Below are 57,083 nucleotides of genomic sequence, written 5' to 3' on the forward strand. Positions count from 1 at the left end.
GGTACTGGTACTGATCCAAGAGTTATAATAGAGGTGGATAACGATTCACCATAAGAATATAGAGTAAATGATTCCGTAGCTCAGCTGGTAGAGCAATACACTTTTAATGTATGGGTCCTGGGTTCGAGCCCCAGCGGGATCACAAGAAAATTAACTTACAAGGAGTTAAAAAGAAAGTTTCGGGGTGTAGCGTAGCCCGGTATCGCGCCACATTTGGGATGTGGAGGTCGTAGGTTCGAATCCTGCCACCCCGACTTTATTTATTTCTGTATTGTCATTTTTCGAAAGATTCATTGATAATACTTATCCGGTCCTGTAGCTCAACCGGATAGAGCAACTGCCTTCTAAGCAGTAGGTTTCAGGTTCGAGTCCTGACAGGATCACTCTTAAAAGCGGAATTACGTTCCGCTTTTTATTTTAATATCAAGTACCGATTCCGTAGCTCAGATGGTAGAGCATCCCGATTTTTATCGGGAGGGTTTTAGGTCCGAGTCAACAAGAAAAAATACTAAGTGGATAACGATCCGCTAAAAAAAATATGATTCCGTAGCTCAGCTGGTAGAGCAATACACTTTTAATGTATGGGTCCTGGGTTCGAGCCCCAGCGGGATCACAAGAAAGCAGTCCAAACGGGCTGCTTTTCTTATTTTTAGCCCATTCAATTCCTATTATGGCTGCTCTTTACGTCCTATTTTCTGAAAAGCTTAACAAATACTATGTTGGTGCCTGCACGAATCTGGAGAGGCGCTTATATGAGCATGATATTGGACATTCCAAATTCACATCCACTGGGATTCCTTGGATCCTTGTTTATCAAGAAACCTTCGATGATTTACAAGCTGCCAAGCGAAGGGAATCTCAAATCAAAAAGATGAAATCCAGAAAGTATATAGAGGTTTTAATAAGCTCGGTTCAGTAGAGCATCCCGATATTAATCGGGAGGGTCCTGGGTTCGAGCCCCAGCGGGATCACAAAAAAGCAGTCTAAATGGGCTGCTTTTCTTATTTTTAGGCTGATTTATGTTGGTATGGGAACACTCTACATTCTTTTTTCTGACAAGCTAAACAAATACTATGTTGGAGCATGTTCAAACCTAGAAAGGCGTTTGTATGAGCATACTATTGGCCACTCTAAATTTACGGCTACAGGCATCCCTTGGCGGTTAGTTTACAAGGAATCATTTGATGATTTAACTTCTGCTAAGCGCAAAGAATCCTATGTTAAAAGAATGAAGTCCAGAAAATATATTGAAGCTCTAATCAGCTCAGCTGGTAGAGCATCCCGATTTTAATCGGGAGGGTCCTGGGTTCGAGCCCCAGAGGGATCACAAAAAAGCAGTCCAAATGGGCTGCTTTTCTTATTTCTAGGCTCATTGTTTTATAGCTAGCCTGCTATAAATTCTGGCATTTTATCCGATTTTTGAATAGCTTTTCATTTTATGAGCCACTAATTTTAGATGATAATGCAAACAATCATTTTTTAATATAACTAAACCCTGATTGCCTCAACATACTTGGTTAATGTGTCGCTTTCCCAAATCATGGTTATATTACCGCCCTTCTCCTAGATTTTATCCTATGGAAAGAAGCCCGATTGATAGTATGCAAATTTAACCGAACCTGAATGAGAAATAACCCCGAACAATTGTTTGCTTTCCTGCAATCTATGGGGGGAGCCATATGGAAAGCTGATGTAAACATGCAGCACCTTAGCTTTGTCAGTGATCACAAGATTTGTATTTTAGGTTTTTTGCCAGAAAAGTGGAAAGAAAACCCCGATTTTTGGGAAAGCCGCATACATCCCAGTGATCTAGAAATGGTTGCACGGTACCGTAGGTTGAGTGATAGCCCTGGAAAAATTTATTGTTTTGAATATCGGATGATAAGTGCTGATCAAAGTATTAAATGGGTTAAGGATTGGGTTGCATTGATCAATGAAGAAGAGGAGGCTCCATATCTCTTTGGAGTAATGACAGATACAACTCTATTGAAAAGATTAACAGAGATGGAAGAGTTGGAGAAAAGCATTTTACTTCTTGATATTAAGACTTCTCTCCGTGAACTTCTCACCAGTTACCTTTTAGGATTAGAAGATATGTTTCCCCAGATGAAGTGCTCTATTATGAAAATAAAAAATGAACACTTGTATGACGGGCTAGCTCCATCATTACCCGAAACTTATTTGGCGGCTATTGAGAACCAGCCAATTGGTGAGAACGTGGGATCATGTGGTGCATCGGCAGCTTTAAAAAAACAGGTCATAGTGACCGATATTGCTACTGACCCTAAGTGGATAGACTATCGCGAGGTTTCACTTGCACATGGCTTAAGAGCGTGTTGGTCGAATCCTATTATCAGCACGGAGGGTGAAGTGATGGCTACACTCGCTTTGTATTACAGCGAGCCCAAGTCACCCTCTGAGGATGAGATTCAGGTTATGGAAAGGGCTACATCATTTTTACAAGTAATCTTAGAAAATAGACAGAAAACAGAGATTATAAGTGATTCAAACTTGCTCATGCTGCAAAGTCAGGAGCTTGCACATTTCGGCAATTGGAGATGGGATATTGCCCATAATATTGTTATCTGGTCTCCAGCGCTATATTCAATCTATGGTTTGGATGAAAGCACATTTAAGGCAACTTTTGAAGGTTATCTTGAACTATTGCATCCAGATGATCGACTCAGAGTGAAAGGTATCATTGAAAACCTTATGAACACCGGAGAAGATGCTGATTTTGAAGAAAGGATCATCAGGCCCACGGGTGAAGTACGGTATCTACGGTCTTGGGCTAAGCTAAAAAAAGATCAGAATGGGGAGATTTTAGGGATGATTGGAGCCTGTCTTGATAATACAGAAAAGGTCAAAAGTATTGCTTCAATTGAACTACAAAACCAGCAGTTTAGAGACATTGCATGGTTACAATCTCACGTGGTCCGTGCTCCATTGGCAAGGATAATGGGGCTTGTCAATTTGATAAAGAATATTCCAACGCATGAGATACAGGAAAGTGATCTGTTGGATCATTTATTGAGCTCAGCCAACGAATTAGATGATAAAATCAGAGCGATTGCCCAGAAAACACAGTTAGCGGATGGTGATGAAGGTTGATGTGTCTCAATACAACAATTTTTCTCTACTATTAAAACAAGAGTCCCGCTAATTGCGGGACTCTTCGATGTTATTTAAAATGAATTTATAGCTTTTTAATCATCACATTTTTGAAGTAAACAAGGTTATCGTGATCCTGAAGTGTGATGCTGCCTTTTTTGAATGTACCCCAGTTAGGCATGTCTTTGAATTTGCTATCAGCGATCAAAGCTTCCCACTCAGGAGTCCAAAGTGTAGTACTTACCACAGTCGTTCCGTTCAAGATAAGATCAAGTTGTCCATTGTTCGCAATGATCTCGGCTGAGTTCCATTCTCCATAAGGCTTCACGGTCTCTTCACTGCTTACGATTAGGTCATATAGATCTCCAGCTCTGTGGCTGACGATTTTTGCGTCTGGGTGACCCTCGTTGTCCAATACTTGCATTTCCAAACCAGTATAGTAAGAACGCTCATATTCTGGCCCTTCATGCGTATAGAAAATCACGCCGCTATTACCATTTTGGGAGATTTTCCAATCATACTTTAAATGGAAATTTTCGTATTCCTCATTGGTTGTAATGTCTCCACCGTCTCCTTCTTTCCAGTTTTCTTTGTTTTCGGCATCAAGATAAACTACACCGTTCTCGATTTTCCAAGCATTTCCTACTTCTCCACCGCCGTACTTGTGCCAGTTGGAGAAGTCATTGCTAGCGAATAAATCGGTCCATTCTTCGGTAGGTGTTTCTACTACAGCCAGTTCTTCGGTTTCTGTTTCGATTGCTTTTTCTCCGGAGCAAGAAGCAAGTATGCCTGCCAATCCTGTGACGATTATATAGCTTTTTCTCATCTTATTTTTTCAATAGAAGAACGTAAGCTACCATGTCTCTGGCATCTTCTATGCTCAATGCAGGGTGTGCCGGCATAGGTATTTCTCCCCATACACCTACGCCACCTTCAATCACCTTCTTGGCCAGCATGTCGATGTTTTCTTCCGTGTTTTCATACTTTGCTGCTACATCTGCATAGGAAGGGCCTACGATCTTTCTCTCCACCATATGGCAAGAAGTACAATCTGAAGTCTTCAACTTCGCTAGGCCTTTGATGTAAATAGGATCATCTTGGTACTTTTCCTCCAGGCTCATTTCTACTTCAGGAGCAGCTGCTGGTGTTTCTACGTCAGCAGTTGAAGTGGTTTCAGATGTTTTCTCTCCCCCGCCGCAGGCGAATGTAAAGCCTGCCAGAGCTACTAAGGCAAGATTTATAGGTTTTGTGATTTTCATTTAGTTGGATATTAAAATTGAGTTATTAGATTCCTAAGATTCTTTTGTTGAATTCTTCGTCTGCTCCACGGCCTGCAAAGTCGTCAAATGCTTTTTCCGTGACGTTGATGATATGTGAAGCGATAAACGGAGCACCTTCTGCCGCTCCTTGTTCTGGATGCTTGATCGCACATTCCCATTCTAAAACGGCCCATCCATCGTAATCGTACTGCGAAAGTTTGCTAAAAATTCCGCTAAAATCAACTTGCCCATCTCCCAAAGATCTGAAGCGGCCTGCACGCTCTACCCATCCTTGGTATCCACCATAGACACCTAGCTTTCCGGTTGGGTTGAATTCAGCATCTTTAACATGGAACATTTTAATTCTTTCGTGGTAGAAATCAATGAATTGCAGGTAATCCAGGCACTGAAGCACAAAGTGACTTGGGTCATAAAGTATGTTTGCACGGGTGTGATTATTGACTTTATCTAGAAACATTTCAAATGTCACTCCATCATGCAAATCTTCTCCTGGGTGAAGTTCATAGCATACATCTACTCCATGTTTGTCGAATTCATCCAGAATCGGCGTCCATCTTTTGGCTAATTCTGTGAAGCCAGTTTCTACCAATCCAGCAGGTCTTTGAGGCCATGGATAAACGGTGTGCCACATCAAAGCTCCTGAGAAAGTAGCATGCTGGGTGAGTCCCATGTTTTCCGAGGCTTTGGCAGCATACTTCAATTGTTGTACGGCCCAATCGGTTTTGCCTTGTAGATTTCCTTTCAGGTTGTCCGGAGCAAATCCATCGAACAACTCATTATAGGCAGGGTGAACTGCTACCAATTGCCCTTGGAGGTGCGTGGAAAGTTCCGTGATCTGTAAGCCGGCTTCTTCAACGGTGCCCTTGATTTCATCCGCGTAAGTTTTGCTTTCAGCAGCTTTTTGCAAATCGATCATTCTACCATCCCAAGAAGGAATCTGAACACCTGCATAGCCAAGATCAGCCATGTAGTTACAGATGTTCTTTAGGTTATTAAATGGTTCTTTGTCGTCAATAAATTGCGCGAGAAAAATCGCTGGGCCTTTGATTGTCTTCATTTTGATTAGGTTAAAATATTAGGTTCAAGAATTTATTTTTCTACTACGAATGGAGTCCATTTTACTTCTGACTCATTACTTTTCAATACATGATCGATGAAGGCCATACCTCTGATTCCATCTTCTATGCCAGGATAGTCTTCCCATTCAGGTTTGGGAGTTTCTCCGGCTCGCTCTGCATAGATACAGCGTGCAAAGTTTCTATACAAATTAGCGAAAGCTTCCACGTACCCTTCAGGATGGCCTGCTGGTGTTCTGGTGTTTTCATTTGCCAAGGATCCTAAATATCCTGTGCCTGCTCTCAAAATCTGAGCTGGAGCATCAGGCCATCTCGCGATCAGGGTGTTATTTAGTTCTTGTTGCCATTCTAGTCCTCCTTTTTCTCCATAAACTCGGATTCTCAAGTTATTTTCAGCACCCGTGTCTGTTTGCGAAGCGGTAAGAACTCCAGACGCGCCGTTTTCAAAACGCATCAATACCACTCCGTCGTCGTCAATCGGTCTGCCATCGACCTTGATATATAGATCAGCGCAGATTGCGGACACTTTTTCTCCAGATACATACTCAGCCAAATGGAAGGCATGCGTCCCAATATCTCCCATGCAGCCCGCCAAACCATTCCTTTTTGGATCGGTACGCCATTCAGCCTGTTTGTTGTTTTCGGATTCTAGAAGTTTCCAAAGCCAACCCTGCGGGTATTCCACATAGACTTTCCTCACTTTGCCGATTTTGCCTTCTGCGATCATCTGCTTGGCTTGCTTGATCATTGGATAGCCAGAATAAGTGTGGGTCAACAAGAAGCGCTTTTCTGAGGCTTTCACGATAGGATAAAGCTCCTTAGCTTCGGTATAATTCAAAGTGAGCGGCTTGTCCAATGCAACGTGAAATCCATATTTCAGAGCTTTTACGGTTGGGTCAAAATGCACATTATTTGGAGTGACGATGGCGACTACATCGATTCGTTCTGACTCTGGCAATGCGAGTTCGCCAGCAAACATCTCATCATAACTGGCATAAACGCGAGAAGGATCCAGCATAAGCTCTTCACCGCGTTGTTTTGATTTTTCGGGATTAGAACTGAATGCCCCAGCAGCCAGCTCGAACATACCGTCCATCAATGCGCCGTTTAAATGGATAGCTCCTATAAAAGATCCTGGACCGCCACCGATGAGTCCTAGTTTTAGTTTTTGTGAGGATGACATAAGGAAAAAGACTTTATATTCAGGTTTAAATGCTTGAAATAATTGATTCCGAATGGAAAAACCTCCGCTCTCCTAGAGAATTGATGGAATAATTGATCAATAGCTCCAGTGGGGTATGAATGGCTTTGTAACTACAAACGAGAGACCTTTCCATGGAAGTCAATTGAGCTGCCTAAAATAGCTCAAATTGACTAAAATTTAAACTTTGGCTATTGCTTTCGGGTCAACACTTTTTTTATCTGATTTTAAAACCTGGCCATGGCAGACTTTCAATCCCCTAGATTTGAGCTTAAGAAATCAATTTGGTTGATTCCTGCTGGCATTTCTGTATTGGTTTTGCTACTTTTCACAGCCCTTTTTAAAAATGAACAAAAAAACTCACCTCAATAAATCCCATAATGACCAAACCTATCGATAATGGAAGAAGAGAATCTTTCAAAAAAGTTTTGCTTGGTGGCGCTGCGTTCAGCACCTTATCTTCTTTCGAAATGAAGGAAGAAACACCTTACCAATTGAAAGGAAATATTAACCACGGCGTTTGCCACTGGTGTTTTCGTGATTTTAGCCTAGAAGATTTCTGTGTTGAGGCAAAAAAAGTAGGGATCAAAGGCATTGACCTGATCGGCCCTAGTAACTGGCATATATTGAAAAAGCACGGCTTGGATTCTTCGATGTGTAACGGCGCGGAAATCAGTCTTACGGAAGGTTTTGGTGAGGTGAAATATCACGAGCAACTGATAAAAAACTATACCGAGATGATTCCCAAGGTGGCAGAAGCAGGCTATAAAAACCTGATTTGTTTCTCTGGAAATAGACGAGGGATGGATGATGAAACTGGCTTGAAAAACTGTGTGCAGGGTCTGGAGAAATTAATTCCTTTGGCCGAAAAGCATGGTGTCATTCTGCAGATGGAACTCCTAAATAGTAGAGTTAACCACAAAGATTACTTGTGTAGTAAATCTGCTTTTGGAGTTGAGCTTTGTAAGCGATTGGGAAGTGAGAATTTCAAATTGCTCTATGATATCTATCACATGCAGATAGACGAAGGGGATCTGATCAGAAGTATAAATGATAATCATCACTATTTTGGGCATTATCACACGGCCGGTAATCCAGGAAGAAATGAACTGGATGACTCTCAGGAGATTTACTATCCTGCAGTGATGAAGGCGATAGTAGCCTCCGGATTCAAAGGTTACGTTTCTCATGAATTTATTCCTAAGGGAGAAGATAAGATAGCAGCTCTAGCTCAAGGCGTTCAGATCTGTGATGTCTAACTAAAACAAAAACCTAAAAACCATATTTATGGCAAATGAAACATATGACGCAATAGTAGTTGGGTCAGGAATAAGTGGCGGTTGGGCTGCTAAAGAATTAACAGAGAAGGGACTGAAGGTTTTACTACTTGAAAGAGGACCGGACGTGAAGCATGTCACCGATTATAAAACAGCGACATTGCCACCATGGGAAGTTCCGCATCGTGGCAGAAGGACTCAGGAGCAATTGGAAAACCATCCAAATTTAAGAAGGGACTATGTGCTCAACGAGTTGAATTTGGACTGGTGGGCGCATGAAGATGAGTCTCCTTATGTAGAAGAAAAGCCATTTACATGGTTCAGAGGCTACCAAGTAGGCGGTCGTTCTCTGCTTTGGGGAAGACAATCGTACCGATGGTCAGACCTTGATTTTGAAGCAAATGCAAAAGAAGGTGTGGCAGTAGATTGGCCTATTCGATACAAAGATATTGCACCATGGTATTCTTATGTTGAAAAATTTGCGGGAGTCTCAGGATCCAAAGACGGATTGGATGTGCTGCCGGATGGCGAGTTTATGCCTCCTATGCCGATGAACTGTGTAGAAAAGGATGCAGCCGCAAAAATCAAAGAACACTATCAGGGAGCTAGAACATGGACTATTGGCCGTCCTGCCAATATTACCCAACCACTTCCCGGAAGACCCGGTTGTCAATACCGAAACAAGTGTTCACTAGGTTGTCCTTTTGGTGGCTATTTCAGCTCTCAGGCTTCCACTTTACCCGCAGCTGAGGCAACTGGTAACCTTACGCTTCGTCCTTGGTCTATAGTGAGAAGGCTGATTTATGATAAGGATACTAAGAAGGCTACAGGAGTAGAGATCATCGATGGTCAGACCACCGAAACGATTGAGTTCAACTCGAAGATCGTATTCCTATGTGCTTCGGCTTTCAATTCCACAGCTATTTTGATGCGTACGGCTACAGATATTTGGCCAGGGGGATTGGGAAGTAGTTCGGGAGAACTAGGACATAACGTGATGGATCACCACTTCCGTCTTGGTGCTAGCGGCACCATGGAAGGCTATGAAGATAAATATTATTTTGGACGCAGACCGACAGGACTTTATATTCCAAGATTCCAAAATGTAAACGGGGATAAGCGGGATTACCTGAGAGGTTTTGGATATCAAGGTGGTGCCAGCAGAAGCGGATGGACAAGAGATGTAGCCGAATTGAACTTTGGTGCTCCTATGAAAGATGCGCTCACCAAGCCAGGACCCTGGTCTATGGGTATTACAGCCTTTGGTGAAATTCTGCCTTACCATGATAACACGATCAAGCTGAGTGATACAGTAAAAGATAAGTGGGGGCTGGAGTCATTAGTGATGAACGCAGAGATCAAAGACAATGAGATCAAAATGCGTAAGGATATGATGGCCGATGCAGCTGAAATGCTGGAAGTCGCTGGATTCAAAAATATCAATCAGTATGACTCTGGATATACCTTCGGTCAAGGAATTCATGAAATGGGAACTGCAAGAATGGGACGTGATCCGAAAACTTCAGTTTTGAATGGGAATAACCAAGTTTGGGAAGCTAAAAATGTGTTTGTGACCGATGGAGCCTGCATGACTTCAGCTGCCGCAGTGAATCCTTCACTTACCTATATGGCGTTGACCGCAAGGGCTGCGGCTTTCGCGGTGGATGAGTTGAAAAAGCAAAATCTCTAATCGTAAAAGACAAGACTATGACTATGAATAGAAGAGACGCTTTGAAAGGCGTCATGGTAATGATGGGAGGCACAATGATTGGCGCTACGGCAATCATGACAGGCTGTACTCCTGAAAACCAAATAGAAGGATTAGATTTTGATCCCGATGATATTGCATACTTGGACGAGCTAGGCGATACGATTATACCTGAGACAGATACCCCTGGAGCAAAAGCTGTAGGAATAGGATCTTTTATGGTGATGATGGTGAAAGATACCTATGATGGAGATAGCCAGAAGACCTTTGTAGATGGCTTGAACAAGCTTAGAAAAGACTTCAAGTCAGCCAATGGAAAGGATTTTGTGGGCGCACCAGCTGAAGAAAGGCTCGCTTTTCTAAATGGTATGTTTGAGGAGTTTAAATCCAGTGGAGAGGCTAGAAGTCCCCAAGTGATCAATATGCTCCGGGATTTAACAGTTCTAGGCTACTTCAGTTCTGAGATCGGAGCTACTCAAGCCTTGAATTATGTGGAAGTTCCTGGCAGATTCGATCCATGTATCCCTTGGTCCGACTCAGATAAGAATTACGCTATTTAACAAAGTCAAATCTAAAAATAGCCTCCCTTTCACACGGGCAGGCTTATCTATTTATGAACAATCAACGAAGAAAATTTTTACAGATAGGGAGTATGCTGGGCGTGGGAGCAGTATTGTTTCCATTTGAAATGGCCTCTGCCAGATCAGTAGCCAAGGCAAAACTTTCCAAATTTGGAATTCAATTGTACTCCGTGAAGGAAGAAATGGTAAAGGATGCTGTGGGTACCATGCGCAAATTGGCGAGTTTTGGTTACAAGCAATTTGAAGGATTTGATGGTGGAAAGGGTATCCTCTGGGGTATGACTCCTGCGGAGTGTAAAAGTCTCCTGAAAGACACTGGGGCGGATTTTATTTCTTCCCATGCCGATGTATTCAAAAACCTGGATGCTCAGGCAGAGCAAGCTGCTGAAGTTGGGATGAAATATTTGATTTGTCCGTATTACGGTGCTCAAAAAACGGTGGACGATTGGAAAAAGGCAGCAGAAAAGTTTAATTCCGCCGGGGAAACCCTCAAATCTCATGGGCTGAAATTTGCCTATCACAATCACGACTACACCTTCAAGATGCTTGATGGTCAGTTGCCTCAGGATATTTTGATGGAAAATACTGATCCGGATTTGGTCGATTTTGAATTGGATATGTACTGGTCACATGTGGCTGGTTACGATCCTTTGAAGTATGTGGCTAGATATCCTGGCAGATTTAAGCTTTGTCATGTGAAAGATGCCGAACCAGAAGGAGGAAATGCGCATGACCGCGGAGTGCTACTTGGGTCAGGCGAGATTCCCTATTCGGAAATAATAAAGAATTCTAAAAAGTACGGAATGGAGTACTTTGTAATAGAACAGGAGAGATTTGTTGGCACTACGCCTATGCAGGCAGCTGAAGAAAATGCTGAGTATTTAAGTAAACTGAAGGTTTAGATTAAGTAAATGGTACTTTGCTTCTAAAGAGTAGTAAATAGACCGCCAGTGCTAAAATGATCAACAAAGCCACTTCAAATTGCGCCCAGATCTGGGAACGGTTAATGATGATATTGGCTTTGTTGATTAATTTTTCTCCTTCTTCCAACTGAATTTTACTCAGATTATCTAGGTCTTTTTGTGCTTTGCTGATTTTCTGATCGTACAGTTTAACTTGATTTTTATTTACTCCTGTAGAGTCTGAGTAGAGTAGGCTATAGTTTTTGATTTGCAAATCATTTTCTATAATACCTCTAAAATCAGCCAAGTATTGCTCTTCATTCAGGGTAAGATTAGTCTGCTCGAAATCACTCACTATATCCATAATATTTTTCTCATGCATAGCTATTTCATTCACTACTTTGGAATAATCATAGCCCAAGTCGCAATGATCCACCAGTTTTTGAATCCTGAAAAGGTTCTCTGAAATCCTGAAAATATATCCCTCTACCACCAGACGGTCATTATAAACTTCTGTGAAAGTGCTGCTTATGCTTTTGAAGGCTTGCCTCTCGGTCAAGTTTTTACCATAAATCAAAAGCATCAAAATCCCAATAATCACCAAAGCAGTAATTTTCCTTTTCTTGAAAGCAGTGTTTTCCATTAATTAATTGATTTAAGCTGGGTTGTTAATTGTATTCAGTTTAGGGATATCTCGTTGACTTTCCAATTATTTTTCAACTAAACAAGAAAGTCCTTAAAAACCTGTACGTATGAAGACGATGTTTACAACATTATTAACTGAACCCTAATTGAGAATGTTTTTTGAACTCATTTTTTGATTAGCAGTTAAAGATATGTAGAGAAAAAATCATTTTTACCGGTAAGTCAAAGTCCTTTTGACGGAATGATTAAATTTAACCTAAGAAATAAACCCAATACTAATGGCATACTATCACAGAATGGGGGAAATCCCACCCAAAAGACACACCCAATTCCGACAGCCTGATGGCAGTCTCTTCAAGGAAGAAGTAGTGAGCTCTAAAGGCTTTTCAGGGATTTACTCTACACTTTATCATATCCATAATCCCAACGAAGTAACAGCAATCGGGAAACCAGAACCTTACTCCTGGAATCCAGCCGCCGAACATGGTTTGCAGCAGACTCATTTAAAAACCTCTAATGTAGAATCTACTGGAGATGATTACCTCTCTGCGAGAAGAAATCTCCTGATGAATTCAGATGTCATGATGGGGATTTGCTCTCCCCGACAGCGGAAAATGGATTATTACTTCAAAAATGCAGATGGGGATGAGGTGATCTATGTGCACGATGGCGAAGGGGTGATGTATTCTCAATTTGGCAAGCTTGAAGTTCACAAAGGGGACTATATCGTAATTCCTCGTACAACTATTTACCGCTTTGAATTTGAGGAAGAAGGTCCGCTAAGATTATTGATAATAGAATCTGTAGGTGCCATCGAGACAGTTAAGCGTTATAGAAATGAGGTAGGGCAGTTGCTGGAGCATTCTCCTTATTGCGAGCGGGATATCCGCCCTCCCCATGAACTTCATGTAGAACAAGAGAAAGGAGATTATCTGGTTCAGATCAAAAAACAGGGAATGCTTCATCAATACTCTTATGGATATAGCCCGCTGGATATTGTGGGTTGGGACGGGTACTTATATCCCTATGCACTTTCCATTTATGATTTTGAACCGATTACCGGCAGGATTCATCAGCCACCACCAGTTCATCAGACTTTTCAGGCTTGGGGATTTGTGATTTGCTCTTTTGTGCCTAGGCTTTTTGATTATCATCCTTTGTCGATTCCGGCTCCATACAATCATTCCAATATTGATTCTGATGAAGTGCTTTACTATGCCGAGGGGGAGTTTATGAGCAGAAAGGGAATAGATCGAGGTTCGTTCACCCTACACATGGGAGGTTTGCCACATGGTCCGCATCCGGGGACGGTTGAGAAATCCATTGGGGCAAAAGCTACAGATGAATATGCTGTAATGTTGGATACATTTAAGTCACTTCAGATTACGACTGATGCGCTGGAGTTTGTAGATGAAAAGTATCCGATGAGTTGGACGCAGTGATTAATTTTATAAAATCAGTTAAAACAAAAAGCCTCGAAATTTGAACTTTCGAGGCTTTTTTTGAAGGTTGGTATGTTTATTTCTTATCAGTTATTTCCAAGATTGGTTGTCCTGTACTGCCGTTAGGAAGCTTGATGTTCAGCATCATGGATAGGGTAGGGACAATGTCTGTAATGGTTGTATAGCGGGAACTTTCACCTGCAGGGACATTCCAGCCATAGAATAAAATGGGCACATTGGTGTCATAGGAATATCCTGTCCCATGGGAAGTGCCGGTGTCACCACCTGAAAGCCATGCTGGTTCGAGTACGATCAAAATATCCCCTGATGCCTTGTGATTATAGCCCATTTGAAGTCTCATCGCTCTTCCTTGGGTAAACTCCCGGGTTCTCATCGCTGTCCCGGTATAGACTTCTTTGATCCCATCAGCTTTCAAAAGAAACTGCGCAATTTCATTTTCTAAATCTTCCTGGTTCAACTCTCTTTCCTGAATCAGTTCATGATTAAGGAAAAGTTGACCATTTGAATAGTTTTTAATCCATTTGCCTACTCCGTACTTCGCTGCGATGTGATTTTGAAGCTCACCCATCACAGCTCCCGTGCGAATATTCCCAGCAGGTACTTTCTCACTGATCATGTGGGTAGCTACTTCAGCTACGGCATGATCGGCAGATAGGAAAACGATATATTGATCCTTTCCATATGTTTCGTCCAAATAATTCAGAAGTCTTTCTATTTCCTGATCCAAACGAAGGTAGGTATCCTCTATTTCCTTGGATTGGGGGCCGAACCTGTGGCCTACATAGTCAGTAGATGAGAAGCTAAGCGCAAGGAAATCCGTCTCTTCCCCCATACCCATCTTTTCTCCGTCCAGAGCTGCCAAAGCAAAATCCAGTGTTAGTGTATTGCCATAGGGCGTAGAAGAAATCAATCCAAATTGACCATTGGTTTTTCTTAGTTCTTTCAAATCATACGGAAAGGTAGGCGTTTCTTTTCCACTGAATTTTCCCTCAAAAGGATTGTCATCCACCATGCTTTGTGTATAGGTTTTGATCGGGTAGAGGGTATTCCAGGTCTGCGAGAGGTATTGATCTACGAGTTTCTTGTCGTTGAATCTATCCACCCATTTAGGAAGTTGATCATAATAGTAAGTGGAAGTCATGAATTCCCCCGTGTTGGAATCAAACCAATAGGCATCTCCCATGTGGCCGGCGGGAAGGCTGGCACCACGATCCTTGATCGCCACCCCCACTACTTTGGATCGCTTCTGCGTGGCGATACGTAGCTCGTCGGTGATGGTGGTAGTAAGCATATTTCGAGGGCTGATGTACCCACTGTTTTCTGAGCCGCCTACATTAGTTACCGTGGTATCTCCTGCACAATAGATCATTTTATCTATGCTTTTGGCATACCAGTCATTGCTGATGATTCCGTGTGTAGCAGGCGTGGTGCCAGTATAGACAGAGGCATGGCCAGGACCGGTGTAAGTCGGGATGTAATTGAAATGTCCGTTTTTCATCATAAAACCTTCATTCATCATCCGCTTAAAACCACCTTCAGAATATCGATCTGCAAAGCGATATAAGTAATCCTGGCGCATCTGATCGACGATGATGCCAACGATAAGTTTGGGTTTTTTGGCTGTTTCCTGAGCTAGTAGCGGAGTAGAAGCCAAAATGGATATCAAAAATAAAATCCCGATTTTTCTCATGTTTTGATTTTTTAGTAGCCAAAGATAAGGATATGTGGCTTTCTGTAGATTAAGACTTTGTTAAATGGTCAAAAGGGCAGACATTAGAAGTCCTAATTCAACATGATACTTATGAAAAAGACACTTTGGACATTGCTATTGCTTTTAGGTTCTCTTACGGCTTTCTCTCAGTCCTACTTTAAAGATGGACTCAGCTCCGAATGGCACAGCCAAAAGAGAGAGGAATTGAGGAAATTGATGCCTACAAACTCTGTGGCAGTATTTTTCAACAATCCCGTAAAAAACCGAACCAATGATGTGGATTACATTTATCATCCTGATACCGATTTTTTCTACCTGACTGGATTGAGAGAGCCAAATGCAGTTCTTGTTATTTTCAGTGAGGAGCGGGAAGTAAATGGAGGCGTAGCTGATGAATTGATTTTTGTCCAGAATAGAGATCCAAGGGCTGAAATGTGGAATGGAAAGCGACTGGGGACGGAAGATGTGATGAGTGAGTTGGGCTTTGAACAAGCGCTGCTTAATTCAGATTTCGGCTCAAAATCCGGGATCAACCTTCAGGATTTTGATAAAATCCTGACTTTTAGCCTTTCCGAAGGTATAGAAGAAAGCAGCAATAACGAGCCTTTGATCACCATGGTAAATGATTTCAAAACTGCCACGGCTTACCCAGACAAGCTAACTGAGGCCAGTGCACAGATTTATGCGATGATCAAAAACTCAGATTTGGAAACCTCCGATCGCGTGGTACAGATGCTCAAACGATACGAAAGCCAATATCCGGAGATGATGGAAGATCCCTTGGTCAGTTCCTATATGAATGCAGAATCTCCGGAAAAGAGAATGGTGGTAAAGGAGGAAATGCCCGAGCAAAAGCTTGATATCACAGCTTTGGCAAGTATGATGGCAACCCTGCGGGAAATAAAGACTCCAGAGGAAATAGCCTTACTCAAAAAGGCGGTAATGATTTCGGCTGTAGGCCAAATAGAGGTAATGAAAGCCGCTAAAGTGGGAATGACAGAACGGGAAATCCAGGGCGTTCATGAATTTATATATAAGCGATATGGCGCAGAAGAACTAGGTTATCCTTCCATAGTTGGTGGAGGTAATAATGGCTGTATTCTTCATTACATAGAGAATGATAAGCGGGATTTGACCGATAGGTTATTGCTTATGGACCTGGGTGCAGAGTGGAGAGGATACACCGCCGACGTGACCCGGACCATTCCGATCAATGGTAAATTCAACGCTGAAGAAAAAGCCATCTATGAATTGGTTTATCAAGCTCAGGAAGCTGGAATAGTAATTTCAAAACCTGGAACGACTTTTCAAGAGATAGATGCCGCAGGCAGAGAGATAATCAACAAGGGACTTGCCAAATTAGGCATCATCAAAGAAGGTGAAAGCCACATGTATTTTCCCCATGGCACCAGCCATCATATAGGGCTGGATGTCCATGATCGTGGCACACGTAATCCACTTCAAGAAGGCATGGTGTTTACTATTGAGCCAGGAATATACATCCCTGAAGGATCAGACTGTGATCCAAAGTGGTGGGGAATCGCCGTGCGTATAGAAGATGATATTTTGATCACCAAAGATGGAGCTGTTAATCTATCAGGAGATGCCCCAAGAACAGTTGCAGCTATCGAAGAGATGATGCGCCTTCCTAGTGTACTGGAGGAGTGGGTGCTGCCGGAGATTGATTGAGGGCTACAATTATACCTCCCGCCAAGGCGCAAAGGCGCAATTTTTCTGGTTTGAATTATTGTAAACGGACCTAAATATGCATGAAAACGAGATTTCAAAAGTCATTGTTGATATCGCCTTTTTAATTTACAAAAGATTAGGGCCAGGATTGCTAGAGTCCATTTATCAGGCTGTTTTTGTATATGAGTTAAAGTCGCGGGGTTTTAATGTAGATACTGAGGTGATTATTCCTGTTATATGGAATAGTATGAAGCTGGATCAAGGTTTTCGGGCAGATATTATAGTTAACAATAAGGTTATTATTGAATTGAAATCAGTGGAAATGCTACTGCCTGTTCATCCAAAGCAGCTTAGGACATATCTTAGACTTACAGGGCTAAGATTAGGAATGCTTATCAATTTCAATGAGGATAAACTGACAGATGGAATAAAAAGGGTGGTCAATGGGTTGATGCAAAATTGAATTGCGCCTTAGCGCCTTAGCGGGAGCTATTAATCCGTTGCGCCGCTGCGCTTTTGCGAGAGACTCCGAAATGCCTAATCCTTCTTCTTCAGATCACCTCGTTTAATAGACCGAATAAACTGTCCCCAGGCGAATGGATCGAGAAGTCTAAGGGTTCTAGGCCCATAGAGATCCTGGTTTTGGATGGCTTGTCCTTGCTGGAAATATCTGAAGTTCTCGTTACCGGAGGCTGGCATGGATTCGGCCCAGCGTAATAGCATTTCTGGACTCATGTTCGCTCTTGAAATGGACATAGGATCCACTACATTCAGCGCAATAACTGCTTGCTTAAATTCCTCCTCAGTCGGATAAGGCATTACCTCGATTTCAGCAAGAGCGATTTCGTCCACTTCCATGGTAAGAATCAAACTGATTTTGTCGCTTTCTACCGTCTCTGGAATTTTGAAGGTTTGTTTTTTCAAGCCTATAAAACTAAATATCACAGAGTCACCTTCTAAAACAGGCATGGAAAAATAACCAAATCGGCCTGAGCTCGTTCCTCTTCCTTTTGTTGGTACGTAAATATTGACACCTGCTACAGCATCGGTACTATCGGCATTAAGGATAATACCAGAAAGTTGGATTACTTTTTTTTCCTGTACATCTTGAGCGTTCACTTCAAGTGATGAAAAAAATATTCCACATAGGAAAACGAAGGCGGTGCTAATGAGTAATGAATTCTTCACAAATTATAAACTTAATATAACGGCGATTGGTTGTCAATTCAGACACGATATTACCCTAATTTCGGGTGAATTTTTATTTTACCCTCATAAACTCCGTTAAATCTTACAAATGCGGCTAAAAAATATCAGTTTAAACTATGGGCTTAGAATCTTCAAAGCACTTTCGGAGGAGCCTAGAGTAAGGATTTTTCACCTCCTGATGCTCAATAAGGAGCTTTCGATTTCTGACTTCGAATTGATTCTTGATTTCACCCAAACAAAAACAAGTAGGCATCTCATTTACCTAAAAAATGCAGGTTTGTTGGGTAGCAGGCGTGTAGATCAGTGGGTTTTTTATTACATCCTAGAGGAATATCTAGAAATCATTCATCAGATTTTTAAGTTTATCCAAAAAGATCCAAGCCTTATTAAAGATCAGGAAACCTTCGAAATCCTGAAGTCAAACCGTGAACTTGCCATCAATAAAATACAGAATAACCAGTACCGACGTTAATTTCCTTTGAAAACTTACCAACATCTCTTTTTCGATCTAGATCACACGCTCTGGGATTATGATCGAAATGTCCAGGAATCCCTTTCTGAATTATTTCTTCATTACAAACTTGAAAACTTGGGAGTGTTGTCTCCCCAGCATTTCATTGATGCCTTTTATGCGGTGAATTTCAAGTTGTGGGCGGCCTATGATAAAGGTGAATTGCAGAAAGAAGAGCTACGCACCACTCGCTTTCCAAGGATATTTGCCCATGCCGGAGTCGCAGATGCATTAATTCCAGAGGAGTTTGAAATAGATTTTATGCATAGAACCTCTACCAAGCCACATCTTTTTCCGCACACGATAGAAATCTTGGACTACCTCAAGCCCAAGTATAAGTTGTATGTGATCACGAATGGTTTTGACGAAAGTCAGGCGAAAAAAATGAATTCTTCAGGCCTGAATGACTATTTCGAATTGGTAATAACTTCAGAGACTACCGGCCATAAAAAACCTGATCCCAGGATTTTCCACTATGCATTGGAACAAGCAGGTGCAAGCAAGGAAAACAGCCTTATGATAGGTGATAATCCCATTTCTGATATCAAAGGAGCTCATGGTGCAGGTATAGACCAGGTCTTTTTCAACCCCCTAGGTAAATCAGTTGACATTATCCCAACTTACACTATTTCGCATTTGAGAGAACTGGAGGGCATTCTTTAGCAGATAGCCCTTTTTAGTTAGCAGTTATGTTTTTTAGAAAGAAATCCCATTCGTGAGCACGAACGGGGGCCATAGCGAACTAGAATCCATTCTTTAGGGTTCTTTTACTTCATATTTGTCCGCCAATAAAACCTTCTGGTTATCTTTGGCAAACAGAAAATCATAACCCCAGATATCATGCTCAAAGGTTTTTTTAATGTACCAACTCCGGTGAACGAGCCGGTAAAAGCATACGCTCCCGGAAGCCCCGAGAGAAAAGAATTGCAAGCTGCGCTTAAAGAGGCTAGATCTCAGCAAGTTGATGTGCCTATGTACATAGGCTCGGATGAGGTCCGAACTGGCAATACGCACAAAATGTCTCCTCCGCACGACCACCAACACGTGTTGGGGCATTTCCACGAAGGAGATGCTTCTCACGTAGAGCAAGCTATCGATGCGGCACTTGGAGCCAAAGAAGCTTGGGAAAACTTAGCTTGGGAACAAAGAGCTGCGATTTTCTTGAAAGCTGCGGATCTTTTGGCAGGACCATATCGAGCCAAAATCAATGCCGCTACCATGCTTGGTCAGTCCAAGAATGCCATGCAGGCAGAGATCGATGCGGCATGTGAATTCATTGACTTCTTGCGCTTCAATGTGCAATACATGACTGAAATCTATGCCCAACAGCCTCCAGTTTCTGGGAATGGCGTTTGGAATAGATTGGAGCAGCGTCCGCTCGAAGGTTTCGTTTTCGCTTTGACTCCGTTCAACTTCACAGCAATCGCTGGTAACCTTCCTGCTTCAGCTGCGATGATGGGTAATACCATCGTTTGGAAACCAGCCTATACGCAGATTTATTCAGCAAATGTGCTGATGCAAGTGTTCAAAGAGGCGGGTGTTCCTGCTGGTGTGATCAACTTGATCTATGTAGATGGGCCTGTTGCTGGAGATGTTATCTTCAAGCATCCTGATTTCGCAGGTATTCACTTTACAGGGTCTACAGGCGTATTCCAACATATCTGGAAAACTATCGGAACAAACATTCACCAATACAAATCTTATCCAAGAATCGTCGGTGAGACAGGTGGAAAAGACTTTGTGATTGCACACAAATCTGCAATTCCAAAAGCTGTGGCAGTAGGACTTGCCCGTGGTGCTTTTGAATATCAAGGTCAAAAATGTTCTGCTGCTTCTCGTGCTTACATTCCTTCCAATATCTGGGATGAAGTGAAAGATAGTTTGGTAGCAGATCTTGCTGATATGAAAATGGGCGGAACGGAAGATTTTACCAATTTCATCAATGCGGTAATTGACGAGAAGTCTTTTGATAAAATTGCCAAGTACATAGACAATGCGAAAGCAAATCCAGCAGTGGAAATCATAGCTGGTGGTACTTACGACAAGTCTAAAGGTTACTTCATCGAGCCAACTGTGATCGTGACGCAAGACCCGATGTACACTACGATGTGTGAAGAAATTTTCGGACCGGTATTGACTATTTACGTGTATGATTCGGAGAGATTCGAAGAGGCGTTGGAATTGGTCGATCAGACTTCTCCATATGCCTTGACTGGAGCGATATTCTCTCAGGATCGTTATGCAGTTGAATTGGCCACTACTAAGTTGAGAAATGCAGCGGGTAACTTCTACATCAATGATAAGCCAACAGGTGCAGTAGTAGGTCAGCAGCCATTTGGTGGAGCTAGAGCTTCCGGCACAAATGACAAAGCTGGTTCTATGATCAACTTGCTTCGTTGGGTTTCTCCACGTACCATCAAAGAAACATTCGTTTCTCCGGAGGATTATAAATATCCTTTCTTGGGAAGCGACCTTTGAGGTTTTTAAAACCTCGAAGGTCTAGTAAACTATTTCAAGCCTTCGAGGTCTTAGAGACCTCAAAGGTTTTTTCAAGAGCCCCGGGGATTATTCCGGGGCTTTTTAGTATTTTAAAGCCATGAAAGCAATTGAATTAAAGACGGTTACCAAAAAAGACGGAAGCATTGCCCTTGATGCCACAGGACTAAAGGGTGGGATTCCTGTTCGGGTCTTGATTCTTTCAGAAGAGGAGATGGAGGAAGAGAATATTTATTTGAAGTCCCTGTCCAACAATCCAGCTCTTGATTTTTTAAACGAACCTGAGGAAAATGTCTATACCATCAAAGACGGAAAGCCCTTTCGGGATTAAACACAAGGTTGTTTTAGTCCCTTTCCCTTTTGAGGATTTCTCCACGAAGAAAGTGAGGCCGGCCCTGTGCCTGTCTGGGGCATTTGGGAATTATGACCACGTGATCCTGGCCTTCATCTCCAGCAAAACGGGCAGTCAGCCGGAAGAAACAGAAATGGAAATCGACCCTGAACAGACGATTTGGGTACAGTCGGGATTGATCGTAAAGTCAGTATTAAAATTGCACAAGCTGGTGTCATTCCCAAAAAACATGATCTTAAGAGAGTTGGGGAGCTTTCCTCCTTCCAAATCTCAGGAGCTGGAAGAAAAGCTTAAATTGATCATTGGAATAAAATAGGTCTGACTTTTCTGAAAATTAGATGGAAGCGATCAGTTGTGTCGCCACAGCTTTCACTTATCCCAAAAGGTTAAGGTGTTCTATTCTGAAGGCATTGATATTTTGACTTTTGGGCTTTTTGTGTTTTTACCACAGAGTCCACGGAGTATTACACAGAGGGTTCACCAAGGTCAAAGGCCTCGTAATTAAAAAAAAATGCGCCTTAGCGCCTTTGCGGGAGATTTTTCCTATTTTTAGTTATACTTCTAAAATCTCGTAAATGAAAAATCTATTCCAGTTTTTGTTTGTCCTCCTCCTTTTTTCTTGCTCCAAAGAAAAAGAACCCATCCAGGGAAAGCTCGAAGATTTTATTTCAGGGGAAATGAGTTTTGAGCGGGATTCAGAAACAGGGTTTATGGGATTTCTGGGTACAGTAGATTATCAATCGAAAGAAGCAGCTTACACGGAGTCAATGGGAGCCTTCAATTATTATAGTCCTACAACGGAGAGAAAAATCGGCTCATTTGAGATTCCCGCTGAAGGCCCAATGTCTTTGAAAGGCCGTGTTCATATCTCAAAATCTTTTGATGAAAACACTGTAGTGGCCACAAATACGTTGGGCTATACCAATGTTTACAAGGCTGATTCGCTGTTCAGCAGTTTTCAGCTAGATATGAGTGATTTGGCATCTAATACCTTTTTTTCATTTCCCATGAGTGGCAATGCCCTGCATCAAATAGCACCGGGACAATATGAAATCACCTTCAATCCTTTCGATTTTATGGCTCACCGCATGGGGAAAAATGGGTTTGATTTAGCATTCAGTTCTTGGATAGTGAAGTTTGATGAGGAAGGAAACTGGCTTTGCAAAACAGATTTTAAGGCTCCTTACGATGAGTCCTATGCCAATTCCTCACAGGCCTCCAGCATGGTAAGAATGGTGGAAAATGGTAACTCTTGGGGGATGTTTGCTTATTCAGATTCTCTGTATCAGATCAAAGATTGCAAAGTGGTAAAAAGAATTAAACTGTCTGCTGTAAGTCCCATTACGTATTTTCCGGATAAATATGAAGGAGATAAAAATAAGGGTTCTTGGGAAAGACCAGAAGATGGTGCTATCAATTATCGCCTGGTTCACGATCAGCCTTCGGGTATGTTTGTGAGATTGACCCAAATAAAGGAAAGAAGACCCGATCCAGATGTCAAAGATCCACACAAAAGAATGTATTCCGACGAAAAGACATTTTTGCTCTTGATCTATGATTCTGAATGGAACTTAAGAGCGGAGCTTGAAGTGACTTACCCTTCGGGAACCCGATTTGAAAATTTACTTTCCACTTCCGAAGGACTTTTCATCAACAAACCCGAACAAGCCTCTGAAGATGAATACGAGTTTTATAAGATTGACTTAACACAATTCGCAGACTGATGGGAAAGATGTTTTTACGATTGTTATTGATTGGATTGTTTTTTTCCTGTGGTGAGAAAAGGCATGAAGGGATTTACCAGGGGAAGTTAGAGGAGTTGATTGTTGGGGAGTTTGTAATGACAAAAGACTCAACCACCTCTAGAATCAAAATTGATCAAGTGTTAACTATAGGTAATCAGGAGTATTTGGTGTCTGGAGATAAACAGAATATTAGATTTTATTCTTCTCGATCTGGAAAAATGGACTATGACTATCCATTGCCTTTAGCTGGGCCATACTCTTTTGACGATGCTGTTGGATCCTTTCATGTTGGACCATAAAATGAAATTTCAATTTTAAATACCCAAGAACGTTTTTTTACATACAAAGACGAGGTCTTATTGCATAAATTTCTTGTTAATTCTGAACTTCCTTATATAAGCACAATTGGCCCAAAATTATTCAAATTGAAAGATGGGAGATTGAGAACGGTTTTATCACCACTAGTTTTAATTTATAATAAGGATGAGGAAGTCCTGAAAAATAGTCTTAAGAAACTAATTGTAGATATTGATCCAGAATCAAAAGAAGTCAAACATTATGAGGTAGAATTTCCAGACGGGTATGTCGACAAATATCTCACAGATATGCTGTCTTATCCTCCAAATTTGCTTCATTTGGATAGTGATGGGCTTGATTATTATACTTTTCCGTATTCTGATTCAGTCTTTATCTACAGAGATTCGACGTTGGTGGCCAAGAGTGTTTTTAAAACATTCAGGCAACTTAAATTTAGTGGATCCGAGTTTGTTACCAAAACTTTTCCAGGAACAGGTCAAATGTATGCTACCTATGATCTAAAGAAAGAGTCCGCTGCTACTTTAGAATTGCTGATTGATAAGGAAAAGAAATTTTTTCTCCTAATAAGAAAGCTCAATGAAACTGGAAATGGCGAGAATACCTATCGAAGGACTAAGAATTACTTGTTTTCATGCTACTCTTTGGACTTTGAGCCTTTAGGGGAACTTGAGTTTTCCTATAAACCGGGCGTAGATCTTGAAAATTACTTTCTAACCTCTGAAGGACTTTTCATCAACAAACCCGAACAAGCCTCAGAAGATGAATACGAGTTTTATAAGATTGATCTGAGTGGGTTTGGGGATTGAGCGTTGTATTTATCTATCTACATAAGGCAAACACAAGGCATGATTAATTTCCCTTTCCAAAAATCTCTTCCGGTCCTTTTGGGATCACCATCAGCACTTTTTCTTTTTCGACCATGACCGATCCGGCAGGCGAACCCTTCACTTTCCTTACATATTTAGCTTCTGTATGAATCACCGGAGCAAGGGATTCATTTTTGTTTTTTGAGTAAAAAGCGGCCAATGATGCAGCAGTCTCTATGACGGAGAGTGGGATGTTTTTAAGGCCTGAAGTCTTGATCAAAACATGAGAGCCTGGCACCATACGAGCATGTAGCCAGAGGTCATCTTTCTTGGTATAGCCCCGAAGCATTTCATCATTTGCCTGAGCGGATTTACCTACCCAGATCGGAAACCCTTCAAATTCAAACGTTTTGAATGGCAGAATGACCTCCTCCTTTTGCAAGGCTTTATCCTCTCCGTGAGATTTCTTGTAGCTTTTCAAGGATCTGAAATCTTCAATTTCACTCAGTTCCTCTAATTTGGATTCGAGTTGTTCCGCTTGTTTGATTTTCGCTGAAATGGTCTTTTCGAGCTGCTCCCATTCTAGCTTTCTGTTTTTACTTTTTCTATAGAGAGAAGCCGCAAGATCCTGAGGTTTTTGATTAGGTTTGAGTTTGATCTGGATGTTTTCTCCTGAATAGAAATCCATTAACTCCGCCTCTAATTTTCCGTCCTGAAAAACATGAAGGTTAGCCATGATCACATCAGCCAGATTGGACTGGGGAGGGGAATTTCGGAGTTCTTCCAGTTTTAGCGAAGATTTCTGAATGTAGGAATTTGTACGCTTGAGCTGCTCTTGGTATTTTTTGAGAAGGGTGTTTTTGTCTTTTTCGAAATTCCCCCTGACTAAAGCCAAATAGAATAATTCATTGATCGCTTGTATGGGATTGGAGAAGCTTTTGACTGGGTTTTCTTCAGGTAAAAGGCTCAGATGAATTTCCCCATTTTTATCTGTCAAGGAAAAAAGTGGTGTACCGAGCATATCCAGTAACTCCTGCATCAGTTCCCATTTGCTTTGAAGGTCAGCATCAGGATAGGCTCTTTCTTTCAGCCAGCCTCTGGGAATGGCGCCAAGGGTAGGTAGAAATTGAGATGCATTTCCTTCCAGTTTTTCGAAGTTTTCCCAGCTCAGATCATAGCTTTTGTCCAAAGAATTCCAATCCAGATCCCTGTCTTCGGTTACTCCATTTCGGAATAGTTTTATCGGAGTATTTCCTTCTTGTTCATAAAGTAGGATGTTACTTCGATTGGCATGCAATTTAAAAAGCAAAATTTTTCCTGAACTGAGGCTGAAGTAGAAAGCCCGTTCGAAATTCAAGACCTTACAGCCCACCATTTTTTCTCCAATGATCTCTTTAAATAAATTGATGCTATTTCGCTTAGCTCGTTGGAAGTTTTCGGGAAAGGAATAGTAAATCTGAGGAGGCAGAAAATGCGCACGAATGAATCGTACCCCTTCTGCATCCTCTGTTTCGATGATTAGTTCGTCCTTATTCTGAGAAAAGCAGTTGATTATCGTCTTCCCTTGAAAAGCTTTTTCAAGCTCAGGGCAGAGGTATTGGAGGAAGTGGAAATTTAAGTGCATTAGTCCAAAGTTAGCTGAAGCCCGTCATAGGCCAAGGCTATTCCTTCAGGTAATTCTAGGTCAACCGCTTGATGGAGGCCGAGTTTGTGCGAAATATGGGTAAAATAGGTTTCCTTGGCTCCGATCTTCCGAGCCATTTCTACTGCTTCTTTCAGCGTGAAATGTGAAATGTGGGATTCTTTTTGAAGCGCATTGAGTACTAAAATTTCTGTGCCTTCGATGAGTTTCAGCGATTCTTCTGGGATGTAATTAGCATCTGTGATGTAGGTGAAATCGCCGATTCTAAAGCCTAAAATGGGTAGTTTATAATGTAAAACCGGAATGGGCGTAATCGTGATTCCTTCAATCGTAAATGGATTCTCATCGATTTCAATTGCTTCGACTTGGGGGACACCCGGATATCGTTTTCCACTGAAAACATAGGCGAATTCTCGTTTGATTTGCTCCAACACCTGATGTTTCCCAAAGACTGGCATGTCTTTTTGTTGCTTGAAATTAAAGGGACGGATATCATCAAGGCCAGCGGTGTGGTCCTTGTGTTCATGGGTGAAAATCACAGCGTCCAAGTCAGTGATTCCTGCTCTGAGAATTTGGCTGCGGAAATCCGGCCCAGTGTCGATCACCAAGCTCAATTTGCCTACTTGCACATGAACTGATGAGCGGAAGCGCTTGTCTCTAAAGTCCAACGAGCGGCACACTTCGCAGGTGCAGCCGATCACTGGAACGCCTTGGGAGGTACCGGTGCCTAAAAAGGTTACTTTCAAAATTTTAATTGTGTTTGCCTCAATTCGGTGAGGAAGTCGTGATTCGCTTTGTCCTTAAAATCTGCAGGATCCAGATTTAGTTCAATCAGGATGTCAACAAGCGCATTGATTTTGCCTTCCAGAGGGAAATATTTGTTGACGATGACTATTTTGGCCTCATTCAAAACACAGTAGCCGGATTTGAAATTACCCTTTTCGTAACGCAACATGTAATCTGAGGAGGCGAATAGATTCTCGAGTTTATCCAAAAAATGCTTGGTGTGCTTGATTGCCATAGTTAAATCAGGAATTTTTTGACAGTTGCAAGTAATTTGTCGTAATCGAGTGGTTTTTGGATGAAATCATCAAATCCCAATTTCCTGAATTCATCCATGGTGTAATTGTTCATATTGCCGGTGATGGCGATGATCGGGAGCTTTGATTTGGTGGGATCGTCGAGATCTCGAATCAATTTTGTGCAGCTTGCTCCATCAAGCACTGGCATATTTAGGTCCATCAGAATAAGATCAAAATCCTCTTTTTCCAGCATATCCAACACTTGTTTACCGTTTTTTGCTGCTTTCATTTGATAGTTTTCAAACGAAAGTATGCTTTTAGTCAAGTTTAAGATGACTGAACTATCCTCTCCTACGAGGATTTTTTTTGAGTTATTCATGGGCTAAAAATAGTTTCTTCTTCTAGATAATTTTCAAATAAAATGCGTTCATTAATCAGGTCTTTTAGTGAAGTCTCCAATTTGTCCCAATCTTCCGCACGGGCAAGTTTATCTGCATCGCTGGAAATGGCAAAAATGGCAGTGGCACCCAATGTGCCAGAATTGCCTTTGATCGTATGAAGATTTTCGATGATTGACTGCATGTTTTTAGTGTCTAAATCTTTCTTTATTAGACACATGAGTTGATCAAATTCTTCAAGGAATTCAATATACAAAGACCTTAGGTTTTTTGGGGGATTAAATTTGGATAGTTGTAGGAATACCTCCTTATCCAATATTTTTGAAGCGTTCTGGAAGTTTAGTTTTTCTTCATCTGGACAGGAAAGAATAGCTGACACCATTTCCAATAGTTCCTTAGGCCGAATAGGTTTAGAGATTACATTTTTAAACCCCATTTCCACTAAGCATTTGTTAGAATATCCTTCTGAATAAGCAGAAACGGCTACTACCGGGCAGGTGAAGGGAGATGATCTCCAGATTGCTTTTGCAGCAGTAATGCCATCCATTATCGGCATCTGTATAGCCATCAGGATCAGATCAAACTTCACTTTGCTTGCTCTATCTACTGCTTCAATTCCATTTTTGACTGAATCAAATCTGCATAACTGCTCAATCAAGTTTTCTATTAGCCGTCGATTCATATCATTGTGATCTACGATCAACACCTTTTTGCTTTTCATTACAATACTTTGGATTTTTGACCTTCAGCTATATCATTAATTCATTTTGTCAAATCAATCCTATTTAATCTTAGTAGTGGGGCCTACTGCAGTTGGGAAGACTGATTTATGTCTAAATCTAGCCAAAAAATTCAAGACTGAAATTGTCTCTTGCGATAGTAGGCAGTTTTATCGGGAAATGAATTTGGGGACAGCAAAGCCTAGTTCTGATGAATTGAATGAGGTTCCCCATCATTTTATCAATAGTCTTTCTATTGAGCAGGAATATGATGTCAGGAAGTTCGAAAGGGAGGCATTGGCTTTGCTGGATTCTTTGTTCCAAAATCATCAAGTGGTCATTATGACGGGCGGTTCTGGATTATTTGCCGATGCGGTGGTAAATGGACTGGACGAAATGCCTGAGATTGATCCTGGTGTCCGAGCTCGGATTATCGAAGAATATGAAGAGAAAGGCTTGGTTTTTTTGCAGGAGGAAATTGCTAAAAATGATCCTGAATATTTTGCTAAAGTAGATCAGAAAAATCCCCAGAGATTGATGCGGGCATTAGAGATATGGAGAGGCACAGGTCAGAAATTCAGTTCTTTTCGGGTCAAATCAAAGAAGGAAAGACCTTTTGAAGTGATCAAAATCGGTTTGGAAAGAGACCGGGAAGAATTGTACAGTAGAATTGACACTCGAATGGATCAGATGATTACCGCTGGATTATTTGATGAGGCAGACGCGCTTTTCGGGAAGCGTCATCTCAATGCCTTACAAACCTTAGGATATTCCGAGATCTTTGGGTATTTGGAAGGAAAATACGACAAGGAAGAGGCGATCCGTTTACTCAAAAGAAATTCCAGACGCTATGCAAAACGCCAGATGACCTGGTTCAAAAAAGATGAATCAATTCGCTGGTTTTCTCCAGAAATGCAGGAGGAAATACAAGAATTCCTTATTAATCAAATCGAATGAAAACGGGCGATTTTCCCCACCCAATTATAGGGGGCTTTTTTTAGCAATTCATTGTATTGGATGCGGTTGACTTTCAGATCACGTATGATTTTCAACGCTTTCTGAGTGACGCTTTTTTCGGTCTGCTTTTCTTTTAGCGCAGCAATAAGTAAATCTGGATCCGAAGAATCATCTACTATAATGCCAAGCTCTGGATTCAGGGAGTTTAATTTAAAAAGCAACTCTTTCTGTTGATTGAGTTTGCGTTGCAATGCATTTTTCACAGTAAGGAAAAACAGGAGGCATCCGCCTCCCAACATGATAAACAGTGGTATGAAACCCATTTTAAATACTCAAGATTTGCATTAATTTAAGGTGATCTTCGATCAGGGGTTTTGTCTTTCCTATGCAATCCGCAAAGGGAGTAAATACAACTTGTTGGTTCACCACTCCAGCCATATGGAATTGGTGTCCAGCTAGTAAGCCTTCTACAGCGGACATCCCGCAGCGGCTAGCTAATACCCGGTCCCGAGCAGTAGGATTTCCTCCACGCTGAATATGTCCAAGGGTAGTCACTTTGAAATCCTTAGTAGGATCATTCACTTTTCCCTTTACGATTTCCATTACTGTCTGCGCATTGCCTGCTTCATCACCTTCAGCTACAACAACAATACTGGAGAATCTGTTTTTTCTGTTGTTTTTTAATGACTTTACCACGTCATCCAAGTTGGTTTTGGTCTCGGGAACCATTACGAATTCTGCACCTCCGCCTATTCCGGATTCTATTGCGATAAACCCTGCATCTCTTCCCATTACTTCGATGAAGAAAATTCTATCGTGAGCAGCTGCAGTATCACGGATTTTATCGATAGCTTCCAGTGCCGTGTTCACAGCAGTATCAAACCCAATGGTGTAATCTGTGCCATACAGGTCATTGTCTATCGTTCCCGGACAGCCTATTGTTGGGATTCCATATTCTTCGAAAAAAACTTTTGCTCCGGTGAAAGTGCCATCACCACCTATTGCTACCAGGCCTTCGATACCGTGCGCTTTTAGGTTTTCATAAGCCTGTTTTCTGCCTTCTGGAGTTTTGAATTCCATGGATCTGGCTGATTTCAGGACCGTTCCGCCACGTTGTACGATGTTGCTGACAGAATGTGACTGCATGCGCTTGATATCTCCATCGATCATGCCTTCATATCCACGGTAGATTCCATATACATCTAATCCTTTGAAAATAGCGGTGCGGACGACTGCTCTCACACAGGCGTTCATGCCAGGACTATCTCCTCCAGAAGTAAAAACTGCTATTTTTTTCATAAGTCAATTATTGTTTTTCAAAAGTCATAAAGCTAATTCCGAAATCTTTTCGGGAAAATCTCGCCTGGTAAAAAATCATCCTGGACTTTGACTTTTGAATTCAGCTCTAATTCATTTCAATAGGTTTAAGATTCCAAAAATAAGGATTAAAGAAAGAATGCTTTCAGTTTCTCAAATTATTAAACTTTTAATAATTCTTGAACTGGAAAAGAATTTGAATTCCAATACTAAAACTGGAATTTGGGAGGATGAAAAAAAGAAAAATACCGGGATTAGAATTTGAGATTAACCCAATTGCTTTAGGTTGTATGTCATTGAATGGCAATTTAAAGGCAGACCAGAAAATTATTGATGCTGCAATTTCTGCAGGAATTGATTTTTTGGATACGGCTGATTTGTATCAAAAAGGGCTGAATGAAGAGGTAGTTGGAGCAGCAATCAAGGAAAGGAGAAAAGATGTCATTCTTGCCACAAAAGTTGGAAATCAACTGCGAGAAGATGGGGATGGCTGGGATTGGAATCCTAGGAAAGCCTACATTTTAGAAGCGGTGGAAAAGAGCCTGGCAAGATTACAGACGGATTACATTGACCTGTACCAACTACACGGAGGTACGCTGGAAGATCCTTGGGATGAAACATTGGAAGCGTTTGATATTCTGAAAAGTCAAGGTAAAATCCGTGCGTTCGGGATTTCTTCCATTCGCCCAAATGTAATCCGAAAAGTGCTGGCTATGAGTTCGCCGGCCACTATTATGATGCAATACAGCCCTTTGGATCGCCGGCCTGAGGAAGCAGCTTTCCCATTGATTGCAGAATCTAACACAAGAGTATTGGTTCGAGGCGCTTTTGCAAAGGGGTATTTGATCGATAAATCTGCCCAGCCATTTTTGGACTATTCAGCTGCTGAGGTAAAAGAAATCCGGGAGTTGATTGCAGATTCAAGGTTGCTGCCAGAAGCGTTTTTGATTCGGTTCGGGTTGATGCAACCTGCAGTTGGTTCTCTTGTGATCGGGGCCAGTTCGGTGCAGCAAGTGGAGAAGATTAATTTTGCAAATCAACAGCATGCTATGATTTCGGAAGACCTTATGAAAGAAATATCTGCCAAAATACCGCTAAACCTATACACCCAGCACAGATAAAATTCCCATTGTCTAGACTCCATAAAAAGTCTATTTTGGAAGAATAAATAGTACACCACCCTTAAAATTACCCGTACATGAAATTTAGACTGTTACTTTTTCTATTACCAGTTGTAATCTGGTCCTGCGAACCCAAGGAACTCAGTGAATCCGAACGCTGGGAGGATACTGCCAGCCGAGTTGAAATTATCAGAGATAACTATGGCGTTCCGCATATTTATGGAAAAAGCGACGCGGATGCAGTTTTTGGTTTGTTATATGCTCAGTGCGAGGATGATTTTAGAAGAGTAGAGCGAAATTACGTTTGGGCCACCGGTCGCTTAGCTGAGCTGAAAGGGCCCGAGGCCATTTATAGTGATTTGAGAGCAAATCTCTATATGACTGAAGCCGAAGCAAAAGCCGCTTATGAAACTGCTCCAGATTGGTTGAAAGAACTTTGCGTAGCATTTGCAGATGGTGTTAATTACTATTTGGCGACACATCCTGAGGTGACTCCGCAGGTAATCACGCATTACGAGCCTTGGATGCCGATGTTCTTCAGTGAAGGATCAATCGGAGGAGATATCGAGCAAATACCAACGCGGAGAATTCAGTCTTTCTATGCTGAAAAGGAGCCCGATGTGATGGCATTGTATGAATCGGAATTTGTTGAAGAGTCACTTTTGGACGAACCAAAAGGCTCCAATGGAATAGCAGTGAACGGAAAAATGACCGCTTCCGGCAATGCCATACTGCTTATCAATCCACATACTTCGTTTTATTTCAGACCGGAAGTGCATGTGGTGAGTGAAGAAGGGTTGAATGCCTATGGAGCCGTGACTTGGGGGCAGTTTTTTGTTTATCAGGGATTCAATGAAAAAACAGGTTGGATGCATACTTCTACCCAAGTTGATTTCATTGATGAATTTGAAGAAGAAGTAACTGAGAAGGAAGGGAAATATGTATATCAATATGGAGAGGAAAGTCGGGCAGTGGAAGAATTTCAGGTTTCGCTGAAGTATAAGTCCGGTGCTGAAATGAAGGAGAAACCGTTCACTTTTTACAGAACGCATCACGGACCGATCACGCATAAAACTGGAGATAAATGGGTAGCCACAAAGATCAATTGGGATCCTGTCAATGCGTTGATCCAAAGCTTCACCCGAACTAAGCTTAGTAATCATGCTGAGTTTAAAAAGATGATGGACATCCGTACCAATTCTTCCAATAATACAGTTTTTGCAGATGCTGACGGAAACATCGCTTATTTTCATGGGAATTTTATCCCAAAAAGAAATGAAAGTTTTGACTTCTCAATGCCAGTAGATGGTTCTGATCCTGCCACAGATTGGCAAGGACTTCATACCGTGGATGAAAGTATCATGATTTTAAATCCACAAACTGGCTGGATCCAAAACTGTAATTCTACGCCATTTACAGCTGCCGCTGAGTTTAGTCCTAAGAAAGAAGATTATCCGTTTTACATGGCACCGGATCAGGAGAATTTCCGTGGAATACACGCTGTGAATGTGCTAAAAGAAGCTTCCGGATTGACTCTGGAAAGTATGATTGAACTGGCTTACGACCCTTATTTGCCAGCTTTTGAGCATTTGATTCCGATGCTTCTTCAAGCTTATGAAAAACGGGGTGTCGCTGATCCGCAATTTATGCAGCCAATTAAAATACTGGAAACCTGGGATTATCGTACCTCGAAAGAATCTGTCGCTATGTCATTGGCGCATTTCTATGGAATGAAATACATGAGGAATCACGGTAGTCTGAATAATTTTCTAGCCTTCAATCGGGACGAAAATACAGAGGTTTCTATTCCAGCGCCAACGGAGCTTCTTGCCACTTTTGCGCAAACTCTGGATCAGATGAATGCTGACTTTGGAACTTGGAATACCCCTTGGTCGGAGATCAATAGATTTCAGCGATTGACAGGTGAAATCGATATGCCATTTGATGATGAAAAGGAATATACTCCTGTAGGTTTGGCCTCTGGAACTTGGGGTGCTTTGGCCGCTTTTGGAGCTAGAACCTATCACGGAACGAAGAGATTGTATGGTTACAGAGGGAATAGCTTTGTGGCAGTAGTAGAATTTGGTGAGAAAGTAAAAGCTAAGTCCATTTTAGCAGGAGGACAGAGTTCGGATCCAAATTCTCCACATTTCTATGATCAAACTCAGGATTATGTGGATGGAAAGTTCAAGGATGTGGCTTTCTATCGTGAAGATGTGGAGGCTAGGATGGAGGAGAGATATGCGCCTGGGAAGAGAAGAATGTAGAGTTTTTGTAACTAGTAAAATTTGTAAGAAGTAAAAAGTGTAAAGTTAGTGCCAATTCAAATCTATATTCCATTCTTGTCCATCATGTGACTTTGTAATTTGATTTATTTCAGTTTTCCAACTATTCAAAACCCACCAAAACTTATGAGTAAAATAATCTTTTTTGTGCTGCTCAGCACTTCCGCTGCTTTTGCGCAGCAAGAGATCAAGCCCTTAAGATCTTCGATAGAAACAGATTCCCGCGTGATCAGGCAGGACGTTCCGATGACGAATTCTATTCGCAAAGCTTTTGAGGAAGGATCAAGAAACTTTTCCGGGAAACCGGGTGAAAATTACTGGCAACTTGAAACTGATTTTACCATTAAAGCCAGCTTAGATCCAAGTACCCAAACCATCACAGGTTCGGAGAAAATCCTTGTTCATAACAATAGCAAAGATGATTTGAATGCTATTGTACTTCGATTGGACCATAATATTTTTCGAGGTGACGTACCTAGAGGAACATCAGTGCCGGCGGAAAATACAGAAGGAATGATCGTGACTGCCATCAAAGTGGCTGGGGAATCAGTGGACTTAAATCCAGCTCCCAGAAGAAGCCGAAATGATCCGGCGACGTTAAGCGTGCGAGGTTTGCAGAGCACTGTTGCTACAATCTCACTGGTGAATCCGATCAAAGCAGGAACAACTGCCGAAGTAGAGATCGACTGGCATACCAAATTGCCTGGTGGGGATAGTGGTCGAGGTCATAGAATGACACAGCGGTTTGACAGCACGTTATTCCAGCCTACACAGTGGTTTCCTAGATTGGCGAAGTATGACGATCTGAGAGGATGGGAAACCAGTCTTTATCTAGGTCCTGCTGAGTTTCATAACAATTTCGGGAAATTTGATGTCTCACTCACTGTACCCGCTGGCTGGATAGTGACTGGCACAGGTGTTTTACAAAACCCAAAGGAAGTTTTGACTCCAACTGTTGCGGAGAGATTTGCAAAAGTTCTAGATGCCGATGGAGAAGTCACTCTGGTAGGTGAGGATGAAAAAGGTCCCGGGAAAGCTACGAAAGCTGGAGATAAATTGACCTGGCGCTTTGTGGCAGATAAAGTGAATGATTTCGCCTGGGCGACTTCGGATAGATTTATCTGGAAAGCAACAAAGGCGGACATTCCAGGCAAAGGTCCGGTGCCGATTTATATGGTTTATATTCCTGAAAGGGCAAAGCTTTTTGAAAATGCTGGTGAGTACACCAAACATGCCTTGGAGTTTTATTCCAAACTTTGGGCACCGTACCCTTTTCCTCAACTCACTCTTCAGGACGGGCCAAGTGCTGGCATGGAATATCCTATGGTGATCAATTCCAATCAGGGAGCTGCGGATCACGAGGCAGCGCATCAGTGGTGGCCAATGATGGTAGGAACAAACGAAACCCGCTACGGCTGGATGGATGAAGGTTTTAACCAATACATGAATATTCTTTCCAGCGCAGATGCCAGAGGAGTTGATTACAATCTGGATGGCTTGGGGCAAAGCTACGGTCGTATAAGTGGCATGGAAGATGAAGCTCCGATGATGTGGAGCGCTAACGACGCAGGCATGATGTATGGCTTCCAGACTTATTCCAAAACGCCGTTGATGCTTTCCATGCTTGGCGGCATCGTTGGTGATGAGGCTGTGATCAATGCGATGAAAAAATACACCGCGACTTGGGCGTTCAAGCATCCTTCTCCTTGGGATTACATGTTCTTTATGAACAATGAGTTGGGGCAAAATTTGGAGTGGTTCTGGTATTACTGGTTGTTTACCACAGAATCTGTGCAGGGTTCCATTCAAAATGTAACTACCTCAAATGGCAAAACCACTGTACGCGTACATCAGGCAGGGGAAATGCCTTCGCCAGTTGTGCTTCAGGTTGAGTTTGAAGAAACAGCAGATGTCAAGATGCCTAATGCTAAAAAGATCAATGATACTACTGTGGAATTGACTTGGCCAGTTTCGGTTTGGTTTGAGGGAAGCAGAACTTTTGACGCGGTGATGGATTTTGGAGATGCGAAAATCAAGAAAATCACACTAGATCCTCATAAACGATTCCCGGATAAGGATACGGCTGACAATGTTTGGCCTAGATAAAAGTGATGCAAAATGAGGCTCGAAAGAGTCTCATTTTTTATTTAACCGCAGTGGCGCGGAGCGTCACGCAGAGGGCGCTATTTTAAAGTTGTCCTGCTTTTCCAGAAGCTGGACTTGAAATTCAACCAAATAGAGAAAGACTGAAAGTCCTAAAACTCCCAGCCTTTCTACACCCACTGCTTTTTTCAAAAAGGAAGATCAGCTTCCTCAGGTACGTTTGCTTTTCTTTCACCCATCAGCAGAATGCTTTGTACAATTACCTCAGATATGTAGCGCTTGTTCCCTTCTTTGTCCTCGTAGGAGCGATTGCTTAGTTTACCTTCGATGGCAATTTCCGAGCCTTTGTCGGAGTATTTGTCCAGTAATTCTGCTTGCTTACCCCAGGCTATGATGTTGTGCCAGGTAGTTTCTTCTACGCGTTCTCCTTTTTGGTTTTTATAATACTCGTTCGTAGCGAGAGATACTTTACCTAAAGTCTTGCCGCCTTCCAGGTTTTTGATTTCTACTTTGGATCCTAGCCGTCCGATTAGTTGTACTTTGTTTCTTAGCGTGTTCATGATGTTTGTTGTTTTGGTTAGAAAATTTGTTTGTTGTTTCGCCAGAGGTAAAACTTATGATCCAAAGTTGGGGGATGGGTCAGCGCTTAGTCGGTAGCTAGTCGTTTGTATTCGATAGTAGTCGTTTGTTGTCGGATAAAGTGGGTTTATTGGGCTTGGGAAGGGTTGTGATTTTAGAAAAGTTTAGTAGGTTTAGAGGAGGGAATGAGGAGTTGGGTAAATACGAGTGTTAGCACCAAGCAAAAATGACAACAGACAGACATATTAAATTAGGACGAACTATAGCATTGATTTCCTTTCTCGCAGGGACAATCATATTCGGACTTTACTATTTGACTTCTGCATTTGAACTCCTTTTCGTTGGATATGGATTTATTGCACTAATTGGGCTAATAAATATTGGAGTTTTAATCGCAATTTTAGTAAGAGCAGGTGCAGACAGAGAAAACCGAAGTAGACTTCTGAAAACTTGCGGGCTAATGACTCTAAATATTCCCGTTATGAAAGCTTATTGTTGGGTGGCGATAATATTACTCGGAACAATGAGAATTACCTTCACGAATGAAACAGGGACAAAACTGACCGACATAAATATTATTGGATGTGGTGGCGGACATATTGAGAAATTGGAAGTAGGAGAAAGCGAAACTGTTTGGGTTTCTATCACAGGTGACTGTTCGATCGATATTGACTATTTATCAAACGGACAACGAAAAGAAGAAATGGTTGCAGGTTACGTAACATCCAGCATGGGACAGAAACTAAATCATAAAATTGACGGACAAGACAAAGACATAATCTGAAAAAATAAAAAAGCCAGGTGCTAACAATACCTATACGCAATGCCCTTCGGGACACTGCGCCAAGCGCCAAATCATTATCACATGAAACCTTTCCTAATCCTAACCTTCTTCACTTTGTTTTTTTCTTGCTCGACTCCGGATAAGGGGAAAAGCTTGTTTGACGATTTGGTTGACAAAGAGACGGTCGTAATTAATTTAATTGATTATACTTTAGACAGTATTCCAAGTGAGATAGGAAGGCTCAAAAAAGTACAATCTTTATCTATTGGGAATCAGAGAGATACTGGTTGGGTGGCTTATCCGCCATTGCTGGCACGGATTGAACAGCCACCTTTTCAACAGTTACCAGATGAGATAACTGAACTTTCGGACTTAAAAACTCTGCGATTAGTTGGGTTAGATTTAAACCGACTTCCTGACAAATTTGAGAGGCTTCAAAAGCTGGATACCCTGGATTTATTTTTCAATAAGCTGACGATTTCTGATGAATTAGAGAAACTCAAGAAATTAGAGAATCTTACCTATTTGGATATACGAGGCAACAAGGTGGATACAGCCGACATACGAGCGTTAAAGGAGTCAAATCCTCATTTGACTCTGAGAAGTGGCTTAGAATGACAACGAACATAATAGTGGCGAATGAGCGATTTCCTGCCGGGTTCAGGCATTCTTGCAGGTAGAACTTTGAAAATGGACTTGAGTGTAAGTTGTTTTAGGTAAAATATTTTTTGATAAAAGACTTATATTTATTGTTTATCAATAAATAGTTATTATTCTTGTGATGTATTTATAAACATCGCAATTATGTCACAAACAAATAATTTCATTTTCAAGGGGCTGAGGATTGTTGCTTGGATCATCTTCGTTGGCCTTTGCATAGAAGCAGGTGGGCTGATCGTAAATTTTATTTTTAGTCTATACAATCCGGACTTTGTCAGTAAGCTCTACCAAAAGTTGGACTTAAGCGAACTTTATGCCCAGAGCAAATGGGTATTCTTCTCTATGTACAGTTTTGTCATCTCCATCGCAGTTTTGAAGGCTGTGCTATTTTATGTGATCATCAAATTGGTCACGGAGATTAACCTGATAAAACCGTTTAATGAAGTAGTGCCGAAGCAGATTTTTAAAATCAGTTACTACACGCTTTCCATAGGGCTTTTGAGTTATTTGGCCCGGCAGACTGTTCAAAATCTTGGGCATCGAGGCTATTCATTAGATATGCTAAATGAGTTCTGGGTGGACAGCTCGGCGTTTATTATGATGGCAGGCATCGTGTATGTTATCGGGATTATCTTCGCCAGAGGCGTGGAAATCCAAAACGAAAACGAGTTAACTGTCTAAGCCTATGCCTATCATTGTAAACCTGGATGTAGTCATGGCCAAACGGAAAATCTCGCTGAATGAACTTTCCGAAAGAGTTGATTTGACCTTATCCAATCTTTCGATCTTGAAGACAGGAAAAGCAAAAGCCATTCGTTTTAGCACCTTGGAGGCAATCTGTAGGGCTTTGGATTGCCAGCCAGCAGATTTATTGGAATTTGTACATGAGGATGATAATCCGAGGTAGCAGTAATCATTTATTGCTCCATACTATTTCAGAATTCTGTAAATTCCCAACTGTACATATTCAAGTAGAAATTTTTACCATAAACATAACCCCTAACACATGTGGTGGCAGTATTTTTTAGTCTTCTTAGGAGCGCTTTTATTTGATATAGTGCCATTTCCTTTTCCGCCTGCCTTTACCATTATGGTCTTTCTACAGATCGTATTTAAGTTGAATATTTGGTGGGTTGTTTTGATTGGAGTGGCAGGTTCAGTATTGGGTCGGTATATACTGCTTTTGTATTCGCCTCTGCTGGCAAAGAGATACCTAAAGGAATCCAAGAATCATGACATTCAATTCTTGGGTGACAAAATGAGAGAAAATAAATGGAAGGGGATTTTGCTCATACTTGCCTATTCCTTGCTGCCTCTCCCGACGACGCCGCTTTTCTTGGGGGCTGGTATTTCGAAAATCAAGGCTAGTTATGTTATTCCTGCTTTTATTGTAGGGAAGTTTACCAGTGATACCATTGCGCTTTTTTTGGGAGCATATGCGGTAGAAAATGTACAGACCATACTTGATCAGGCATTTTCTCTGAAGGCTATTGCAAGTCTAGTTTTGGCGTTTTTTCTTCTTTTTTGCCTTTTTTTCATTGATTGGCGTACCTTGATTCAGACTAAAAAACTGGTATGGAATTTCAAAATATTGAAGTAGCAACTCAGTTAAAAAAAGTGTTTTACTAACCGACAGGTAAATATGAAAAAATTAGTATTGATTCTAGCGCTCACCCTCTGCTTCGATTGCTTTTCTCAGGAAGTGGAAAATATGGAAGTAGAAGCTGTTGAAACTGTGGTTAATCAGTTTTTTGAAGCTTTGGAAAAGCAGGATACCGTTTTATTAAAACAAGTAGCTTTCATGGAAGGACAGATCTGGACAGTGAATAACACGGTAAGTCCCCCAAGGCATAGAATGAGGTTTTTTACTGATGATTTGAAGTCACTTATATCGAAGAACTCCTATCTAGAAACTGCCAAATCTATGGATGTGAAAATCCATGTAGGTATGGCCATGGCTTGGGTTCCGTATGAGTTCAGATTGAATGGAGAATTCTCCCATTGTGGTGTGGATGTATTTACTTTAGTCAAAAAAGAGGATGCTTGGAAGATTGTAAATTTGTCTTATACCATTGACAAAGAGGGGTGTGATCACGGAGTTTAGAAAGTGAAAGTTGATCGTTAATCCTTCAACTCATACCATTCAATTCCGGTAAGCGGAACTCGTCTCCCCTTAGGAGCTTCCGGAGCATAATTTGCCGCCAGATAATCCAGGATTATTGATTCATTTCCTCCAAGTTCCCAAAGACCTTGGGTTTCCTGCATCCAGACGATTCTTTCATGCCAGCCTTCCCGGGTAAAGCGGTTTTGGAGAATCAGCGCACTGGAATGACAGGCGGTACAATTCGCTTTCACCAACTCAAGCCCTTCTCCAGCAAGCAAGCCGGTTTCCACATCTTTTCCATCGACAAGTTCGGTAGTAAAGTCTGTTAAAGGCTCTGGGTTTTTTGGTGAAGTTTCTGATGTTGTAGCGTTAAATCGTTTAGAAATTTCAGGTTGGAAAACCACTAAAAGAACTAAGCCTAAAAGCAAAACCACAAGTATTGCCAATCCTGCTACAGATTTGGTAAGCGAGTTGAAAAGTTGATTCTTTGCCTGATTAGAAGGCTGTTTGTCCGGTACGTTGTTCATAGTTCTTAGCTTACTTTAACAGCTATTCTATGACAGGCATTGTTTAAGTATCCCTTCGGGTTCCAACCTGGAATGACCATAGGTTGTGAGATTCCTTGATCATCAGTTGCTTTCGCCCAGATTTCGTAATATCCAGTCTCAGGAAAGCTCAACTCTATTGACCACTGCTGCCATGCGAGCCGATTAACTGGTTTTTTCAAAGTACATTTTTTCCAAGTTGCGCCAAAATCTGTGCTTACTTCCATTGCACTTACTTCCTGCTCTCCCGCCCAAGCATGACCTCGCACGCTTAGCTTTTTGGAGGTGCTAAACATCGCTCCGGATTTTGGATAGGTGATGATGGACTTCACCGGCATGGATTCGATGATTTTCATGTCTTCATCTGGTACTTTCTCGCCAGGAGCTACTGGGTATTTTGGAACACGATAGGCATCTCCCATCATTTTCTCCCCATCGTGCACTTGGTTTCTTATCACGAGTTTGTGAAGCCACTTGCCAGAAACTGACGCTGGCCATCCGCCACATACCAAGCGAAGGGGATAACCATGTGCCAATGGAATATCTTTTCCGTTCAGAGCCCAAGCCAAAAGGGTCTCATCCTGCATTGCTTTGGCTATGGGAGCACCACGGGATATCACAACCTTGTTTGGATCGCCATTTAGGTGTTTGTCTTTCCCATAATAGCCGATGTACACGGCATCGTGTTTCACGCCCACATCCGCCAGCACATCCTTTAATCTTACTCCAGTCCACTCCGAGCAATACACAGCACCCTCTTCCCATTGATTACCGGATGCAGGAGGATAAAAGCTAGCCCGGCCATTGCCTCCGCATTCAAGTGTAAGTTGGTAGGTGTAGGCTTTGAACTTCTTTTTGAGCTCGTCGAGCGTATATGTTTTTTCCTGAACTGCAGACTCCCCACCGATAGTCAGTGTCCAATTTGCTGCATCAACATCTTTTGGAATCAGTCCATTATTTCTGATGAAAATACTAGCAAAGGGAGTGATCGCATCATTCAAAAGATGCGGAGCTGGCTCTACATTCCATGGTTTCTCATTACGTATTATCATCCCTTCACTTTTCCCTTTCATTGGATCAAAATCCGCTGGCAAAGCCACTGGGATGTAACCTTTAGGCATGGTGGCAGCGTGGACAATATTTGCACCCAAAAATGCAGAGATAGCTGCCATTGAGCTTTTCTGCAAAAAAGCTCGGCGATTTTTGGATTGGCTCTTAATTTTCTTTGGGTTGATATTGTCAGCGTTTGACATGGCTACAGGTTATTGAAAAGTGATAGAAAGTAAAATTAAAAATCTTCGGGAGTATTGCCGTATGGAATGTGGTGCAATTCGGAGATTTCTGGTTTAGAGACCCCAATGCTGAAATCAAAAGGTTTGATGCCAGCATTTCCTAAAGCAGTCAGGTCAAGTTCATATCTTCCTATCCTCACTTGGTGTACTTTGCCCACTGGCGGACAAAAACGTCCGATAGATTTTCCGAAAGGATCATTTATCTGGCAATTGAGGGCTGTTTTACCGTTTTTTTACTGGCACAGAAATTTTATAGAAAAGGTAGAGGGGATTCTCTGCTTTCGGGTTGAGATTAACTAATACTAAGCTGAGATTTCCTTAAAAAATACTATTTAACCGCAATTTCTATGTGGAAAAACTACCTTAAAATAGCTTGGAGAAATCTGGTCAGGCAGAAGTCTTTTTCTTTGATCAATGTCTTAGGCCTGTCCATAGGTTTGGCTAGTTGCTTGATTTTGCTGGCATATGTAAAGCAAGAGCGCTCCTATGATTCTTTTCACCCAGATTCTGAAAGAGTCTATCGAGTAGTTCAGGAGGTTCAATCCAAGAATAATTGGGCTTGGTCTGGAGGCGCAGTTGCTCCGATGCTTCGCAAGGAATTCTCCGAAAAATTGGATGAGGTGGTGAGTGTTACTCAGATCAGTACATACCTGTTTGCTCCTGAAGGTCTGGCACCGGATGAGAGTTTTAGAGAGGATAGGTTTATTTTTTCAGACGCGGGGTTTGATCAGATTTTTGGATTTGAGTTGATCAAAGGAAGTTGGGATGGAGTATTGGAAAACACATACCAAGTGGTGATTACTGAGGAAAAAGCAAAGCAGTATTTTGGTGATCAGGATCCAATCGGCAAGACCTTAATCTCTACAGGAGATTTTACTTTCGAAGTAAAAGGAGTACTGAAAGATATGCCAGGTAATACCCATATGGCATTTGACTTTGTGTCAGGAATGAACACGTTCAAGTCATTCAATGATTTCCCAGTGACCGCAGATTTTGGAAGTTTCTGGTGGCCTCAGACTTACACCTATGTGAAAGTAAACTCGAACCAAAATCCTGATGAAATAAGCGCGGATATCCCTGTTGTAAATACAAAATACAGGAATGCAGATGAGGCAAAATTCTATGTGCATTATCTACAACCTATTACAGCTATACATACCAATGCTAAATATGAAGGAGAATGGACTCCTCCAATGTCTGGGCAAACCTTATGGATCTTCTTATCTATAGGTGTTTTCGTATTGGTCTTAGCTTGTATCAATTTCATCAATCTGGCGACAGCCCGAGCGATCAAGCGGATGAAAGAAATTGGAATTCGGAAAGTAAATGGAGCCCAGAGAGGTCAGCTAATTGGTCAGTTTTTATCAGAGTCATTTTTGATCAATGCGGTAGCCCTAGTGATAGGTCTGATTTTAGTTTATCTGCTTGTTCCGATTATTGAGTCTAGTTTGGGGCTTAGTATTTCTATTAATATTGCCAGAGATACTGATATGCAGCTGTTAATAGTTGGTGTTTGGTTTGGATCTTCGGCATTAGCTGGAATTTTCCCCGCATTTTATCTCTCGGGCTTAAGGCCGGAAATGATTTTGAAACAGTCGATGCTAAGTGGAAGCAAGGCATTTCTTAGAAAAAGCTTTGTTGTGTTTCAATTTGTACTTTCTTCTTTATTGGTTTTTTGTGCCTCCGTTGCCTTTTTTCAGCATCAGTTTATGACTAACGCTTCGATGGGTTTTGATTCCTCGGGCTTAGTCTCTGTGAAGATGGGGAATCTTGCCAAAGAGCAAAGAGATGTGCTGAAGCAAGAGATGGAAAAACTTCCTGGAGTAAACTCTGTGATTTTCACCAGTGATCGACCAGGGATAGATACAGGTTGGAATCCATCTGCTGATTATCCGGGTATGAAAGAGAGTGACCGCAGAAGTATAAATGTTCAGTACGTTGATGCTGGGTACTTCGAAAAATTAGGAGTACCGATGGTTTCTGGTCGGGAATTCAATCCTGACGGGTCAGATAAAGGAGTAAAATCAATGATGCGAGAGCGATTTGTGCAGTTAGACAATGCAGCTGTGATAATCAATGAAGCAGCGTTGGCTTGGTTAGGAAAAGATGCAGAAACTGCATTGGGCAGTGATGTTCGTGTTTACACAGAGGAAAACGGTGAACTGTTCTCTAATTACAAGGGATATATAGTTGGAGTAGTGAAGGATTATCATACCCGAGATTTGAGGTTTTCTATTTCTCCAACTGTTTATTTTCCAGTGATAAACTCAGCTTTTGATGGGACTAATTATGCCTTGATCAAAGCTGAAAATGAAGTTAGCTCTACCTTATTATCATCAATGCAGAGTATATGGAAGAAAGTGTATGCAGGACTGCCTTTCGATTATAAATTTCTTGATGAAGACATCGCGATACAATATGATCAGCAAGCAAAAACAAGCACGCTATTAGGTTCCTTCGCATTTCTAACTTTACTGATTTCATGTTTGGGTTTATTAGGCTTATCCATTTTCACAGCCGAATCCAAAAGAAAAGAAATAGGGATCCGACGGGTTTTGGGAGCTTCTGCCATGGCTATCGTGAATAAGCTCACATTTGAGTTTCTCATTTTGGTGGGGATATCCCTGCTTATCGCACTGCCGGTTGGTTATTATCTAATGCAGGAGTGGCTCGCCCAATTTGCGTTTAAAATCCCGGTTTCTGCAGGATTTTTCCTCGTCTCCGCTGCCATATCCATCATTTTGGCCTATGCTACAGTTTCAATACAGTCTTTGAAAACGGCCTATGCAAACCCAGTAGAATCAATAAAGAATGAATAAATAATAAGGAGTAAGTCAAAAAGCATCGACACACGCCAGGCATACTTACAACTTAAGAACTTATACTATGTGGAAGAATTATTTTAAAATCGCTATCCGTAATCTGTCGAAGAACAAATTACACACTGGGATCAATTTGATTGGGCTGTCTCTGGGTTTGGGAGTGGGAGTTCTCATTTTCTTTTTTGTGCAGTTTGAGATGAGTTTTGATGATTTCCATAAGGACAGTGGGCAGATTTTTAGAATTGAAAGACATCAGGTAGAAGAAGGGGGGTACAACACATCATTTTCTACCCCTATTATCACAGCTCCAACCTTTCAAAGCGAATTTTCTCAGGTAAAATACACCACGCGAATGATTGGTAGCTCAGCTCAGGCTTACCTGGATGAGGAAACGACACAGAATCAGCCCTTTTTGATGGTAGGGACAGACTTTCTTGAGATCTTTAGTTTTCCCTTGCTACAGGGATCCAAGGAAAAAGTATTAGAGGATAAGTTCGGTGTGGTGATCACGGAGGAAGTTGCCAAGAAATATTTTGGAGATGCCAGTCCGATCGGGAAAGCTATCCGGATGCGAATGGGAGATGATTACCAGGAATATCAGGTTACAGGACTTTTGAAAGACCTTCCTGCAAATAGCAGCATACAGTTTGAAATGCTGATGAACGATGAAAACATGGACTTTAGCATCGGAGAGCAAAACCAAAATTCCTGGTATAATGTATATGGTGATACGTACCTCAAGCTGAATAATGCTGGGGAAAAAGCTTCGGTGGAAGCAGGTGTGGAGCGTATGATGAAGAAAGTGCTTGGCGAGGAATATAAGGAAGGTGAGTATTTATTTACCCTCCAGCCAATTGCGGAGATGCAACTTACTGAAAGCACAAATTATGGTATGATAGAGGCTACTCGCCCTACTTTGCTTTGGATATTAGCTGGAATAGCTTTTCACATACTTCTGATTGCGTGTATCAACTTTACTACCATGGCTATCGGTCGATCTACCACTAGAGCAAAGGAAGTGGGAGTGAGGAAAACCATGGGTGCGGACTTTGGGCAGTTGGTGTTTCAGTTTCTCACAGAAGCATTTCTGACAACTGTCTCAGCTTTGGTGCTGGGATTGATTTTGGCAGAAGTACTCTTACCCACCTTTAATAGCCTATTCGAAAAGGAATTGATGCTTGAATATGGACCTATTCAAATCCTGATTCTGTTTGGTTTAGTTGTTTTGATAACAGCCATGGCTGGTGCTTATCCAGCATTTTTTATGTCTAGTTTGAGGCCGATCAAAGTTCTCAAAGGCAACCTCTCCATACGTTTTGGCAAGCAGGCGCTTCGAAAGGGGTTAGTGGCTTTTCAGTTTTTCATTTCTTTCCTGCTGATCGCTTCGACTTTGATTATGGTGAACCAGATGGAAGCTATACGCAGCTTTGACCTAGGTTTTGATCAGGAGATGGTGGTGATAGTAGATGTGCCGGATGTGCCCAGTACCAGTTTTGTCAAATCAATTACAGCAGGTTTTCAGCAGGCTGAACTCTTTAGACAGGCTTTGATTGGGAGATCGGAGGTGCAATCGGCCGGACTCACTATTTCTACTTATGGGGACTATGCTTTCTGGGACGCTGGATTTCCTATGGAAGGTGGCGAGCAGTTTAATTTTAGGGTGAATTTCGTGGGCGGGGATTATATCAAAGCAATGGGTCTGGAAATCGTAAAAGGCCGGGATTTTAACCCAATGCCAGGCGCAGATAGCAGTGCCTTTGTTATCAATGAGACTTTTGCGAAGGCCATGAACTGGGATGACCCTTTAGGGGAAATGATGCCAAATACCAAGTTCAAACCGCATGAGATCGTAGGCGTGGTGAAAGATTTTCATCATAATTCGCTCTACAATGAAATTCAGCCTGTGGTGCTGGCGAAAAGTCCAGAGACTTTCTTTAGCGGAATAAATACGCTGATGATTGGGTCTGCTACCAACCCGAAAGTGTTGGTGAAAGGAAACGGATCTGACTTCGAATCGTTCAAAGCCATGCTGGAAAATGAATGGGAGCGAGTATTTCCTTTGGAAGCGTTCAGTTTTAGTTTCTTGGATGAGACGGTTCAAAAGCAATACGAAGCTGATGAGCGCTTGGGAAAAATGGTGTTTTTGGCAGCATGCATTGCGATTTTGATTGCGGCGATGGGCTTATTTGCGATGGCGGCCTTGAGTATAGCGGGACGTACAAAGGAGATAGGAATCCGAAAAGTGCTGGGGGCTTCCAGCTGGAGTATTTCCTGGATGTTTAATAAAGAATTTCTACTGATTACAGTTGTTGGAGTTTTAGTCGCATTGCCGTTGAGTCTATACTTTATGCAAAGTTGGATAGCGCAGTTTGCTGTGAAGGCCTGGCCTTCCTGGCTGAATTTCGGGGTTTTAGGTGTCGCTGGTATTGTGTTCACTTTGCTGATAGTATCAGCTCAGTCCTTTCGTGCTACGCAAATGAATCCTGTAAAGACGCTGAAGGATGAGTGATGTCGGATGTGGGGTGTCGGATGTCCGTCCTTGCGCGGAGGAGGTACGACGACAAAGCAATCTCTTTCACGGAACAGATTGCCTGTCTGCGGAATGCAGGCTTCACTCGTTCCTCGTTACCAATGACGGATATAACAAATCTTCCAATCCGCCTCGGCGGACAAGTATTTAAAATCTTCCAATTTTTCAATCCATATAAAACATGCTAAAAAACTACTTTAAAATCGCCTGGAGAAATCTTCTTAGAAACAAGCTAAGGACAGGGATTCATATCCTTGGTTTGTCCATTGGAATTGCCATCTGTTTTTTGATTTTCAATGTGGTGACGCATTCCTATAGCTTTGACCAGTTTCATCCAGACGGAGATAGAATTTACCGTGTGAATACCCTTTCAGATTGGGGCGACGGTGGGAGTTTTCCTAATAGTGGAACACCAGGTCCTCTGAATGAGGTAATCAAGGAAGAAATTTCTGGTATCGAAGAGAAAGGCAAGCTTTACACCATGTATAATACATTGGTAACTTTACCCAATACAGACAAAGTGTTTGGTAGATCCAATGAGGTGACTTTTGCAGATCCGGGATTCTTTAAAATATTTCCAAGAAAATGGCTTGCCGGAAACCCTGAAACAGCCTTGATCCAGCCGGAATCTGTGGTGATCTCAGAAGCAAGTTTACATAAGTATTTCCCGGGGTCAGAAGCCTCAGACGTTTTGGGGCAGGAACTGATGTATGTAGATTCGGATTCTATCTATGCCTCAGTGACAGGTGTGATAGCTGATTACAATGAGAATACGGACTTTATATTTCGTGACTTTATCTCCTTGAGCACCATCAGTACCCCTGAACAAATAGAATGGTATGGGCTTCATGATTGGACCTCGGTGAATTCCAGTAGTCAGCTTTTTGTCAAACTGGCACAGGGTGTGTCAGCCAATTCTGTAGATGAAGCTTTCAAGCCTTTGATTTCCAAAAATATGGAAGCTGATGATGATGGGAAGTACAGTACCAGCTTTTTCACAGAGCCTCTTTCAGAAATGCATTTTGGACAAACCTATGAAGGCAGCGGTGTCTCCAAAACATTTTTAAAGGGACTGATTTTTATAGGCTTGATCATTTTGGTTCTGGCAACGTTGAATTTTGTGAATCTGGAAACTGCCCAAGCCATTGGCCGATCCAAGGAAGTAGGCATCAGAAAAACGATTGGAGGTACCCGGTTTCAATTGATTTCTCAATTTCTGGCTGAGACATTTCTGATTATTTTGGTCAGCTCGATATTGGCTTTATGCTTGGTGGAAGGCTTGAAAGTATTGTTTAAAACTTACTTGCCACAGGGTTTTACACTTGAATACTTCTCACTTTTCAACCTACTATTTTATGCCGCTTTCCCAGTTCTTTTGACATTGATTACGGGCATTTACCCAGCGCTGATTCTATCCAATTACGATCCTCAGCGCGCTTTGAAGGGTGAAATGTTCAGAACTGGTAAGTACTCTCTAGGCGTTTTTCTCAGAAAGAATCTTACTGTTATACAGTTATCCTCTTCCATCGCTTTTATCATTCTGGTTTTGGTATTGAATTATCAGCTCAAATTTGTGACGAGCCAGCCCTTGGGATTTGAAAAGGAAGCTGTGATGTACGCTAGTTTACCTTTTATGTCTGATCCGGATAAAATGCTGCAGCTTCAGGATCGCTATAATCAGGAGGCCATAGTGCAAAGCGCCAGTTTGAGTGGTAGTCTGGTGTCATCTACAAGTCTTTGGACTTCTGATGTAAAGATACCCGTGGACACCACCGAAAAGGATATGTACATCCAAGTGATGAATGTGGATTCTGCTTTTGTGAAGGTAAATGGCATTCCACTTTTGGCAGGTACTGACGCAATCGACCGAGCCGACGAGATTCTCGTGAATGAGCAATTTGTGAAGGAAGCTGGGTTTGCATCTGCAGAAGAAGCGGTCGGGTTAGTGGTTGGGTACAGTCAGGAGCAGGTGAAAATAATAGGAGTGGTTGCTGATTTTCATTCCAGGTCACTTAGGGAAGGAATTCGTCCATTGCTATTCACCTATAATCCTGAATATTTTCAGTCGGTGAATGTGAAACTCAATTCTGATCAAAATTTAGCTGCAGCTAAAGAGCGTTTGGAGCAAATCTATTTGACGGTTTATCCCTATGAAGAAGCGTCCTTCAACTTTCTGGATGCTCAAATTGACCGATTCTATCAGGAAGATGTGAAGATTAAAAACGTACTCAGTTTTGCCTGTGGCTTAGCAATTTTGATTTCCTGTTTGGGATTATTTGGTCTTTCCAGTTTCACGATAGCGCAGCGTACCAAAGAAATCAGCATCCGAAAAGTCTTGGGAGCGACTTTGCAACAGATCCTATTTCTGATTTCCAAAGAGTACATGATTTTGGTGGGCGTTTCATTTCTTATTGCTGTTTTCCCTGCTTATTACTTCTTGAATGACTGGCTGAATGGCTTCAACACACGGGTAGATATGCCTTATTTGATCTTTGCAGCAGCAGGTTTGGGAGTGATGGCGATTTGCTTGCTGATTGTGGGAGTCCATTCTTATGTGGCTTCGCAAACTAATCCGGGGAAGGTGCTGAAGAGTGAATAAAAATCCCCCTAGTCCTCCGCCGCGGCGGAGGGAATGGCCTCAATGGCACTTCGATCTTTCTTGTAAAAATTTTTCACTTTTGAAATTTAGCTATGAGGTTCAGTTGATGCAACTCCCCCTTTTAAAAGGGGGCAGGGGGGATTTAGGTTGCCTGTCCACAAATAGCAGATGAGTTCGACCCATTCTGCGTCTTGGGAATAATCTGGACATGATAAGACCATGGGTCCCGATAGCTTTCGCGGACACCCATGGCTATTGATAAGTTAGATCCTTTCAGGATCATGGTTTTTGCCCTCATTATAGGTGGATGACCACGAAGTGGTCCAACCTCTCAGTAACCGCGGGTGCAACCCGTGGAAAAGAAATCAATTATTTGAGGTGGAGCGACCAAGAAAGGGTTGAAACTTACCAGTTACCCTCTCAAGGCTCGGACTTTGTACCAGATACTTTGTACTCCCCTCCATTCTATCTTTTTCAAAAAAATCAATAAATAACCGTAGAAGTAAATAAAATTTTTAATTAAGTTTTTTACCCCAAAATTGGCATGAAACCTTAAATTGCAGCCTAGTTCAGCCGAATAGTTACAGTTTACGCTTCCAATCCATGCAAATGTCCAAATCAAATTCTGTTTTCTTTCTCACACTTTTTGCTGTTGCAATAGGCTTAACCTCATGTGGTTCGCAAAAAAGCAATGCCGGAAAAGGCTTCGTTTCCCTTTTCAACGGTGAAAATCTGGATGGCTGGGTTGGTAATAAGACTTCCTATCGTGCAGAGGATGGTATGATTGTCATCGATCCCAAAGGAACTGGTGGCGGTAATCTATTTACCGAAAAGGAGTATGGAGACTTTGCGCTTCGTTTTGAATTCCAGCTTACGCCTGGTGCAAATAATGGCTTGGGGATTCATGCGCCTTTGGAAGGAGATGCGGCCTATGTAGGCAAGGAACTTCAGATTTTGGATAACACCGCAGAGAAGTTTGCCGAATTGCAGGAGTATCAATACCACGGATCTGTATATGGAGTGATTCCTGCCAAGCGAGGATTTTTGAAGCCAGTGGGAGAGTGGAATTCTCAGGAAGTGATCGTTAATCATCCGCATATCAAAATCATTTTGAACGGAGAGACCATCTTGGACGGGGACTATTTGGAAGCAAGTAAAAACGGTACCTTGGACCATAAGGATCATCCGGGATTGCGGCGCAGTTCGGGGCATATCGGCTTTTTAGGCCATGGAGATGTAGTCCGTTTTAAAAATATCAGTATCAAAGAATTATAAAATAACCCAGTAATAAATTCACTGAAACATGAGTAAAAACATAGAAAGTATTGACCGTCGGGAGTTTGTCAAGAAGAGTGGTTTAGGCTTATTGACTGCAGCTCTGGCACCGTCATTTTTGGCTAATTTGAAAGCAGGTGAGCGACTGAAAACCGCGCACATCGGTCTTGGTGCCATGGGAATGGCCGATTTGAGTGCTATTTCCTCGCATGAATTGGTAGATGTAGCTTTCCTCTGCGACGTGGATAGCGAAAATCTGGCAAAAGCTCATGCGCTTCACCCCAATGCAAAGATCTATACAGACTATAGAATCATGCTGAAGGAGATGAAAAATGAGATCGATGCGGTGGTAGTTTCTACTCCTGATCACACGCATGCACCGGCTTCGCTGATGGCGATGAAAATGAACAAGCCGGTTTATTGTCAGAAGCCATTGACTCACCACGTGTCAGAGGCACGTGAAATGAAAAAAATCGCCGAGAAGAAAAACTTGGTGACCCAAATGGGGATCCAGGTTCATTCGTTCTATGATTATAAACTTGCGACGCTATTGATCCAGTCTGGTATCATTGGCAAAGTACATACCGTAAGAGCTTGGTCTCCAAAAAACTGGGGCTATGATGGTCCTGAACCAACCGGTTCTGATCCAGTACCGGCTACATTGGACTGGAACCTTTGGCAGGGAACAGCACCTGAAAGGCCATTCAAAGAAGGATATTATCACCCAGGAAACTGGAGAAAAATAATGGATTACGGCTGTGGTACATTGGGCGATATGGGTGTACATATTTTTGATACGCCATACAATGCACTGAAACTTGATGTGCCAGAAACTATTCTTAACGAGTGCCGTCTGCCGACCGATTTTGGTTTTCCTGAGCACAATATGGTGACTTACCAATTTCCAGGTACTGAATATACTGCTGAGAAACTTACCTGGATATGGTACGATGGACCAGGAGCACCTTCGGAGCATCCGGATTTGATTTTGCCAAATGGAGATGAGCTTCCTGATCAGGGAGCGATGTTTATGGGAGACAAGGGAAGATTACTTTTGCCACATTTCCAGCAGCTTCCTCGTAAAATCGTGGACGGCCAGTATGTAGAAATGGATATTGAATCATTCAATTTGGGCAAACCAGTGAAGGATTACGAGGGTGAAAGCAAAAAGCATTACCACCAGTTTGTGGATGCCTGCATGGGCAAAGATGAGTGTTCAGCGCCATTCTCCTATGCAGCGAGATTGACTGAGACGATTTTGCTAGGGGTGATCGCAGGTAGGTTCCCTAATCAAACACTACACTGGAACAGCAAAAAAGCTAAGTTCGATGAGAAGGAAGCTAATGAGTTCTTAGATGGGAAGTATCGGAAGTTCTAATTTGGGTACTAAGTACCATGTACAAAGTCCAAAGTCTTGAGAATTGATCATTGAATTTGAAAATTGATCCTTGATAAGTTGTCTTTGTTCGCTGGCGAACAAAAATGTTCGAGAAAGCAAAGCGTATTTAAGTATAAAAATGCCTCTGGAGTTTATTCAGAGGCATTTTTTTATGGCATAAAAGTGGAAAAGAGGAGAGGGGTTTCGGATTGGAGATTTCGGATTTGAAATGTATTTAGTTCTTCTAATCTTCCAATCCGCCACGGCGGACAAGTATTTTCAATTTTAAAATCTTCCCATACATTAATGATACAACTTAAGAATTTAGACAAGTATATAGAATCACGTTTTCAGCGGATTTTTTTGCTCAAAGGAATAAACCTCACCATTAATGAGGGAGAGTTTGTTACCATCATGGGGCCAAGTGGAGCGGGGAAATCTACGCTGCTAAATATCCTCGGATTACTTGATGAAGACTATGAAGGAGAGTATTGGTTTGGCGATAGGAATTTGGCTAAAATGAAAGAACGTGAGCGCTCAGCACTACATAAAAGTGAGTTCGGATACATCTTTCAAGCCTATCACCTGATTGATGAACTGACAGTATATGAAAATATCGAAACTCCACTTTTGTATAGAGGCGTATCTTCCAATGAGCGAAAAAGCATCATAGCTAATCTCCTTGACCGATTTAATATGGTGGCAAAAAAGGATCTTTTTCCTGCTCAGCTTTCCGGTGGTCAGCAGCAGTTGGTAGGTATCGCACGAGCGGTGGCAGGAAAGCCGCGCGTGCTTCTTGCAGATGAGCCTACCGGGAATCTGCACTCTGGACAGGCAAAGGAAATTATGGAAGTATTTCAGGAATTGCACAGGGAAGGAACTACAATAATTCAGGCTACTCACGCCAGAGAAAATGCAGATTACGGCACTCGATTGATCGATATGCTGGATGGTAAAATAGAAAAAGATGAAGCGATTGTTCATGTATAAAAAGTACATCATGCTACTAGTAGTAGCACTTACAGTAGGAAAAATTCAAGCTCAAGACACCCTTAGACTTAATTTTCGTGAGGCTGTAGATTTGGCTTTGGCGGCAAATGTGGATTACCAAGTTCTTTCCAACAATATGGAAGTGTTAAAGCTTCAAAAGCAGTCCGCATTGCTCTCACATCTTCCAAATGCGAATATAAATACATCCTTTGCGCAACTTTCAGGTCAGCAGCAACAGCAAATAAATGAAGAGATTGTCGTAGCGAATTTTAAAAACGAGGTCATAAATGCAGGCTTAAGTTTAAATGTTCCAATTTTCAATGCCGGCAGAAGGATTTTGGATACTCAGTCTGCCAAACTTGCTTATGAAGCTGGGGAAAAGGGGCTTGATAGAGCTTCTCAGCAAGTAATGTTTGATGTAGCTAGAAGATATTTGCAAGTGCTATTGGATGAGGAGCTGTTGAGGATTTCTATTGAAAATCTAGAGAATCAAAAGGAGACGTTGCGGCAGATAGATGGTTTTGTAGAAGCTGGCCTTCGAACGCTATCGGATAAGTACAATCAGCAATCAGAAGTCGCCAGACTGGAATCTGTAATGGTTGATGCTGAGTTGCAATACCAAAGTGACGTATGGGACTTATCAGAGTATTTGCAGCTAAAGCCAGGAGTGGTTCCTGTTTTGGATTCTGTAGATCCTAGAACAGAAGAATTGGGGTACGATGGAATGAGTATGCCCGAATTGTATGAGATTGCTCAGCTAAACCGTGCCGACGGCGTCCAGCAGGACCTTTTGGTACATTCTTATAAAAAAGATATGAAGGCAATCAAGGCTATGTACTATCCCAGAATCAGTGCATATTATAATTTTTCCACCTTTTCTACGTCATTGAATGAAGATTTCAATACTCAAACCCAGCTTTTTGATAACAACCCACTAAATACAATAGGATTAAATCTGAGCATTCCAATCTTCAACAATTTCCAAAATAGACTGGAAGTAAGTAGGAGCCGGGTGGCTTACAAAAACCAGATTCTACAAAAGGAATCCATGGATAGGAAAATATATCAGGATGTCAAGCTGGCTTATTTGAATTACTTGGCTGCTGTGAAAAAAGAAAGTAATACAGGCGTGCAGGTTTTGGCAGCTGAGGAAGCAAAAAATGCAATTTCGGAGCGTTTTCGATTGGGTATTTCCAACTTCGTAGATTTAGCCACTGCCAATCAGCAACTGGTGAGTGCCCAGGCTGATCAAGCTCAGGCAGTTTATACTTTGTTCTTCCAGGAAGTCTTGATGCAGCATGCGTTGGGTACCTTGGAGGTGTTGGAGTAGATCTACGTTTTACATTACCACATAGTCACATAGATTTTCATAGCTTTTTGATACTGATAATTATAGCTATGTATTCCTATGTGACTATGTGGTTTAACTTTATTAACCATAGAAATTGGGTTTCATATTTATACTTTTTTCAAGTTTATTCACTATCCAGTAATTCGTAATATTTATTGATGAAAGTTTTTTGGCCATGGTGAAAAATGTTTACAACATTAAAATTTATAAGAATGCCTTTCGGTGCTTTCAAGAGATTTAGATAATTGATTATTTGGGCTTGATGGATAGGGGGAATTTCTGACACAGATTTTATTTCAACTACAATTAGATTTTCGACCAAAAAATCGCATCTAAGTTGAGTATCTACTATATGCCCTTTATACTCTATTGGAATTATTAGTTCACTGTTGAATTTTATTTCTCTGCTTTCTAATTCTATTGCCAAACATTTGTGATACACACTTTCAAGTAATCCAGGCCCTAAGTGTTTATGAACCTCTATTGCTGCTCCAATTATTTGATAAGAAAGCTTGTCTATTGATTTTTGAGTTGGCACCATTCTTTTTGAGAGAATATACCAACTTTAAATGATGTATGTGTATTGAGGTCAGTACTTTATTTAGGTGTATCTAGAAGATAAGCTCTAAAAAGTGGGGTCACAAATAGCTATGAACACTGTGAGGTGAAAACACAAAAAAAGCGGGCTCTAAGGCCCGCTTTCCGGTTGTGGTGGTTAAAGTGTGTTGGTGGTTTTTGATGTTTAAAGCATCGCAAAGAACATGTCTAGATCCGGGATCAACACAATTCTTGTTCTTCTATTGATCGCCATGTTTTCAGGAGAATCATTTTCTACGATAGGCATGTAGCTAGCTCTTCCCGCAGCAATCATTTTCTCTGGAGCTACATTGTAGCTTTCCTGAAGTTTTCTTACAATACTGGTAGCTCTCTTCACAGAAAGATCCCAGTTGTCCTGAACTACTCCGGTTGAAATTGTTCTTGGGTCGGTATGACCTTCGATCATCACTTGTAGGCTTGGCTCAGCATTGATCACTTCAGCCAATTTCTGCAATAATGGATCTGCTTTTGAGTTGATTCTATAGCTGCCGGTGTTGAATAGCAACTTGTCAGAAACAGAGATCATCACCACTGTCTGATCGATGCTAATATTTACATCATCCTCTTCGCTATCAACTGTGGTTTCAGTGATGTTTTTCTTCAAGTTATATTCCACTGCGAGATTCACTGAATCTTCCAGAGTTTTTGCTTCCGCAAGTTTAGCTTGATCCACATTCGCCAGGGTTTGTTTCATTTTCTCCTTCGAGTTTTTGGACATCATGGTAGCACCCTCCAAACTATACATTCCATCATTCTGCATGGTCAGTGCATCATTAGTATCACGAAGGGAGTTTATTCTGGCATTGTATTCAGCAACTCTGTTTTCTATGATTTGCATCTTTTCTTCTAGCTCAGCCTTTTCTTGTTCGGTAGTAGCTAGTTCAGTTTGGGTTCTGAAAAGATTGCCTTCCAGTTCGGTGTATTTTTTCTTAGATACACATGACACCATCACAGTGGCGCTCAAAAGTCCTGTAACAATTAGTGATTTTTTCATCTGTTTATAATTTGATTTTTAAAGGTCATATGGAATCTCGCAACGATTATAATCATGCCAATGTGTGACTTTTTAGTCATGCTCGATTTCATAAGTTGATTTCTTTGTATTTGTATCAACTATTTCAAAGCAATTGCCACAACAAGAAAAATGAGGTGATCTTGCTTAATTCTAAGGAAAAAGGGGTGACAGAGCTAACTAGCGCTGTTTTTAAAAATAGAAGAGGTTCCAATGTTAAGTTGGAACCTCTTCAAAAATGTGTGGAATCTCTACACAGGTTGACTAATTGGTTACTCAGAAATACTGATTTATCACTCCATCAAACGATTTATGACTTTGAATTCGTTCATCACTCGATATGCTGCACGAGTCACATCTGATTGGAAGTTTGGTGAGTCGTAATCAAAATTGGCGGCTGTATATCCCTGCCAAATGGTATTTCCTCTTTTGCTATCAATGACATAAACGACTAGCATGCCCTGATTTTCGCTGTATCTCACCTGATTGTAGGTTTCATCTTTTTCCTGCTCCTTGTCCAATTCCCCATCTTCAGTTTCCGGTACATTGCTTACCCGCTGCAAGTAGTAGTCAAATTCCGGCTGGACATACCCTCTGTAGCGAATAGAGTCCATGAAGATTTTGTAGCTGACCAATAAATCCGGTTTGGATTCTTGTTCACGAAAACCCTGAGAACCTAACCTCGCCCCAATCGTGGCTGTCAGCATAGGTGAGATCATACTCGTATCTTTTTCTGTGGGTACCACGAAGGCAAAGGTTTTGTACCGCTTAAATGAAGCTTGGTAATTGTAGTCGTAGTCGGTTACATAATCTTTGGAGGAAAAGCATCCTGCACAAATAAAAATGATTAGGGCAAAAAGGGAGTAAGTACTTTTCATGGCATTTTCAGAAGATTGGTTGAAAGATATTTTACTAAATAC

General features: G+C 41.7%; 56 protein-coding genes and 5 tRNA genes. 40 read left to right on the forward strand and 21 right to left on the reverse strand.

Annotated features, from left to right (window positions below; all coding sequences use genetic code 11):
- Positions 1-69 precede the first annotated feature (69 nt).
- From BM386_RS20535 to BM386_RS20570, 8 genes are all read left to right on the forward strand, one after another.
- Positions 70-142, forward strand: a tRNA-Lys gene (locus BM386_RS20535).
- A gap of 38 nt (positions 143-180) precedes the next feature.
- A tRNA-Pro gene (locus tag BM386_RS20540) sits at positions 181-254 on the forward strand.
- 55 nt (positions 255-309) lie between these two features.
- A tRNA-Arg gene (locus BM386_RS20545) sits at positions 310-383 on the forward strand.
- Positions 384-540: 157 nt separating this feature from the next.
- Positions 541-613: transfer RNA gene (locus tag BM386_RS20550), tRNA-Lys, on the forward strand.
- Positions 614-670: 57 nt separating this feature from the next.
- The gene (locus BM386_RS20555; protein WP_091697655.1) at positions 671-919 is read left to right on the forward strand and encodes a GIY-YIG nuclease family protein; all 249 of its coding nucleotides are present in this window, start codon (positions 671-673) and stop codon (positions 917-919) included.
- A gap of 108 nt (positions 920-1,027) precedes the next feature.
- Positions 1,028-1,291, forward strand: a complete 264-nt coding sequence (locus BM386_RS20560) for a GIY-YIG nuclease family protein (protein WP_091697956.1) — start codon at positions 1,028-1,030, stop codon at positions 1,289-1,291.
- Positions 1,262-1,324 (forward strand) — tRNA-Lys (locus BM386_RS20565). The genes BM386_RS20560 and BM386_RS20565 overlap by 30 nt, the downstream gene beginning before the upstream one ends.
- Before the next feature lie 299 nt (positions 1,325-1,623).
- Positions 1,624-3,111 carry a PAS domain-containing protein gene (locus BM386_RS20570; protein ID WP_091697657.1) on the forward strand — a complete coding sequence of 496 codons (1,488 nt, stop codon included), beginning with the start codon at positions 1,624-1,626 and terminating at the stop codon, positions 3,109-3,111.
- A gap of 85 nt (positions 3,112-3,196) precedes the next feature.
- Here the strand turns inward: BM386_RS20570 and BM386_RS20575 are convergent, their stop codons facing one another.
- From BM386_RS20575 to BM386_RS20590, 4 genes are read right to left on the reverse strand one after another with little or no spacing between them, the layout of a single operon-like run.
- Positions 3,197-3,937, reverse strand: a complete 741-nt coding sequence (locus BM386_RS20575) for a 3-keto-disaccharide hydrolase (protein WP_091697659.1) — start codon at positions 3,935-3,937, stop codon at positions 3,197-3,199.
- A gap of 1 nt (position 3,938) precedes the next feature.
- Positions 3,939-4,370, reverse strand: a complete 432-nt coding sequence (locus BM386_RS20580) for a c-type cytochrome (RefSeq protein WP_091697661.1) — start codon at positions 4,368-4,370, stop codon at positions 3,939-3,941.
- Positions 4,371-4,395: 25 nt separating this feature from the next.
- On the reverse strand, positions 4,396-5,448 hold the full coding sequence (locus BM386_RS20585; RefSeq protein WP_091697663.1) for a sugar phosphate isomerase/epimerase family protein: 1,053 nt from the start codon (positions 5,446-5,448) through the stop codon (positions 4,396-4,398).
- A gap of 32 nt (positions 5,449-5,480) precedes the next feature.
- Positions 5,481-6,650 carry a Gfo/Idh/MocA family protein gene (locus BM386_RS20590; protein ID WP_091697664.1) on the reverse strand — a complete coding sequence of 390 codons (1,170 nt, stop codon included), beginning with the start codon at positions 6,648-6,650 and terminating at the stop codon, positions 5,481-5,483.
- A gap of 398 nt (positions 6,651-7,048) precedes the next feature.
- On the opposite strand from BM386_RS20590, the gene BM386_RS20595 reads away from it, so the two are divergent.
- From BM386_RS20595 to BM386_RS20610, 4 genes are read left to right on the forward strand one after another with little or no spacing between them, the layout of a single operon-like run.
- Positions 7,049-7,927, forward strand: coding sequence for a hydroxypyruvate isomerase family protein (locus BM386_RS20595; RefSeq protein WP_091697666.1), 879 nt, complete (start codon positions 7,049-7,051; stop codon positions 7,925-7,927).
- Positions 7,928-7,955: 28 nt separating this feature from the next.
- Positions 7,956-9,635 carry an FAD-dependent oxidoreductase gene (locus BM386_RS20600; protein ID WP_091697668.1) on the forward strand — a complete coding sequence of 560 codons (1,680 nt, stop codon included), beginning with the start codon at positions 7,956-7,958 and terminating at the stop codon, positions 9,633-9,635.
- 17 nt (positions 9,636-9,652) lie between these two features.
- Positions 9,653-10,213, forward strand: coding sequence for a gluconate 2-dehydrogenase subunit 3 family protein (locus tag BM386_RS20605; RefSeq protein WP_091697669.1), 561 nt, complete (start codon positions 9,653-9,655; stop codon positions 10,211-10,213).
- A gap of 53 nt (positions 10,214-10,266) precedes the next feature.
- Complete coding sequence (locus BM386_RS20610; RefSeq protein WP_091697671.1) at positions 10,267-11,136, forward strand: sugar phosphate isomerase/epimerase family protein; 870 nt, start codon at positions 10,267-10,269, stop codon at positions 11,134-11,136.
- Between the two features lies 1 nt (position 11,137).
- On the opposite strand, the gene BM386_RS20615 is transcribed toward BM386_RS20610, so the two are convergent.
- Positions 11,138-11,779 (reverse strand): MCP four helix bundle domain-containing protein, encoded by a 642-nt coding sequence (locus BM386_RS20615; protein WP_091697673.1) that lies wholly within the window; start codon positions 11,777-11,779, stop codon positions 11,138-11,140.
- A 280-nt stretch (positions 11,780-12,059) separates the two neighbouring features.
- Here BM386_RS20615 and BM386_RS20620 point away from each other — a divergent pair, with 280 nt between their 5' ends.
- Positions 12,060-13,223, forward strand: coding sequence for a homogentisate 1,2-dioxygenase (locus tag BM386_RS20620; RefSeq protein ID WP_091697675.1), 1,164 nt, complete (start codon positions 12,060-12,062; stop codon positions 13,221-13,223).
- Positions 13,224-13,299: 76 nt separating this feature from the next.
- Here the strand turns inward: BM386_RS20620 and pafA are convergent, their stop codons facing one another.
- Positions 13,300-14,934, reverse strand: a complete 1,635-nt coding sequence (pafA, locus tag BM386_RS20625; protein ID WP_091697677.1) for an alkaline phosphatase PafA — start codon at positions 14,932-14,934, stop codon at positions 13,300-13,302.
- A 111-nt stretch (positions 14,935-15,045) separates the two neighbouring features.
- Between pafA and BM386_RS20630 the strand changes: the two genes are divergently transcribed.
- Together BM386_RS20630 and BM386_RS20635 are read left to right on the forward strand one after the other, a co-directional pair.
- Positions 15,046-16,644, forward strand: a complete 1,599-nt coding sequence (locus BM386_RS20630; protein ID WP_091697679.1) for an aminopeptidase P family protein — start codon at positions 15,046-15,048, stop codon at positions 16,642-16,644.
- 76 nt (positions 16,645-16,720) lie between these two features.
- Positions 16,721-17,107, forward strand: coding sequence for a GxxExxY protein (locus BM386_RS20635; protein ID WP_091697681.1), 387 nt, complete (start codon positions 16,721-16,723; stop codon positions 17,105-17,107).
- A gap of 74 nt (positions 17,108-17,181) precedes the next feature.
- On the opposite strand, the gene BM386_RS20640 is transcribed toward BM386_RS20635, so the two are convergent.
- Positions 17,182-17,763, reverse strand: a complete 582-nt coding sequence (locus BM386_RS20640) for a carboxypeptidase-like regulatory domain-containing protein (RefSeq protein ID WP_244545585.1) — start codon at positions 17,761-17,763, stop codon at positions 17,182-17,184.
- 178 nt (positions 17,764-17,941) lie between these two features.
- Between BM386_RS20640 and BM386_RS20645 the strand changes: the two genes are divergently transcribed.
- From BM386_RS20645 to BM386_RS20680, 8 genes are all read left to right on the forward strand, one after another.
- A complete protein-coding gene (locus tag BM386_RS20645; protein ID WP_091697685.1) occupies positions 17,942-18,325 on the forward strand; it encodes an ArsR/SmtB family transcription factor in 384 nt (127 codons plus the stop codon).
- Between the two features lie 6 nt (positions 18,326-18,331).
- The gene (locus tag BM386_RS20650; protein WP_091697687.1) at positions 18,332-19,027 is read left to right on the forward strand and encodes a YjjG family noncanonical pyrimidine nucleotidase; all 696 of its coding nucleotides are present in this window, start codon (positions 18,332-18,334) and stop codon (positions 19,025-19,027) included.
- Positions 19,028-19,204: 177 nt separating this feature from the next.
- Positions 19,205-20,842, forward strand: a complete 1,638-nt coding sequence (gene pruA, locus BM386_RS20655) for an L-glutamate gamma-semialdehyde dehydrogenase (protein WP_091697689.1) — start codon at positions 19,205-19,207, stop codon at positions 20,840-20,842.
- A gap of 118 nt (positions 20,843-20,960) precedes the next feature.
- Positions 20,961-21,191: a hypothetical protein gene (locus BM386_RS20660; RefSeq protein ID WP_091697691.1), complete on the forward strand. Its 231-nt coding sequence runs from the start codon at positions 20,961-20,963 to the stop codon at positions 21,189-21,191.
- Positions 21,151-21,528 carry a type II toxin-antitoxin system PemK/MazF family toxin gene (locus tag BM386_RS20665; RefSeq protein WP_091697692.1) on the forward strand — a complete coding sequence of 126 codons (378 nt, stop codon included), beginning with the start codon at positions 21,151-21,153 and terminating at the stop codon, positions 21,526-21,528. The genes BM386_RS20660 and BM386_RS20665 overlap by 41 nt, the downstream gene beginning before the upstream one ends.
- 259 nt (positions 21,529-21,787) lie before the next feature.
- Positions 21,788-22,936 (forward strand): hypothetical protein, encoded by a 1,149-nt coding sequence (locus tag BM386_RS20670; protein WP_091697694.1) that lies wholly within the window; start codon positions 21,788-21,790, stop codon positions 22,934-22,936.
- Positions 22,937-22,944: 8 nt separating this feature from the next.
- Complete coding sequence (locus tag BM386_RS20675) at positions 22,945-23,256, forward strand: hypothetical protein (protein ID WP_139235952.1); 312 nt, start codon at positions 22,945-22,947, stop codon at positions 23,254-23,256.
- 126 nt (positions 23,257-23,382) lie between these two features.
- Positions 23,383-24,081, forward strand: coding sequence for a hypothetical protein (locus tag BM386_RS20680; RefSeq protein WP_139235953.1), 699 nt, complete (start codon positions 23,383-23,385; stop codon positions 24,079-24,081).
- A gap of 43 nt (positions 24,082-24,124) precedes the next feature.
- On the opposite strand, the gene BM386_RS20685 is transcribed toward BM386_RS20680, so the two are convergent.
- Genes BM386_RS20685 through BM386_RS20705 form a run of 5 tightly spaced genes read right to left on the reverse strand, consistent with a single transcriptional unit; the run spans position 24,125 to position 27,864 of the window.
- Positions 24,125-25,705 carry an NFACT RNA binding domain-containing protein gene (locus tag BM386_RS20685; protein WP_091697699.1) on the reverse strand — a complete coding sequence of 527 codons (1,581 nt, stop codon included), beginning with the start codon at positions 25,703-25,705 and terminating at the stop codon, positions 24,125-24,127.
- The gene (locus BM386_RS20690; RefSeq protein ID WP_091697700.1) at positions 25,705-26,469 is read right to left on the reverse strand and encodes an MBL fold metallo-hydrolase; all 765 of its coding nucleotides are present in this window, start codon (positions 26,467-26,469) and stop codon (positions 25,705-25,707) included. Before BM386_RS20690 ends, BM386_RS20685 begins: the two co-directional genes overlap by 1 nt.
- The gene (locus BM386_RS20695; RefSeq protein WP_091697701.1) at positions 26,466-26,744 is read right to left on the reverse strand and encodes a hypothetical protein; all 279 of its coding nucleotides are present in this window, start codon (positions 26,742-26,744) and stop codon (positions 26,466-26,468) included. The genes BM386_RS20690 and BM386_RS20695 overlap by 4 nt, the downstream gene beginning before the upstream one ends.
- A gap of 2 nt (positions 26,745-26,746) precedes the next feature.
- Complete coding sequence (locus BM386_RS20700) at positions 26,747-27,124, reverse strand: response regulator (RefSeq protein WP_091697703.1); 378 nt, start codon at positions 27,122-27,124, stop codon at positions 26,747-26,749.
- Entirely contained in the window at positions 27,121-27,864 is a 744-nt protein-coding gene (locus BM386_RS20705; protein WP_091697705.1) for a response regulator, read from the reverse strand. Before BM386_RS20705 ends, BM386_RS20700 begins: the two co-directional genes overlap by 4 nt.
- A 46-nt stretch (positions 27,865-27,910) precedes the next feature.
- Between BM386_RS20705 and miaA the strand changes: the two genes are divergently transcribed.
- Positions 27,911-28,819: a tRNA (adenosine(37)-N6)-dimethylallyltransferase MiaA gene (gene miaA, locus BM386_RS20710; protein ID WP_091697707.1), complete on the forward strand. Its 909-nt coding sequence runs from the start codon at positions 27,911-27,913 to the stop codon at positions 28,817-28,819.
- Here the strand turns inward: miaA and BM386_RS20715 are convergent.
- Both BM386_RS20715 and pfkA read right to left on the reverse strand, forming a co-directional pair.
- Entirely contained in the window at positions 28,807-29,142 is a 336-nt protein-coding gene (locus BM386_RS20715) for a hypothetical protein (protein WP_091697709.1), read from the reverse strand. The two genes, miaA and BM386_RS20715, sit on opposite strands and share 13 nt — an antisense overlap.
- Position 29,143: 1 nt before the next feature.
- A complete protein-coding gene (pfkA, locus tag BM386_RS20720; RefSeq protein WP_091697710.1) occupies positions 29,144-30,118 on the reverse strand; it encodes a 6-phosphofructokinase in 975 nt (324 codons plus the stop codon).
- A gap of 248 nt (positions 30,119-30,366) precedes the next feature.
- Between pfkA and BM386_RS20730 the strand changes: the two genes are divergently transcribed.
- The 3 genes from BM386_RS20730 to BM386_RS20740 all read left to right on the forward strand — a co-directional run bounded on the left by BM386_RS20730 (position 30,367) and on the right by BM386_RS20740 (position 35,648).
- Positions 30,367-31,257, forward strand: coding sequence for an aldo/keto reductase (locus BM386_RS20730; protein WP_091697714.1), 891 nt, complete (start codon positions 30,367-30,369; stop codon positions 31,255-31,257).
- Positions 31,258-31,334: 77 nt separating this feature from the next.
- Complete coding sequence (locus tag BM386_RS20735) at positions 31,335-33,524, forward strand: penicillin acylase family protein (protein ID WP_091697716.1); 2,190 nt, start codon at positions 31,335-31,337, stop codon at positions 33,522-33,524.
- Between the two features lie 144 nt (positions 33,525-33,668).
- Complete coding sequence (locus BM386_RS20740) at positions 33,669-35,648, forward strand: M1 family metallopeptidase (protein ID WP_091697718.1); 1,980 nt, start codon at positions 33,669-33,671, stop codon at positions 35,646-35,648.
- A gap of 185 nt (positions 35,649-35,833) precedes the next feature.
- Here BM386_RS20740 and BM386_RS20745 read toward each other — a convergent pair whose 3' ends face one another.
- Entirely contained in the window at positions 35,834-36,205 is a 372-nt protein-coding gene (locus BM386_RS20745; RefSeq protein ID WP_091697719.1) for a single-stranded DNA-binding protein, read from the reverse strand.
- A 245-nt stretch (positions 36,206-36,450) separates the two neighbouring features.
- Between BM386_RS20745 and BM386_RS20750 the strand changes: the two genes are divergently transcribed.
- The 6 genes from BM386_RS20750 (at position 36,451) to BM386_RS20775 (ending at position 39,772) form a co-directional block, all read left to right on the forward strand.
- Positions 36,451-37,008: a hypothetical protein gene (locus BM386_RS20750; RefSeq protein ID WP_091697721.1), complete on the forward strand. Its 558-nt coding sequence runs from the start codon at positions 36,451-36,453 to the stop codon at positions 37,006-37,008.
- Between the two features lie 81 nt (positions 37,009-37,089).
- Positions 37,090-37,626, forward strand: a complete 537-nt coding sequence (locus BM386_RS20755; protein WP_091697722.1) for a leucine-rich repeat domain-containing protein — start codon at positions 37,090-37,092, stop codon at positions 37,624-37,626.
- Positions 37,627-37,812: 186 nt separating this feature from the next.
- Entirely contained in the window at positions 37,813-38,349 is a 537-nt protein-coding gene (locus tag BM386_RS20760; protein WP_091697724.1) for a DUF2975 domain-containing protein, read from the forward strand.
- Positions 38,350-38,353: 4 nt separating this feature from the next.
- Complete coding sequence (locus BM386_RS20765; RefSeq protein WP_091697725.1) at positions 38,354-38,575, forward strand: helix-turn-helix domain-containing protein; 222 nt, start codon at positions 38,354-38,356, stop codon at positions 38,573-38,575.
- Between the two features lie 99 nt (positions 38,576-38,674).
- Positions 38,675-39,268: a hypothetical protein gene (locus tag BM386_RS20770; RefSeq protein WP_091697727.1), complete on the forward strand. Its 594-nt coding sequence runs from the start codon at positions 38,675-38,677 to the stop codon at positions 39,266-39,268.
- A gap of 42 nt (positions 39,269-39,310) precedes the next feature.
- Positions 39,311-39,772 carry a nuclear transport factor 2 family protein gene (locus tag BM386_RS20775; RefSeq protein ID WP_139235954.1) on the forward strand — a complete coding sequence of 154 codons (462 nt, stop codon included), beginning with the start codon at positions 39,311-39,313 and terminating at the stop codon, positions 39,770-39,772.
- A 17-nt stretch (positions 39,773-39,789) separates the two neighbouring features.
- On the opposite strand, the gene BM386_RS20780 is transcribed toward BM386_RS20775, so the two are convergent.
- The 3 genes from BM386_RS20780 to BM386_RS23740 are packed head-to-tail and all read right to left on the reverse strand — an operon-like array spanning position 39,790 to position 41,749.
- The gene (locus tag BM386_RS20780; protein ID WP_244545586.1) at positions 39,790-40,299 is read right to left on the reverse strand and encodes a hypothetical protein; all 510 of its coding nucleotides are present in this window, start codon (positions 40,297-40,299) and stop codon (positions 39,790-39,792) included.
- 5 nt (positions 40,300-40,304) lie between these two features.
- Entirely contained in the window at positions 40,305-41,570 is a 1,266-nt protein-coding gene (locus BM386_RS20785) for a sulfite oxidase (RefSeq protein ID WP_091697729.1), read from the reverse strand.
- Between the two features lie 35 nt (positions 41,571-41,605).
- Entirely contained in the window at positions 41,606-41,749 is a 144-nt protein-coding gene (locus tag BM386_RS23740; RefSeq protein ID WP_170857143.1) for a hypothetical protein, read from the reverse strand.
- A 207-nt stretch (positions 41,750-41,956) separates the two neighbouring features.
- On the opposite strand from BM386_RS23740, the gene BM386_RS20790 reads away from it, so the two are divergent.
- From BM386_RS20790 to BM386_RS20825, 7 genes are all read left to right on the forward strand, one after another.
- A complete protein-coding gene (locus BM386_RS20790) occupies positions 41,957-44,428 on the forward strand; it encodes an ABC transporter permease (RefSeq protein ID WP_091697730.1) in 2,472 nt (823 codons plus the stop codon).
- A 67-nt stretch (positions 44,429-44,495) separates the two neighbouring features.
- Positions 44,496-46,940: an ABC transporter permease gene (locus tag BM386_RS20795; RefSeq protein ID WP_091697733.1), complete on the forward strand. Its 2,445-nt coding sequence runs from the start codon at positions 44,496-44,498 to the stop codon at positions 46,938-46,940.
- 202 nt (positions 46,941-47,142) lie between these two features.
- Positions 47,143-49,560: an ABC transporter permease gene (locus BM386_RS20800; protein WP_091697735.1), complete on the forward strand. Its 2,418-nt coding sequence runs from the start codon at positions 47,143-47,145 to the stop codon at positions 49,558-49,560.
- A gap of 609 nt (positions 49,561-50,169) precedes the next feature.
- Positions 50,170-50,835: a 3-keto-disaccharide hydrolase gene (locus BM386_RS20810; protein ID WP_244545587.1), complete on the forward strand. Its 666-nt coding sequence runs from the start codon at positions 50,170-50,172 to the stop codon at positions 50,833-50,835.
- Between the two features lie 28 nt (positions 50,836-50,863).
- A complete protein-coding gene (locus BM386_RS20815; RefSeq protein WP_091697739.1) occupies positions 50,864-52,213 on the forward strand; it encodes a Gfo/Idh/MocA family protein in 1,350 nt (449 codons plus the stop codon).
- A 306-nt stretch (positions 52,214-52,519) separates the two neighbouring features.
- Positions 52,520-53,203, forward strand: coding sequence for an ABC transporter ATP-binding protein (locus tag BM386_RS20820; RefSeq protein ID WP_091697741.1), 684 nt, complete (start codon positions 52,520-52,522; stop codon positions 53,201-53,203).
- Complete coding sequence (locus BM386_RS20825; protein ID WP_244545588.1) at positions 53,181-54,533, forward strand: TolC family protein; 1,353 nt, start codon at positions 53,181-53,183, stop codon at positions 54,531-54,533. Before BM386_RS20820 ends, BM386_RS20825 begins: the two co-directional genes overlap by 23 nt.
- A gap of 145 nt (positions 54,534-54,678) precedes the next feature.
- On the opposite strand, the gene BM386_RS20830 is transcribed toward BM386_RS20825, so the two are convergent.
- The 3 genes from BM386_RS20830 to BM386_RS20840 all read right to left on the reverse strand — a co-directional run bounded on the left by BM386_RS20830 (position 54,679) and on the right by BM386_RS20840 (position 57,041).
- Entirely contained in the window at positions 54,679-55,095 is a 417-nt protein-coding gene (locus BM386_RS20830; RefSeq protein WP_091697744.1) for a GxxExxY protein, read from the reverse strand.
- 201 nt (positions 55,096-55,296) lie between these two features.
- Positions 55,297-56,145 (reverse strand): OmpA/MotB family protein, encoded by an 849-nt coding sequence (locus tag BM386_RS20835; RefSeq protein ID WP_091697746.1) that lies wholly within the window; start codon positions 56,143-56,145, stop codon positions 55,297-55,299.
- Positions 56,146-56,456: 311 nt separating this feature from the next.
- Entirely contained in the window at positions 56,457-57,041 is a 585-nt protein-coding gene (locus BM386_RS20840) for a DUF4136 domain-containing protein (RefSeq protein WP_091697747.1), read from the reverse strand.
- Positions 57,042-57,083 lie beyond the last annotated feature (42 nt).

This window comes from Algoriphagus locisalis (assembly GCF_900116615.1).
Lineage (GTDB): Bacteria > Bacteroidota > Bacteroidia > Cytophagales > Cyclobacteriaceae > Algoriphagus > Algoriphagus locisalis.

What these genes read in the sequence shown, in the direction of transcription:
- BM386_RS20575 (WP_091697659.1), bottom strand. Translation starts at nt 3,937, where the DNA reads ATGAGAAAAAGCTATATAATCGTCACAGGATTGGCAGGCATACTTGCT.
- pruA (WP_091697689.1), top strand. Translation starts at nt 19,205, where the DNA reads ATGCTCAAAGGTTTTTTTAATGTACCAACTCCGGTGAACGAGCCGGTA.
- BM386_RS20775 (WP_139235954.1), top strand. Translation starts at nt 39,311, where the DNA reads ATGAAAAAATTAGTATTGATTCTAGCGCTCACCCTCTGCTTCGATTGC.
- BM386_RS20570 (WP_091697657.1), top strand. Translation starts at nt 1,624, where the DNA reads ATGAGAAATAACCCCGAACAATTGTTTGCTTTCCTGCAATCTATGGGG.
- BM386_RS20755 (WP_091697722.1), top strand. Translation starts at nt 37,090, where the DNA reads ATGAAACCTTTCCTAATCCTAACCTTCTTCACTTTGTTTTTTTCTTGC.
- BM386_RS20810 (WP_244545587.1), top strand. Translation starts at nt 50,170, where the DNA reads ATGTCCAAATCAAATTCTGTTTTCTTTCTCACACTTTTTGCTGTTGCA.
- BM386_RS20830 (WP_091697744.1), bottom strand. Translation starts at nt 55,095, where the DNA reads ATGGTGCCAACTCAAAAATCAATAGACAAGCTTTCTTATCAAATAATT.
- BM386_RS20630 (WP_091697679.1), top strand. Translation starts at nt 15,046, where the DNA reads ATGAAAAAGACACTTTGGACATTGCTATTGCTTTTAGGTTCTCTTACG.
- BM386_RS20600 (WP_091697668.1), top strand. Translation starts at nt 7,956, where the DNA reads ATGGCAAATGAAACATATGACGCAATAGTAGTTGGGTCAGGAATAAGT.
- BM386_RS20660 (WP_091697691.1), top strand. Translation starts at nt 20,961, where the DNA reads ATGAAAGCAATTGAATTAAAGACGGTTACCAAAAAAGACGGAAGCATT.
- BM386_RS20745 (WP_091697719.1), bottom strand. Translation starts at nt 36,205, where the DNA reads ATGAACACGCTAAGAAACAAAGTACAACTAATCGGACGGCTAGGATCC.
- BM386_RS20555 (WP_091697655.1), top strand. Translation starts at nt 671, where the DNA reads ATGGCTGCTCTTTACGTCCTATTTTCTGAAAAGCTTAACAAATACTAT.
- BM386_RS20785 (WP_091697729.1), bottom strand. Translation starts at nt 41,570, where the DNA reads ATGTCAAACGCTGACAATATCAACCCAAAGAAAATTAAGAGCCAATCC.
- BM386_RS20790 (WP_091697730.1), top strand. Translation starts at nt 41,957, where the DNA reads ATGTGGAAAAACTACCTTAAAATAGCTTGGAGAAATCTGGTCAGGCAG.
- BM386_RS20700 (WP_091697703.1), bottom strand. Translation starts at nt 27,124, where the DNA reads ATGAATAACTCAAAAAAAATCCTCGTAGGAGAGGATAGTTCAGTCATC.
- BM386_RS20800 (WP_091697735.1), top strand. Translation starts at nt 47,143, where the DNA reads ATGCTAAAAAACTACTTTAAAATCGCCTGGAGAAATCTTCTTAGAAAC.
- BM386_RS20695 (WP_091697701.1), bottom strand. Translation starts at nt 26,744, where the DNA reads ATGGCAATCAAGCACACCAAGCATTTTTTGGATAAACTCGAGAATCTA.
- BM386_RS20780 (WP_244545586.1), bottom strand. Translation starts at nt 40,299, where the DNA reads ATGAACAACGTACCGGACAAACAGCCTTCTAATCAGGCAAAGAATCAA.
- BM386_RS20595 (WP_091697666.1), top strand. Translation starts at nt 7,049, where the DNA reads ATGACCAAACCTATCGATAATGGAAGAAGAGAATCTTTCAAAAAAGTT.
- BM386_RS20705 (WP_091697705.1), bottom strand. Translation starts at nt 27,864, where the DNA reads ATGAAAAGCAAAAAGGTGTTGATCGTAGATCACAATGATATGAATCGA.
- BM386_RS20835 (WP_091697746.1), bottom strand. Translation starts at nt 56,145, where the DNA reads ATGAAAAAATCACTAATTGTTACAGGACTTTTGAGCGCCACTGTGATG.
- BM386_RS20645 (WP_091697685.1), top strand. Translation starts at nt 17,942, where the DNA reads ATGCGGCTAAAAAATATCAGTTTAAACTATGGGCTTAGAATCTTCAAA.
- BM386_RS20795 (WP_091697733.1), top strand. Translation starts at nt 44,496, where the DNA reads ATGTGGAAGAATTATTTTAAAATCGCTATCCGTAATCTGTCGAAGAAC.
- pfkA (WP_091697710.1), bottom strand. Translation starts at nt 30,118, where the DNA reads ATGAAAAAAATAGCAGTTTTTACTTCTGGAGGAGATAGTCCTGGCATG.
- BM386_RS20615 (WP_091697673.1), bottom strand. Translation starts at nt 11,779, where the DNA reads ATGGAAAACACTGCTTTCAAGAAAAGGAAAATTACTGCTTTGGTGATT.
- BM386_RS20635 (WP_091697681.1), top strand. Translation starts at nt 16,721, where the DNA reads ATGCATGAAAACGAGATTTCAAAAGTCATTGTTGATATCGCCTTTTTA.
- BM386_RS20840 (WP_091697747.1), bottom strand. Translation starts at nt 57,041, where the DNA reads ATGAAAAGTACTTACTCCCTTTTTGCCCTAATCATTTTTATTTGTGCA.
- BM386_RS20735 (WP_091697716.1), top strand. Translation starts at nt 31,335, where the DNA reads ATGAAATTTAGACTGTTACTTTTTCTATTACCAGTTGTAATCTGGTCC.
- BM386_RS20820 (WP_091697741.1), top strand. Translation starts at nt 52,520, where the DNA reads ATGATACAACTTAAGAATTTAGACAAGTATATAGAATCACGTTTTCAG.
- BM386_RS20675 (WP_139235952.1), top strand. Translation starts at nt 22,945, where the DNA reads ATGTTTTTACGATTGTTATTGATTGGATTGTTTTTTTCCTGTGGTGAG.
- pafA (WP_091697677.1), bottom strand. Translation starts at nt 14,934, where the DNA reads ATGAGAAAAATCGGGATTTTATTTTTGATATCCATTTTGGCTTCTACT.
- BM386_RS20620 (WP_091697675.1), top strand. Translation starts at nt 12,060, where the DNA reads ATGGCATACTATCACAGAATGGGGGAAATCCCACCCAAAAGACACACC.
- BM386_RS20590 (WP_091697664.1), bottom strand. Translation starts at nt 6,650, where the DNA reads ATGTCATCCTCACAAAAACTAAAACTAGGACTCATCGGTGGCGGTCCA.
- BM386_RS20740 (WP_091697718.1), top strand. Translation starts at nt 33,669, where the DNA reads ATGAGTAAAATAATCTTTTTTGTGCTGCTCAGCACTTCCGCTGCTTTT.
- BM386_RS20610 (WP_091697671.1), top strand. Translation starts at nt 10,267, where the DNA reads ATGAACAATCAACGAAGAAAATTTTTACAGATAGGGAGTATGCTGGGC.
- BM386_RS20585 (WP_091697663.1), bottom strand. Translation starts at nt 5,448, where the DNA reads ATGAAGACAATCAAAGGCCCAGCGATTTTTCTCGCGCAATTTATTGAC.
- BM386_RS20765 (WP_091697725.1), top strand. Translation starts at nt 38,354, where the DNA reads ATGCCTATCATTGTAAACCTGGATGTAGTCATGGCCAAACGGAAAATC.
- BM386_RS20715 (WP_091697709.1), bottom strand. Translation starts at nt 29,142, where the DNA reads ATGGGTTTCATACCACTGTTTATCATGTTGGGAGGCGGATGCCTCCTG.
- BM386_RS20770 (WP_091697727.1), top strand. Translation starts at nt 38,675, where the DNA reads ATGTGGTGGCAGTATTTTTTAGTCTTCTTAGGAGCGCTTTTATTTGAT.
- BM386_RS20825 (WP_244545588.1), top strand. Translation starts at nt 53,181, where the DNA reads ATGAAGCGATTGTTCATGTATAAAAAGTACATCATGCTACTAGTAGTA.
- BM386_RS20685 (WP_091697699.1), bottom strand. Translation starts at nt 25,705, where the DNA reads ATGCACTTAAATTTCCACTTCCTCCAATACCTCTGCCCTGAGCTTGAA.
- BM386_RS20730 (WP_091697714.1), top strand. Translation starts at nt 30,367, where the DNA reads ATGAAAAAAAGAAAAATACCGGGATTAGAATTTGAGATTAACCCAATT.
- BM386_RS20750 (WP_091697721.1), top strand. Translation starts at nt 36,451, where the DNA reads ATGACAACAGACAGACATATTAAATTAGGACGAACTATAGCATTGATT.
- BM386_RS20760 (WP_091697724.1), top strand. Translation starts at nt 37,813, where the DNA reads ATGTCACAAACAAATAATTTCATTTTCAAGGGGCTGAGGATTGTTGCT.
- BM386_RS20665 (WP_091697692.1), top strand. Translation starts at nt 21,151, where the DNA reads ATGTCTATACCATCAAAGACGGAAAGCCCTTTCGGGATTAAACACAAG.
- BM386_RS20560 (WP_091697956.1), top strand. Translation starts at nt 1,028, where the DNA reads ATGGGAACACTCTACATTCTTTTTTCTGACAAGCTAAACAAATACTAT.
- BM386_RS20580 (WP_091697661.1), bottom strand. Translation starts at nt 4,370, where the DNA reads ATGAAAATCACAAAACCTATAAATCTTGCCTTAGTAGCTCTGGCAGGC.
- BM386_RS20605 (WP_091697669.1), top strand. Translation starts at nt 9,653, where the DNA reads ATGACTATGAATAGAAGAGACGCTTTGAAAGGCGTCATGGTAATGATG.
- BM386_RS20670 (WP_091697694.1), top strand. Translation starts at nt 21,788, where the DNA reads ATGAAAAATCTATTCCAGTTTTTGTTTGTCCTCCTCCTTTTTTCTTGC.
- BM386_RS20815 (WP_091697739.1), top strand. Translation starts at nt 50,864, where the DNA reads ATGAGTAAAAACATAGAAAGTATTGACCGTCGGGAGTTTGTCAAGAAG.